The 43539-nt window shown below is 35.7% G+C and carries 45 protein-coding genes, 2 pseudogenes and 1 riboswitch; of the genes and pseudogenes, 4 read left to right on the forward strand and 43 right to left on the reverse strand.

The genetic code is table 11. From position 1 onward, the window contains the following. The 9 genes and pseudogenes from spoIVA to V7183_RS11150 all read right to left on the reverse strand — a co-directional run. Window positions 1–1474: stage IV sporulation protein A (spoIVA, locus tag V7183_RS11110; protein WP_335359546.1), on the reverse strand; the 1474-nt coding region annotated here is incomplete at its 3' end. A gap of 248 nt (window positions 1475–1722) precedes the next feature. Further along, a complete protein-coding gene (locus V7183_RS11115) occupies window positions 1723–2433 on the reverse strand; it encodes a hypothetical protein (RefSeq protein WP_335359547.1) in 711 nt (236 codons plus the stop codon). A 134-nt stretch (window positions 2434–2567) separates the two neighbouring features. Then, complete coding sequence (locus V7183_RS11120) at window positions 2568–2771, reverse strand: DUF2768 domain-containing protein (RefSeq protein ID WP_335359548.1); 204 nt, start codon at window positions 2769–2771, stop codon at window positions 2568–2570. 277 nt (window positions 2772–3048) lie between these two features. Further along, on the reverse strand, window positions 3049–3300 hold the full coding sequence (locus V7183_RS11125; protein ID WP_141523196.1) for a stage VI sporulation protein F: 252 nt from the start codon (window positions 3298–3300) through the stop codon (window positions 3049–3051). A gap of 118 nt (window positions 3301–3418) precedes the next feature. Beyond that, window positions 3419–4441 (reverse strand): NAD(P)H-dependent glycerol-3-phosphate dehydrogenase, encoded by a 1023-nt coding sequence (locus tag V7183_RS11130; RefSeq protein ID WP_335359549.1) that lies wholly within the window; start codon window positions 4439–4441, stop codon window positions 3419–3421. Window positions 4442–4459: 18 nt separating this feature from the next. Continuing rightward, window positions 4460–5770: a ribosome biogenesis GTPase Der gene (gene der, locus V7183_RS11135; protein WP_097897244.1), complete on the reverse strand. Its 1311-nt coding sequence runs from the start codon at window positions 5768–5770 to the stop codon at window positions 4460–4462. Between the two features lie 124 nt (window positions 5771–5894). Further along, a complete protein-coding gene (locus tag V7183_RS11140; protein WP_097897245.1) occupies window positions 5895–6080 on the reverse strand; it encodes a capping complex subunit for YIEGIA in 186 nt (61 codons plus the stop codon). Beyond that, a complete protein-coding gene (locus V7183_RS11145) occupies window positions 6077–6970 on the reverse strand; it encodes a YIEGIA family protein (protein WP_097897246.1) in 894 nt (297 codons plus the stop codon). Before V7183_RS11145 ends, V7183_RS11140 begins: the two co-directional genes overlap by 4 nt. Beyond that, window positions 6963–7573: pseudogene (locus V7183_RS11150) on the reverse strand (YphA family membrane protein). Before V7183_RS11150 ends, V7183_RS11145 begins: the two are co-directional and overlap by 8 nt. Window positions 7574–7691: 118 nt before the next feature. On the opposite strand from V7183_RS11150, the gene V7183_RS11155 reads away from it, so the two are divergent. Further along, a complete protein-coding gene (locus V7183_RS11155; RefSeq protein ID WP_335359550.1) occupies window positions 7692–7826 on the forward strand; it encodes a YpzI family protein in 135 nt (44 codons plus the stop codon). Between the two features lie 37 nt (window positions 7827–7863). Here V7183_RS11155 and V7183_RS11160 read toward each other — a convergent pair whose 3' ends face one another. From V7183_RS11160 to V7183_RS11195, 8 genes are all read right to left on the reverse strand, one after another. Beyond that, the gene (locus tag V7183_RS11160; protein WP_335359551.1) at window positions 7864–10428 is read right to left on the reverse strand and encodes a LuxR C-terminal-related transcriptional regulator; all 2565 of its coding nucleotides are present in this window, start codon (window positions 10426–10428) and stop codon (window positions 7864–7866) included. A gap of 39 nt (window positions 10429–10467) precedes the next feature. After that, window positions 10468–11454, reverse strand: a complete 987-nt coding sequence (locus V7183_RS11165; RefSeq protein ID WP_335359552.1) for an ABC transporter permease — start codon at window positions 11452–11454, stop codon at window positions 10468–10470. Then, complete coding sequence (locus V7183_RS11170) at window positions 11451–12194, reverse strand: ABC transporter permease (RefSeq protein ID WP_097897250.1); 744 nt, start codon at window positions 12192–12194, stop codon at window positions 11451–11453. The genes V7183_RS11165 and V7183_RS11170 overlap by 4 nt, the downstream gene beginning before the upstream one ends. A gap of 11 nt (window positions 12195–12205) precedes the next feature. Then, complete coding sequence (locus tag V7183_RS11175) at window positions 12206–13144, reverse strand: ABC transporter ATP-binding protein (RefSeq protein WP_335359553.1); 939 nt, start codon at window positions 13142–13144, stop codon at window positions 12206–12208. Between the two features lie 136 nt (window positions 13145–13280). Continuing rightward, window positions 13281–14330: a type 2 isopentenyl-diphosphate Delta-isomerase gene (gene fni, locus V7183_RS11180; protein WP_335359554.1), complete on the reverse strand. Its 1050-nt coding sequence runs from the start codon at window positions 14328–14330 to the stop codon at window positions 13281–13283. Between the two features lie 12 nt (window positions 14331–14342). Then, window positions 14343–15491, reverse strand: a complete 1149-nt coding sequence (gene rpsA, locus V7183_RS11185) for a 30S ribosomal protein S1 (protein WP_097897253.1) — start codon at window positions 15489–15491, stop codon at window positions 14343–14345. Window positions 15492–15838: 347 nt separating this feature from the next. Then, the gene (cmk, locus tag V7183_RS11190; RefSeq protein ID WP_335359555.1) at window positions 15839–16516 is read right to left on the reverse strand and encodes a (d)CMP kinase; all 678 of its coding nucleotides are present in this window, start codon (window positions 16514–16516) and stop codon (window positions 15839–15841) included. Window positions 16517–16646: 130 nt separating this feature from the next. After that, a complete protein-coding gene (locus V7183_RS11195) occupies window positions 16647–16820 on the reverse strand; it encodes a DUF5359 family protein (protein WP_097897255.1) in 174 nt (57 codons plus the stop codon). 171 nt (window positions 16821–16991) lie between these two features. Between V7183_RS11195 and V7183_RS11200 the strand changes: the two genes are divergently transcribed. Further along, window positions 16992–17966, forward strand: a complete 975-nt coding sequence (locus tag V7183_RS11200; protein WP_335359556.1) for an asparaginase — start codon at window positions 16992–16994, stop codon at window positions 17964–17966. Between the two features lie 26 nt (window positions 17967–17992). Here V7183_RS11200 and V7183_RS11205 read toward each other — a convergent pair whose 3' ends face one another. From V7183_RS11205 to V7183_RS11255, 11 genes are all read right to left on the reverse strand, one after another. Next, window positions 17993–18976: a YpdA family putative bacillithiol disulfide reductase gene (locus V7183_RS11205; protein ID WP_097897257.1), complete on the reverse strand. Its 984-nt coding sequence runs from the start codon at window positions 18974–18976 to the stop codon at window positions 17993–17995. Between the two features lie 112 nt (window positions 18977–19088). Beyond that, complete coding sequence (locus tag V7183_RS11210) at window positions 19089–19619, reverse strand: peptidoglycan recognition protein family protein (protein ID WP_335359557.1); 531 nt, start codon at window positions 19617–19619, stop codon at window positions 19089–19091. A gap of 78 nt (window positions 19620–19697) precedes the next feature. After that, window positions 19698–19934, reverse strand: a complete 237-nt coding sequence (locus V7183_RS11215) for a DUF3961 domain-containing protein (RefSeq protein ID WP_097897259.1) — start codon at window positions 19932–19934, stop codon at window positions 19698–19700. 192 nt (window positions 19935–20126) lie between these two features. Then, a complete protein-coding gene (gudB, locus tag V7183_RS11220; protein WP_335359558.1) occupies window positions 20127–21410 on the reverse strand; it encodes an NAD-specific glutamate dehydrogenase in 1284 nt (427 codons plus the stop codon). Between the two features lie 254 nt (window positions 21411–21664). Continuing rightward, a complete protein-coding gene (locus V7183_RS11225) occupies window positions 21665–22267 on the reverse strand; it encodes a genetic competence negative regulator (RefSeq protein ID WP_097897261.1) in 603 nt (200 codons plus the stop codon). A gap of 77 nt (window positions 22268–22344) precedes the next feature. Beyond that, window positions 22345–23244 carry a MerR family transcriptional regulator gene (locus V7183_RS11230; RefSeq protein ID WP_335359559.1) on the reverse strand — a complete coding sequence of 300 codons (900 nt, stop codon included), beginning with the start codon at window positions 23242–23244 and terminating at the stop codon, window positions 22345–22347. A gap of 29 nt (window positions 23245–23273) precedes the next feature. Next, window positions 23274–24050: a metallophosphoesterase gene (locus tag V7183_RS11235; protein ID WP_335359560.1), complete on the reverse strand. Its 777-nt coding sequence runs from the start codon at window positions 24048–24050 to the stop codon at window positions 23274–23276. Between the two features lie 114 nt (window positions 24051–24164). After that, window positions 24165–24650, reverse strand: coding sequence for a LysM peptidoglycan-binding domain-containing protein (locus V7183_RS11240; protein ID WP_335359561.1), 486 nt, complete (start codon window positions 24648–24650; stop codon window positions 24165–24167). 22 nt (window positions 24651–24672) lie between these two features. Further along, window positions 24673–25236: a CPBP family intramembrane glutamic endopeptidase gene (locus V7183_RS11245; protein ID WP_097897342.1), complete on the reverse strand. Its 564-nt coding sequence runs from the start codon at window positions 25234–25236 to the stop codon at window positions 24673–24675. Continuing rightward, the gene (locus V7183_RS11250) at window positions 25217–26764 is read right to left on the reverse strand and encodes a RecQ family ATP-dependent DNA helicase (RefSeq protein WP_335359562.1); all 1548 of its coding nucleotides are present in this window, start codon (window positions 26762–26764) and stop codon (window positions 25217–25219) included. Before V7183_RS11250 ends, V7183_RS11245 begins: the two co-directional genes overlap by 20 nt. After that, the gene (locus tag V7183_RS11255) at window positions 26754–27815 is read right to left on the reverse strand and encodes a helix-turn-helix domain-containing protein (RefSeq protein WP_335359563.1); all 1062 of its coding nucleotides are present in this window, start codon (window positions 27813–27815) and stop codon (window positions 26754–26756) included. Before V7183_RS11255 ends, V7183_RS11250 begins: the two co-directional genes overlap by 11 nt. A 307-nt stretch (window positions 27816–28122) precedes the next feature. Here V7183_RS11255 and V7183_RS11260 point away from each other — a divergent pair, with 307 nt between their 5' ends. Further along, window positions 28123–28371: a ferredoxin gene (locus V7183_RS11260; RefSeq protein WP_003206564.1), complete on the forward strand. Its 249-nt coding sequence runs from the start codon at window positions 28123–28125 to the stop codon at window positions 28369–28371. Between the two features lie 118 nt (window positions 28372–28489). Here V7183_RS11260 and V7183_RS11265 read toward each other — a convergent pair whose 3' ends face one another. Continuing rightward, window positions 28490–29068 carry an ECF transporter S component gene (locus tag V7183_RS11265; protein WP_097897267.1) on the reverse strand — a complete coding sequence of 193 codons (579 nt, stop codon included), beginning with the start codon at window positions 29066–29068 and terminating at the stop codon, window positions 28490–28492. A 163-nt stretch (window positions 29069–29231) separates the two neighbouring features. Then, window positions 29232–29369: riboswitch (FMN riboswitch) on the reverse strand. A gap of 254 nt (window positions 29370–29623) precedes the next feature. On the opposite strand from V7183_RS11265, the gene V7183_RS11270 reads away from it, so the two are divergent. Then, a complete protein-coding gene (locus V7183_RS11270) occupies window positions 29624–30307 on the forward strand; it encodes a hypothetical protein (protein ID WP_335359564.1) in 684 nt (227 codons plus the stop codon). Window positions 30308–30336: 29 nt separating this feature from the next. On the opposite strand, the gene V7183_RS11275 is transcribed toward V7183_RS11270, so the two are convergent. The 14 genes and pseudogenes from V7183_RS11275 to V7183_RS11340 form a co-directional block, all read right to left on the reverse strand. Then, a complete protein-coding gene (locus tag V7183_RS11275) occupies window positions 30337–30951 on the reverse strand; it encodes a peptidoglycan DD-metalloendopeptidase family protein (protein ID WP_335359565.1) in 615 nt (204 codons plus the stop codon). A gap of 84 nt (window positions 30952–31035) precedes the next feature. Beyond that, complete coding sequence (locus V7183_RS11280; RefSeq protein WP_335359566.1) at window positions 31036–31617, reverse strand: cob(I)yrinic acid a,c-diamide adenosyltransferase; 582 nt, start codon at window positions 31615–31617, stop codon at window positions 31036–31038. Between the two features lie 235 nt (window positions 31618–31852). Beyond that, a complete protein-coding gene (locus tag V7183_RS11285; protein ID WP_335359567.1) occupies window positions 31853–33628 on the reverse strand; it encodes an ATP-binding protein in 1776 nt (591 codons plus the stop codon). Beyond that, window positions 33628–34344, reverse strand: coding sequence for a DNA-binding response regulator ResD (resD, locus tag V7183_RS11290; protein ID WP_097897272.1), 717 nt, complete (start codon window positions 34342–34344; stop codon window positions 33628–33630). Before resD ends, V7183_RS11285 begins: the two co-directional genes overlap by 1 nt. 368 nt (window positions 34345–34712) lie before the next feature. After that, window positions 34713–35870: a c-type cytochrome biogenesis protein CcsB gene (gene ccsB / locus V7183_RS11295; protein ID WP_335359568.1), complete on the reverse strand. Its 1158-nt coding sequence runs from the start codon at window positions 35868–35870 to the stop codon at window positions 34713–34715. A gap of 14 nt (window positions 35871–35884) precedes the next feature. After that, window positions 35885–37513: a cytochrome c biogenesis protein ResB gene (locus V7183_RS11300; RefSeq protein WP_335359569.1), complete on the reverse strand. Its 1629-nt coding sequence runs from the start codon at window positions 37511–37513 to the stop codon at window positions 35885–35887. 149 nt (window positions 37514–37662) lie between these two features. Continuing rightward, on the reverse strand, window positions 37663–38184 hold the full coding sequence (gene resA / locus V7183_RS11305; protein WP_097897275.1) for a thiol-disulfide oxidoreductase ResA: 522 nt from the start codon (window positions 38182–38184) through the stop codon (window positions 37663–37665). Window positions 38185–38401: 217 nt separating this feature from the next. Then, window positions 38402–39130, reverse strand: a complete 729-nt coding sequence (rluB, locus tag V7183_RS11310; protein WP_097897276.1) for a 23S rRNA pseudouridine(2605) synthase RluB — start codon at window positions 39128–39130, stop codon at window positions 38402–38404. Between the two features lie 288 nt (window positions 39131–39418). Continuing rightward, on the reverse strand, window positions 39419–39949 hold the full coding sequence (spmB, locus tag V7183_RS11315) for a spore maturation protein SpmB (protein ID WP_335359570.1): 531 nt from the start codon (window positions 39947–39949) through the stop codon (window positions 39419–39421). After that, window positions 39946–40542 carry a spore maturation protein SpmA gene (spmA, locus tag V7183_RS11320; protein ID WP_097897278.1) on the reverse strand — a complete coding sequence of 199 codons (597 nt, stop codon included), beginning with the start codon at window positions 40540–40542 and terminating at the stop codon, window positions 39946–39948. Before spmA ends, spmB begins: the two co-directional genes overlap by 4 nt. Beyond that, window positions 40535–41656, reverse strand: coding sequence for a D-alanyl-D-alanine carboxypeptidase family protein (locus tag V7183_RS11325; protein ID WP_097897279.1), 1122 nt, complete (start codon window positions 41654–41656; stop codon window positions 40535–40537). Before V7183_RS11325 ends, spmA begins: the two co-directional genes overlap by 8 nt. Window positions 41657–41766: 110 nt before the next feature. Then, a complete protein-coding gene (locus V7183_RS11330) occupies window positions 41767–42681 on the reverse strand; it encodes a superoxide dismutase (RefSeq protein ID WP_335359571.1) in 915 nt (304 codons plus the stop codon). Between the two features lie 158 nt (window positions 42682–42839). Further along, window positions 42840–43331 (reverse strand): YpuI family protein, encoded by a 492-nt coding sequence (locus V7183_RS11335; RefSeq protein WP_335359572.1) that lies wholly within the window; start codon window positions 43329–43331, stop codon window positions 42840–42842. A 23-nt stretch (window positions 43332–43354) separates the two neighbouring features. Beyond that, a pseudogene (locus V7183_RS11340) lies at window positions 43355–43539 on the reverse strand (hypothetical protein); the annotation flags it as partial.

Here is a 43539-nt window from a genome sequence, read left to right on the forward strand (position 1 = left end):
ATATAATTGCAATTAATCCACCAGATCCTTCGTTAATAATTCTTTCTAATGTTTCTTTTAATTTATAGCGTGCATTTTCTGGCATTAGAGACAATTTCGCTTGAATTCCTTCTCGGACAATTGAACTAAGCGAACGTCCAAAGATATCAGAATTCCATATTGATAGCGGATCATCTTCAAAATCTTGCATTAAGTAACGAACAAGTTCTTCACTTTGTTTTTCGGTACCTATAATCGGTTCAAATGTGGATTCAACATCTACTTTAATCATATGAATAGATGGCGCAACAGCTTTTAATTTCACACCAAATCGTGACCCGTGGCGAATAATTTCTGGTTCATCTAGACTCATATCAGCTAGAGCTGGGGCAGCTACACCATATCCGGTTTGTTTCACCATTCGTAAAGCATCTGAAACTTGATCATATTCTGTTTTCGCATGAGAGAAATCAAGCATAAGCTTTAACAAATGATCTTTCCCTCTAATTTCTACACCTACAACTTCTTTTAAAATTTGATCGTACAACTCATCCGGCGCATATAAATCAATCTCGGCTACCCCTTGCCCCATATCAATCCCAGCCAAACTTGCCCGATCAATAAACTCATACTGGCTAAATTGCCAAACGACACGATCTACATCACGAAGCCGTTTTATATCTTTAACTGTCTCTTGAACAGCTTCTTGATAACTCTGACGTAACCAATGCCCCTCATTCAACACCATTACCCAGCTCGGAAGATTTACATTCACCTCTAAAACAGGGAATTCAAACAAAGCTTCTCGAAGTACATTGTATACATCTGTTTCTCTTAAACTCTCTACACTCATCGCGATTACCGGGATATCATACTCTTCTGATAAACTTTGACGTAACTGCTCCGTATCTGGATGGTACGGCTGTACAGTATTAATGATCATGATAAATGGCTTTCCTACTTCTTTTAACTCATTCACTACGCGCTCTTCTGCTTCTATATAATCCCGTCTTGGAATTTCACCAATCGTTCCATCAGTTGTAATGACAACCCCAATAGTAGAATGCTCTTGAATCACTTTACGTGTTCCGATTTCAGCAGCCTCATGGAATGGAATAGGTTCTTCATACCAAGGCGTGTTAATCATGCGCGGACCATTCTCATCCTCATAACCTTTCGCTCCAGGAACTGTATAACCCACACAATCTACTAATCGAATATTTACCTCAAGACCGTCATCAACATGGATGGAAACCGCTTGGTTTGGAACAAATTTTGGCTCCGTTGTCATAATCGTACGTCCAGCAGCACTTTGGGGTAATTCATCCTGCGCACGCTGCCGATCTGATTCATTTTCAATATTCGGAATAACAACAAGCTCCATAAATTTTTTTATAAACGTTGATTTCCCTGTTCGAACAGCCCCTACAACTCCGAAATAGATATCACCGCCTGTGCGCTCAGCAATGTCTTTAAAAATGTCTACCTTTTCCAAGTGATTCCCTCCCTCAAAATTTTTGGGAATAATTCAAGTTCTATTAACAAATCATACCCTCTCTGATGTTTCCTATAATATCTGATATAACATAAAGATATTCTGGAAGTTCGGACAATATATCATATGATTTTGTCCCAATTTCATATGACTATTTAAAAAGAACTTTTTGTTTGCATCACAAGTTGTATTACATGAAAAAACCTTTCTTCTAGAACTTATTCGCTAGAAGAAAGGTTCATGACTTATCATTTAAAAAAAATTGGCTCCCCGTTTCTTACTGTATAGGGTAAAGAATATGCAGGTACAAATGGTGAGTCCTTTAGAAGCATATTTCGAATATCCTCACCTTCTTTAAGATTCCCTTCATTTTTTTGTAGCATTTCATATAAATCCATTCGATAATCAACAAAAATCTCCCCTTTTTCATTCATTACGAGGGGCAATCCTTTTCCAGAATAAGGGCTAGTTACTTGCGGTATATCTTTATATCCCATCTTTTTAAAATCAAGTTCATACACACCATCCGCAATAACCTTTTTAAAAGGCGGATATTGATGTTCATCCCGATACATTCGCAATTTTAGCGTAACATCTTGAATTTGTTCTGCTATTCTTACATCAATTAACTTTACCGTTGGATTTGTTTCGACATCTACTAATACATATTGGTATACACCACCACTTTCATATGCATTCCCTGGCGCTTCCTGCATATAATGCGGTGCTAATTTTTGAAAATCGATAGGATATTTTTGATAAATTGGTGTACTCATGTCACGTGTCTTTATAGGTAACAAACCATTATTTTGCTCTTTATATGTATGAACAGCCTTTTGAACAGCTTGTAACTGATCTTCATAGGGGACAGCATTTTGTTTCATATTTTCTCTTGGATACATACACCCTGCTAAAATGCTTGTACAACAAAATATTAAAATAATATAGACTTTTTTCAACGACAATCCCCCTTTATCATCTTGCTAGTGTATACCTCGTTACCGCTATGAAAGCAATTAGACCACTATGTTTAGTGAAATTTTATAATTTTTTAGCTGTCACGATTCGTCGCAAAATAAAAAACACCTTTCCTTTATTGCTCCACTGGTCCACTAAACACAACAAGGAAAATAACAATCCCAGATATGATCACAAGTGTATACGCAACACCCGCTGTAATCCCTTTCAAAAATTTATTCTTCATTCTATGTCTACTTATCAAAATAAAGATTACCGCCATGAACATAAATCCCATTGCCCCTAAAGAAAACCACATTTTTATAAGCCCCTCCGACATATGCACACCCCTTTATCCTCACTCCGTTTTTATACTATTTTAACAAATTAAAAAATTTAAACAAATACAATTCATGATTTTATTATGAATTCTTTTCTCACCCAAACTTTTACTACAAATATTTTTCAAATCCATTAATCCATGATGCCACCAAGTGTGAAAACAAAAATAAAACCGAAGCGAATGCTTCGGTTGACCAAATATGCCCAAAAACAGCTCTATTTCCATTTCTTCATAGCTATCATATGCAATCTATAAACTCTGTGTTTCTCATACTTTATTTTTTAAACATCTTACCCAACGAGCTAAAGTCTGTCGGCATATTATTATTAATAATTGCTTTTACAATTTGATCTTCTTGCTCTTTCGGTACCTCTCGCCCTGCCATTATAGCAACTTGATGAATCAATTGACGGAGCACTTTCTCATCACGTAAATTCGCATTTTGTACAGATGATGCTAATTTAAAAATATCATCTTTATTCACTTTCGCTTCTTTCTCAATATTATTGAAAATGTTCTGATCCATTTCCTTCACCCTCTCTTCAAGTTACTTTTTATCGTATGCAAAAAGAAATAAAATGGTGAAAAGACCCAGAAAAACAAAAAAGCCATATAAGTGCGAAAGGCACCTATATAGCTTTTATTTACAATAAATCAGGGATAGCCTCAACTTCATGCTTTCGAACACGCCCCATCAATGAACCTACTGCATCTTTTACATTATTTCCATTGAACAGCACATCGTATAAGACTGATGTAATTGGCATTTCAACTTCCATTTTCTCTGCCAATTCATAAGCTGCCTTCGTTGTTCTTACACCTTCAACGACCATTCCCATACTGTCTAGTACTTCTTCTAAAGAATGTCCTTTTCCAAGCATATTTCCAGCACGCCAATTTCGACTATGAACGCTTGTACAAGTTACAATCAAGTCACCCATTCCTGTTAAACCAGCAAACGTTAGTGGGTTTCCGCCCATCTTTCTTCCTAAACGAGCAATTTCTGTTAAACCACGCGTCATTAGTGCTGCCTTCGCGTTATCTCCTAATCCAAGTCCATCTGTGATTCCAGCGGCTAATGCAATAATATTTTTTAATGCCCCACCAAGCTCTACCCCAATGATATCTGGATTCGTATATACTCGGAAATAACTGTTCATAAACAAATCTTGCACTTCTTCAGCTGCTTCCATACGTTTAGCAGCGGCAGTAACAGTTGTAGCTTGACGAAGCCCTACCTCTTCCGCGTGGCTTGGTCCTGATAGGACAACAACATCTCGAATAAGATGCGCTGGAATTTCTTCTTCAATCACTTCCGAAATACGTTTTGAAGTTCCTGGTTCAATTCCTTTACTCGCATGAATCCAAGTCATTGGTCCTGAAACAAATTCTTTCATATTTTGCAATACTTCCCGGTACGCTTTCGTCGGTACAACTAAAAGTACTGTATCTACATCTACTAATGCTTCTTCTAAAGAAGAGTAGGCTACGATTGTGCTTGGCAATGTAATCCCTGGAAGGTACCGACTGTTCTCATGTTTCATATTCATTTCATCCATGAGTTCAGAACGATTTCCCCAAATACGTACATCATGACCATTGTCAGCTAATACCATCGCTAACGCTGTTCCCCAGCTACCTGCTCCTACTACTGTGATTTTTTTCATAAAATCACATCCTCTCCATTAGTCTCTTGCTCTAGAAATAATTCGAATTGGCGTTCCTACGAAGCCAAACGACTCACGCAAACGATTCTTTAAGAAGCGCTCATATGAAAAGTGCATTAATTCTGGATCATTTACAAATACAACAAATGTCGGTGGTTTCACCGCAACTTGCGTTGCGTAGAAGATTTTCAAACGTTGTCCATTATGTGTTGGTGTTGGATTCATCGCCACCGCATCCATAATTACGTCATTTAATACATTCGTTTGTATGCGAATGCTATGGCTTTCATTCACTTCATTAATAACCGGTAATAATGTCTGTGTACGTTTTTTCGTTTTCGCAGATAAAAATACAATCGGTGCATAATCTAAAAATTGGAAGTGCGCACGAATATTTTCTTCAAATGCCTTCATTGTCTTTTCATCTTTTTTTACTGCATCCCACTTATTCACAACGATAATAACAGCTCGTCCTGAATCATGTGCATAGCCAGCGATTTTTTTATCTTGCTCAATAATTCCTTCTTCACCATCTAAAACAACTAAGACAACGTCAGAGCGTTCAATCGCTCTTAGTGCACGAAGTACACTATACTTTTCGGTACTCTCGTATACTTTCCCTTTTTTACGCATCCCAGCTGTATCAATAATAACGTAATCTTGGCCATCTTTCGTGTATGGTGTATCGACGGCATCACGTGTCGTTCCTGCTACATTACTTACGATTACACGTTCTTGACCAAGCAAAGCATTTACAAGTGATGATTTACCTACGTTCGGACGTCCAATTAATGAAAAGCGGATCGTTTCGTCATCGTATGCCTCTTCTTCAACCTTTGGAAAATGCTGCGCAGCTTCATCTAATAAATCCCCTAATCCCAAGCCATGTGTACCTGAGATTGGAAATGGCTCACCAAATCCTAATGCATAGAAGTCATAAATTTCATTACGCATCTCTGGATTATCTACTTTATTCACTGCAAGTACAACCGGTTTTTTAGAACGGTATAAAATTTTTGCAACTTCTTCGTCTGCTGCAGTTACACCGTCACGGCCGTTTGTCATAAAAATGATAACATCCGCTTCATCAATCGCCACTTCTGCCTGTTGACGAATTTGTGTCAAAAACGGCTCGTCTCCAATATCAATTCCACCTGTATCAATAATGTTAAATTCATGATTTAACCATTCTCCTGCACTATAAATGCGATCTCGCGTTACACCTGGGATATCTTCTACAATGGAAACTCTCTCTCCAACAATTCTATTGAAAATAGTAGATTTCCCTACGTTCGGGCGGCCTACTATTGCCACTACTGGTTTCGGCATATACTTTCATCCTTTCAATCTGCTTCTGTTTATTATGTAAAAAACCCTTCTTTGTGCAAGAAGGGATTTGCATTCCAGAATATTTCTTATCATATCAAAACATCTCATATTATATCACACGTTACTAATGTTTCACAATAATATATACATTCTCTTGCAAACGATGGGCAATGCCATCTAAAATTGCTTCTAAATTATTTGCGACAAACTCCATCTCTTCTTTTGACTCACAAACAAATAGCGGTGCCCCACCAGCAAACTTTTCTGGCATCGTTGTAATAACAGCAAGAATATAACTCTCTAATATCATCTTGTATCGCCCCTTCCTTTCGGAGCTTCTGATGACATGTGAACCGCACTTTCTAATGTTGGTACATTTCCTATTACAGCAATCGCTTTTTCTACATCTCGATCTTGCGGAAGTACAAATACACCTACTCTTCCATCCTCTAAATCACGCTTAGCTAGTGGCGCTAACGCGGGTGTTCCAGAATCTCTAAATATCCCTAATGCTACTGAAACATCATGTAAAATCGCTTGTCGTTGCCCAAGGTTGGCAATCGTTACCATTGCATCTATAGACTTAGGCTTTAAAATAAAGCCCATTCCATACTTCATAATTTCTTCTTGCCGTGCTGGCAATCCAATATTCATAATATAAATGTTATCAATGTAGAGTCCAGCCCCTTCAAAGTGAAGAGGACTATACTCAATATCTACAAGATCACTCAATCTTTTACCAGACATCAATATTTTGGCAATAAAGAGCCCTATTATACCAGCAACTACGCCAGCAATCCATGAATGAAAGCCTATATATGCGAATGTTGTCGCAAATGATGTTAACATCGCTAAATAGTTGCGACTTTCAAACACTATGGCTATTCCTTCAATATATGTGTTTCCACGCGGTACAAGTTCATACCCATCTAATTGTTGCAATGTATTCCTTTCCATATTTCGCACATCACGAAATTGAGTTGCTGCTAATGTCAAGAAAGTAATTGCTGAAAAATCTTTCTTCAAAATCGATGGAATTGCAATCGCCCCTAAAGCTGCTGCAATTAATCCCATAGCAATATGAATAATTTTCCCATGTAAACGTGTAGGATATTGTCTTGTATCTGTACGCAGCATAAAAATTCTTGTTACTGTTCCTGCAATCACGCCACACAAAATGGCTGGTGTATATTCAGTCATGTATTACCCTTGCCTTTCTTTTACATGTTTTTTCCTAAGCTGCCCTGTATAAGCCGATACTTTTGCGATCCAAATCAAAATTGCAACAATCAGCGTAGAAACAGCAACGATATCAAAAAATGCCAAACTACCAAATTCATACGGGAAATGTAGCTTGCGGAAAATAAACGTTACTAATATTTCCCCTTGTAACGCTCCCGCATATAAAGAGCATAGACGCAACAAACGGTCCTCGTGTAACAATATTGATGCATATACAAGAGCGCCACTTAACATAAAGGTTCGATTCATAACAATCCAGATTGGATCATACACTTCTAATAAACGAAAACTTGTATATAACATAGCGATGATAAGTGCTGAAAGTAAGACGTATAATTTTTTCCAAATAGAATATAGCGTAATCCCTAAAAAAGAAATGATGCCAAGTAAAAGAGCATTTACTGATATCGTGAAAGAAGCGATAGATACTGTTATTTGCGAGCAAATAATAAATATTAATATAACGGCACTTACCTTCCAACGAACAGATTCTTTTTTCATAAAAAATGTTGCAACAATCCAGCCCACCCATGCTAAAAAATAAAAATAATTTCCCTCCATATTTTTCCCTCCTATCATTTCCATTATGGGAACTTTTTATAAAAACTAATCCTTTTCTTCTTTCTGTATAGTTTTTCTTATAACAGCAACACTTTGTAATAAGGAGGTGGATACAAAAATGGGAAAAGATCGTCAAGAAAAGAAACTAAAGGAATCGCGCCGCGTTGAATCTGATCGCAATCAATCACTGCAATACCCTGGTGCAACAGGGCTTGATACACCCGAGCAAGCAAGAAAACAAAATCGACATTAAAAAAGAACTGAAAAAGCAGCTCATATCAGCTGTTTTTTCAGTTCTTCTCCTGTGTTATTAATCCAATCTCTAACGCTTTGTTAACTGCTTCTACACGATTAGAAACTTGAAGCTTCGTATATATATTAATAATATGTGTTTTTACTGTTGAAATAGAAATATAAAGTTTTACACCAATTTCCTTATTCGTCACCCCAGTAGCTAAGACAGCTAACACTTCTAATTCTCGCTGACTTAACATTGGGTCTATTTCTTCTTTTTGCTTTTCTCCTAATAATTGAAATAAAAAATCTTGTTCTGCCTTATTTAAATCTTGTAACCTTTCTTTTTTCAAGCATACGAATAATGGTTTCAATTGTTTTTCCATTAATTTATATGGTGACAGGATACTATTTTCATAACTATAATAGATAGCTTCTCTCAATAAATTTAGCTGTTCTCGTTTCCCTTTTTTATTTTTTTCTAATATACAAACCTTCAATAACAATGATTCAATGAGTACAATCCGCATTTTGTTTTTTCTTGTAAATTCTGCAACCTCATCAATTACATGTAGTGACTCCTGTATATTCCCTTTCCAGGATAAAATTTTTGCATATAATAGCTTATCTTCCATTCTCAAACGTTTTTTTATCTTCTTTTGATGGTACATGGAAACAAACAGATTGATTTGCTCTCTATATTCTCCCTCAAGCTCTATTGCATATTTTAATAAAGATGCTAAATATTGTTGATATACAGGAAATGCTTGTAACTGACGAATTATCTCTACTGCACTCGGATAATTCCCTTTCAAAATTTGAAGTTCCATAACATTATATAAATACCCTTTTTCTAAAGCGGACTCTCCTTGCGAAACCTTTTCTAAAGACTGCTCCGCCAAATCTAATTGCAATCGTTTTAAATAAATACCTGTTACTCCAATATAACAGCTTTCTAACATTGTCCTCAAAATTGGATGCTTCTCAATGAACGAAAATATTTCACCATATAACTTTTCACATTCATTTAATTCTCCTAAATCTTCTTTTATTTGACTTAATGAACTTAAAATAACAATCTTTACATATGGATTTTTAATTTTCTGTTCAAGCATTTGGGCCTTGTGGAGCATATATATAGCTTCTTTAACTCGTTCCTGAAACCTTAGAAGAAACGATAATTCCGCATAAATAATTGCTTTCGTCACATCACTCATATTCATCTCATCCATTTCAGTGATAAACGCTACATCTACATATAAATTTTCTTCCACAATTAAGGCTTTACAAAAGTCAAATACCCTCCAATATTCTGATTCACTGTTTTGTTCATAAATAACTGTTAATATGTCTACGCAGCGTTCTAATTCCAAATTGCAGTAATAATAAAATATAAGCTGAAAAGCCAATTCCTTACGTCTCACAACAAAGGATAGTGGAATATGGTGTAGATATCCCCAGCCATTTCGATTCTGTCCATATCTTTCAATTTTATCTAAAGCTGCTTCATAATCTTTCGCCTCTAACAATACCTTTACACACTCATCAAAATCTCCTAGCTGTTCATATATATAAGCTGCACGTAAATACAGTTCCTCCTTCTCTTCTTTTTCTAACTTCTCAAAACAATGTTGTAAAAATTGTTGAAAAATGGCGTGGTAACGGTAGATTCCTCTCTCTTCATCAATCACTGTCATAAATAAATTCTTTTGAAATAATCGTTTTAATATTTCCTTTTCATTTGGTTTTCCTAAAAATTGATTACAGATTCCTTCCGTAAAATAGCTTAAAATCGAAGTTTTGATCAGAAAATCTTTTTCCTCCTCTTTTAAATCATTTAATATCTCATTTGATAAATATGTGATTACATATTTATTAAGAGCCTTTATATTTTCGATATCATTACGCCGATCTAATTTCGCAAGCGCAAGAAGCTGAAGCCCACCAATCCACCCTTCAGCTAATCCGTTCATTTTTTGAACAAGTTCCCGTTTGATATTTAATCCCAATGTTTCTTGAATAAATTGAACCCCTTCATGAAAGGATAATTTTAAATCTTTGTCACCAATTTCTAAAATCGTTCCTGCCATCAATAATTCTCCGGTATATATATTCGGTTCATCCCTTGTTAATATAATCATTCGAATATTAGGAGAAGAATGTTTTAAAAAATATCTTATAGACTCATTTACCTCACGATCCGCAATATAGTGAAAATCGTCAAAAACAATTGTAATATTTTCTTCTTTACTTAATAGATTAATAAGCTCTATGACAATATACTTCATGTCTTCCTTGTGCATAATTGTTTGGAATAAAGTAAAAATCTCCTCTTCCTCTTTCAAAAAAACGCGTAAACTCTCCAACACATAATACCAAAAAGAAAACAATGTATTATTTTCTTCATCTAATGAAATCCAAGCTACTGGTAACCTTGGATATTCCTTAAAAAACGATGCCAAGACAGTGGTTTTCCCACTGCCAGCTGCACCTTTTATTACAATTAACTTATAATTATCTAAATCTTGTAGCTTCCGAAATATGCTCTCCCTTTTTACGTAATTCTGTCGCGGAACTGGAGGCATAAGTTTAGTCGAAAGAATTTGAAACTCTATATTCATCCTATCACCTTGTCATTCATTCTCAATTCCCAGTTTATCCTAATTTTTACCCGTTTTCACCATTTTATTATGCATCCATACACTCATTGCGAAAAATAGCATCATAATTATTACAACATATATAAAATGACCTATATTATCAATTATACGATGACCATTTTCAATTGATTCAATAAATAGAAGATACTGTTTTTGAGGAAGCATTCTTACAAACCAATCAATTATTGTCCCATTGTCTTTTACAGGAAAAAACAACCCCGACAAAATAGATGTAAGAACAATTATTGAAGAAGATAACATAACGACGTTATCTTCTTTCTTTATTATCGTGCTCATAAATAAAGAAAAAGAAATTCCCAGTAAAACAAGAATTGCTAACATATAACTATATTCTAAATAACTAAATCCTATTTTCACATTAAAAATACTCTTTTCAATCATCAAAATGAGAAATATCGGGATATATAGCATACAGAATACGAACAAAATATGCCCCAATAGATAATTGTTTATCCGTATTTTTGAAGATACAATTCGAATCAATATTTTCTTTTCTCGATCCTCTTTATAAAAGTGCATAAACATAACACTACCTAATAAAACAAACATACAAACATACCCTAATATATTTGTACCAATTTTGCGTGTCTCTTTCGTATGAACAGATTGATTTCTCTTTTTCCCAATAGCATTTTCTATTTCTTCCTTAAACGCTTTCCCTTTTATTGTTTTTATATCCAGCTGACCATTTTCCTTCATAGCAATGGCTGCATCGTATTTTTTCATCACAAACTCTGACATACTGGGTGCTTCCTTCACCTTAGTAACCTGAAATCCTTCTGCTTGAATTTCAACATGCTTCCCATTCGTTACATAGGCAATATTGCCCTTCATCTCAAATTTTGATGTAAAAAAAATTGCAAGCGCGATTGAAACACTCGTCAGCATAATCGTTAAAAATACATAGCCCTTTTTACTTAAAACTCGATTTAAATTATGCTTAAAAATAATCCCAATTTCATTCATACATAATCCTCCTCTTTAAAAAAGACGGAACAGAAAAATAGCCCTAAACTAGACAACACAATGAATATACTCCCTGTTACACCAAATAAACTCAAATCGTGATCATACACAATTTTCATCATACATTCTACAACCCACTTCACAGGAGAAATATACGATACAACACGGATCATGTCTCCGTATCCATCAAGCGAAAAGAAAATACCGCCCAAAATTGCAAAAATATTATTTATAATTGTTAATATCGCATTTGTCACTTCTTCACTTTTTAAAATGCAACAACATAGTATTCCTACAACAGAAGAAAGCATATTAAACAATAGCGCTATTATAACTACATAAATAGCATAACGGCCCCCAAACGATACCTTTAGCCATATATGTGTCACCAGCATTACAAATAGTAAGCAAATAGAAGTAAATGTAAATGTCGCTAATACCTTCGTTATATATACATAAGAAGTACGAATCGGACTATACATGACTCTTAAATTACTGCTCTTTAAACTTGATTCCATGAAACTATTTGATGCTGTCATAGAAACATTTAATACACTATAAATTAATATCGTAATCCCATAATAATCATAAGAGGTAATCGCCCCCTCTCCATAGATATCACTACTTAAATAACCAAGAATCACGATAAACAATAAAGGGAAAATTGTATTCGTTAATACGAGAGGGGGATTTGTTATAATGTTCATCATATCTCTTTTATAAAGGGTTAAAAATCCCATATGAACCACCTTCAATCTCTTAATTTTCTCCCCGTAAGTTGTAAAAATACAGTTTCCAAACTAGCTACTTCACTTGTCATATTTTTTATTTTTACACCCTTATTCATAAGAAGAGCAATCACCTTATCTAAATTTTCTACACCCTTTATCACAGTAATTTGCAATAATTCTCCTGTTACTTTTACATCTCTTACTCCTTCTACTATAAATAACTCTTCTCCGATTCCTTTTGTAATCCCATCACATTCAATGGAATAACATATATCATTCATAATATGTTCTTTCAATTCTTCTTTTGACCCTTCCGCAATGACTTCCCCACGATCAATCACGATAATTCTAGTTGAAATTTCCTCTACTTCCTCCATGTAATGTGTCGTATATAAAATCGTAGCCCCCTTCTCTCTTAAATGCTGGATAGATTGCAAAATATGATTACGGGACTGCGGGTCAATCCCTACAGTTGGCTCATCCATAATAATGACTCTTGGCTTATGGGCAATTGCACACGCTATATTCAATCTCCTTTTCATGCCACCAGAAAAAGTTTTTGGTTTTTCCTTTCTCTTATCTAAAAGAGAAACAAATTGTAAAGCTTCTGTTACAGATTCTTGCAGTTCATCTCCCTTCAAGCCATAGAGAGAGGCGAAAAATGCAACATTCTTTTCAGCTGATACCTCTTCATATATGGCTAAATCTTGCGGAACAATTCCTAAAAAACTTTTTATATATCGTTCATTTCCTTTATAATTCTTCCCATCAAATAAAATCTCTCCCTTATCTTGTTTCAATATTGTTGATAATAAGTGAATAAGCGTACTTTTCCCGGCCCCATTCGGCCCAAGAAAGCATAAAATTTCACCTTCCCATACAGAAAACGAAATATTAGATAGCGCTGCAAAGTCCCCATAGCACTTCGTTACTTTATCCACTTCAATAATTTTGTTCATACCATCTTCTCCTTTCCTCTTCATTGTACGAAACAGATACATAAAAAAAATCAACCGAACGGTTGATTCTTTCGGTTGATTTTTTATTCTTATCTTATTTTGATTTATGAATAACCTACAAAAAACTTAAAAAGCATTACCTCTTACTATAGTGTGTAGTATCAATCCCACGTTGCGATAACCAATGATACGTATCGCCTTTCACAATGAGTGGCACTTTCTGAAGTTCAGATATTGTGCTAGCTCCAAGAGCCGTCATAATAAACTGTAAATCCATATGTAAAAGTTCTATTTCATCCATTAATTTCTGGGTACCTTCATTCATCAATATACGTAAAAAACATCCGGCAAAAGCAGTCGCCTGTGCCCCTAGCGCAATTGCTTTTGCTACATCAAGCGCAGTTTGTATGCCGCCAGATGCAATGAGAGAGAGGTTATTATTTGTAGAGGATGCTTCTATTATTGAGGGAGCCGTCTGAATACCCCAATCATTAAAATAAGAAAGCATTCGCTTCCTTCTTTCATTTTCCACAGCAGCAAAATTTGTCCCTCCCTGACCACCAATATCTACAGCTGTCACGCCTACATCGGCTAACTGCCGCACTGTTTCTTTACTCATTCCAAAACCTACTTCTTTCACTATAACAGGTACTGTAGAACTGCGAACAATTTTTTCAATCCGTTCTAATACTCCTGTAAAATCTCGATCACCTTCTGGCATCGTTAATTCTTGAATAACATTCAAATGGATTTGCAAAGCATTGGCTTCAATCATGTCAACCGCACGATTTGCTTGCTCAACTGTCGCTTCACTACCTAAGTTTGCAAAAACAAGTCCGTTTGGATTTACTTTTCTAACAATTCGATAAGAGGATGCTTCTCTTTCATCTTTTAACGCTGCCATTTGAGAACCGACAGCCATCGCAAGTTTATGATGTTTCGCTACATACGCTAACTGTTCATTAATATGTAATGTTTGATCTCCACCACCGCCAGTCATCGCATTGATAAAAATCGGCGAACTTAGTGAAAGTTCGCCGATTTTTGTTTCACATGTAATACTTTCATAACTTGAATTTGGCAAGCTTTGATGGACAAATTCAATATCATGAAAGCCGTGTGTACGAGACTGCCCGGTGGAAAGAGCGTATTCAATATGTTCTAATTTACGTTTTGCCCTTACCACTTGTACCCCTCTTTATTTCTTTAATTTTTTCAATTGTTCACCGATAATATCACTAAATTGGAAAGTTGCAGACTCAGAAGCTGGCTCATATTGGCTATAATCTTCTGTTACATTATTTTCTTCAAGAGCTTCTTTTATGCTTAAAGAAATACGTTTTTCTGCTGCATGTACTTCAAGTACTTTCACTTTCACTTCTTGTCCCATTTCTAATACTTCATTTGGATTTTTCACGTGACGATTTGCGATTTGTGACACATGCACAAGTCCTTCTACACCTGGTAAAATTTCCACGAAAGCACCGAACGTAACAATACGTCTTACTGTTCCCTCTCGAACATCTCCCACTTTTATTTCAGCAGCAACATTTTCCCAAGGACCTGGCTGAGCTGCTTTAATTGATAAAGAAATACGATGTGTATCTGCATCAACGGATAATACTTTTACTTTTACCTTTTGTCCTTGTTCTAATAAGTCAGAAGGCTGTTCAACACGATCATGGGAAATTTGTGAAATATGAACTAAACCATCTACACCGCCAACGTTAACAAAAGCACCAAAGTCCGTTAATCTTTGCACGGTTCCTTCCACAATATCTCCTTCTTTTAAAGAAGAGATAGCCTCTTTTTTCTTAGAATCTAATTCTTGTTCTACTACCGCTTTATGTGAAAGAATAACACGGTTCTTTTCGCGATCTAGTTCAACAATCTTCACCGCTAATGTTTTCCCTTTGTATTCAGTAAAATCCTCTACATAATGTACTTCTACAAGTGAAGCTGGAATAAATCCGCGGACACCAAGATCCACAACTAAACCACCATTCACGATATCTTTTACAGTAACATCAAATACATCACCAGAATTGAATTTCTCTTGTAATTCTGTCCACGCTTTCTCTGCATCAACAGCTCGCTTAGATAAAACAAGATCGTCATCTTCTAATTTAATAACTTTCAACTCAAGAGTTTGGTCTAATTCTACAACATCGCTCGCTTTTTCAATATGAACGTTAGCTAATTCACTAATAGGAATAACGCCATCTGTTTTGTATCCAACATTTACAAGAACTTGTTTTTCTTCAACTTTTGTTACAGAACCCGTAACAACGTCACCCACTTGTAATGCTTTTGAATCCATCACTTCTTCATTCATTTTCTCTACCATTGAAATACCTCCCTACAGAATTGACAAAGCCTTTTTTATGTATATACGAAATGAAAACAAATGCTTTCATTTGCATGTTATAAGAAATGTTCCACACATACCCAATTCCAATACACTTTATAGGAAAATACATAAAACCTATATAATTAGTATACAGCAAATTTGCCTTGAATAAAGTATGTTTTGAAATATAATAGCGAATATATTCTGACAGTTCTATCCCTCTTTAACTAACTTCTTACAAATTGGCTTATTTGTCAAGGGAAGCGTCTTATGATTCACTACTATCTTGATATTTTTAGAAGAAATAAACAAAAAAATAAAGAAAGAGGAATATTCCTCTTTCTTTATTTCGCAAACGCTTCAGAAACAATGTTCATGATTTTTTGGACAACCTCTTCAATTGATAAGGAGGTTGTATCTAATTCTAATGCATCATCTGCTTTTTTAAGTGGAGAAACTTCGCGCTCTGAATCCAATTTATCACGCTGGGCAATTTCTTTTTTTAATTGCTCTAAACTGGAGGCGAAACCCTTCTTCATATTTTCTAGATGTCTTCTTTCCGCTCTTTCTTCAACAGAAGCAAGCATAAAAATCTTCACTTCAGCATTAGGTAATACATGTGTACCAATATCACGACCGTCCATTACGACGCCACCCTTTGCAGCTAATTCTTGTTGACGGCGTACCATTTCTTCACGAACAAGACGATGCTTTGCAACAATAGATACACGATTTGTTACGTCTGGTGTACGAATCACTTCAGATACATCTTGTCCATTTAAAAAGACAAGTTGTGTATTTTCTCCTTGTTGAAATTCGATATGTACATTTTTTAAAACATCCATTAATTTTTCTTCATTTTCAATATCCACATTTTGTTCAAGCGCAGCGTATGTAAGAGTACGATACATTGCACCTGTATCAATATAGACATATGAAAGTTCTTTTGCAACAACCTTCGCAACCGTACTTTTCCCAGCTGCCGCTGGACCATCTATCGCAATTGAAATTCGTTTATCCATTGTAACACCTCATTTTTTCACTTATAAAACAAAATGAAAAGCAGGTACATCCCCCTGCTTCTCTCCGTTTGTTTCACGCCATTAAGTCCTCAATTATTGTAGCATAATCCTCCCTAGAAGAAAATGAAAACTACTTATTCACCTGTAAAATATCCGTTGTATCTTTCGTCATAACCCCTTCATAATAAACAATTTTTGACAAATACTTAATCGGAAATTCCTGCATGAAGAGCAATTGAATAACGCAAAGGCAAATAAACTGAATCACTAATATACGAATTAAAACTCTCTCCATCTTTTTCAAAAAAGGCGCCCCCTTTTCATTCTCATCTTCTTATAGTAACTACCCATAAAAAAATGTAAGATCTAACGTTATTGTCATTTTCCATGCAAGCTTTTATACATTTTCATTGTCGAATTTGCTAAAAGCATGGTATGTTCTAAATGTATTTTTTAACTGAAAGGGGTACAAACATTGAAAAAAATCCTAGTTTTACACACAGGTGGAACAATTGCAATGGAGGAAGATAAAGAAACTGGGGTTGTACAACCAGGAAAACAAAATCCTCTTTTGAAATTTATTCCTAATTTAGAAGATGATATTGATTTAATTGTTGAGGATGTCTTTCATCTTCCATCTCCTCATATGACTCCGAGTGAGATGTTACAATTACAAGTCATCATTGATGAAAGAGTGAAACATGAAAGCATTCATGGTGTAGTCATTACACATGGTACGGATACATTAGAAGAAACGGCCTATTTTCTTGATTTAACAGTGCAAGCGAATATTCCAATCGTTGTAACAGGCGCGATGCGTTCTAGCAACGAATTAGGTGCTGATGGTCTATATAACTTTTTATCTGCTGTAAAAGTTGCAAGCAGCAATGAAGCGGCTGGAAAAGGTGTTCTAGTCGTATTAAACGATGAAATCCACTGTGCTACAAATGTAACCAAAACACATACAAGTAATGTCGCGACATTCCAAAGTCCTCAGTATGGACCCATCGGTATGGTAACAAAACGCGGCGTAGTCTTCCATCATGCTTTAGTTCATCACGAAACATATGCAATCCGACAAATTTCAAAAAACGTTGTTGTATTAAAAGCATACGCCGGTATGGACGATACATTGTTAGCTGCAATTGAAAGCTTGCCAGTAGATGGAATCGTGATTGAAGCCCTTGGACAAGGTAACTTACCTCCAAGAACGCTTCCGAGCTTACAACGATTAATAAACAAAGGCATTCCAATTATTCTCGTTTCCCGCTGCTTTAACGGAATTGTCCAAGATGTATATTCCTACGAGGGCGGAGGAAAACAATTAAAAGATATGGGCGTCGTTTTCACATACGGATTAAATGCACAAAAAGCTCGTATTAAATTACTAGTCGCTCTAGAAAATGCTCATTCTCAAGAAAAAATCCAAAAAATGTTTATGCACGATTAAGAAATAAGCTGTCGAAATTCGACAGCTTATTCTTGTTCCCTTGATACAATTGTTTGTGTAATTGCTTCACCATGAAATCTTCCATTTTCAATGAATATTTCATTCGCATTATTTCCAGCGGCAATAACACCAGCAATAAAGATGTTCTTAACATTCGTTTCCATCGTTTCTTCTACATAAAGAGGACGTCCTGTTTCTTCGTCAATCTTCACGCCCATTTTCGTTAAGAAACTATGATCCGGATGATATCCTGTCATTGCAAACACAAAATCATTTTGAATCGTAAATGATTTCCCATCAACCGTATACGTAAGTGCATGCTCCGTAAATTCTTTTACATGAGCGTGAAAATGCATTTGAATTGTACCATTACGTACTAGCGCCTCAAATTCAGGTAAAATCCACGGTTTAATGCTCGGTGAATATTCCCCTCCGCGGTACAACACTGTTACACGTGCTCCTGCTTTTACAAGTTCTAATGCAGCGTCCACACTAGAATTTTTCCCACCTATTACAGCTACATCTCGGTCAAAGTAAGGATGTGCCTCTTTAAAATAATGAGATACCTTCTCTAAATCCTCTCCTGGAACATTCATATAATTTGGATTATCATAATATCCCGTTGCCACTACAATATACTTCGCTACATATGTTTCTTTATTTCCATCACGTTTTACGGTATTTATCCTAAAGCAATCCTCATCTTTTTGAACTTGTTCTACACGTTCAAATGCATGTACACGCACACCTTTACGCTTCACTACTTCACGATAATACGCAAGCGCTTGATTACGGACAGGCTTACGATTTTCTGTAATAAAAGCTACATCGCCAATCTCTAATTTTTCACTAGAGGAAAAAAATGTTTGATGAGTTGGATAATGATAAATCGCGTTTACAATATTCCCTTTTTCAATTACTAACGGATTGATTCCTGCTTGTTGTAAAGAAATTGCTGCCGCTAATCCGCATGGGCCTCCCCCGATTATAATAGCTGTTTCTTTTTGCATACTCGGTTCACTCCTAGTCTTCTGCCTCAAACTCTATTTATTATAAAACAAGAAAAAACCTACTTTCAGCAGTAGGCACCTATCCTTATTGTATTCATTTTTCATATATTTGTCATCTAAACGAGACGTACATTCGATAGACATCTGCTAAAAATTGCCTGAATTTAATTCCCTGCTTGCTCAATACATTTTCAGGATCAATTTTCCGAACAGGATCCAGCTTTTTGTGTGACACAATATCTGTTTTAGGATTCAAACCAAAATTTTGACATAAATAAGCATGGTACCATGTAAACCGTGTATACGCATCCCAAAAATTAACATCTCCACCGTAGCAAAGTTCAACACCAATAGCTGCTCGGTTTGCATCGTAACCATATAAAGCGTTATCTGTCGTTACATTATACCTTACATGGTAGGCTACTTCATTTATTGGAATAATTTCTAATATTGTTTTATCATCTACAAATGTATGCGCTGAAGCTTTTGGCTGTATTTCATCAAAATAATCCCGATTTCCTATCGCATTGCTACCAGGATTCCCTGTGTCATGACTGACAATAAATCTTACCTTTGAAAGGGCGATTCCTGGTCGTGAGTTTCCGTGTCTGATATAGTTGCGTTCTATAGGGAACATAGCCATTGCAATCAACTCCGCTCTAGAAAATTACCTTTCTTCCTTATATATGTATTCAACCTCTATGTCCATATGGCACATTTCTTATGCGAAGAGAAAATCGAAAATACTAGAAGTAAACACCATAAACAACAGAATACCTACAGCCATTCCATAAAAACCGTAAAACCAAACACGATCTTCTTTCGTATCCAAACCAAAAAATTGATTTACTGATTGTAATAATGATGCACGTTTACTATGTTTATTTCGTAAAACTTCCACTCGTTTCATAACATCCGTTGGCATCATAAATCTTTGGTCCGCTGTCATTTTCATCATAAATCTCCCCTTATTTCGTTTCCGTTTTATTTGTCTAAAGAGATTATAGCACAGATGTTCGTATAGAACAAGCGTTCTTTTTTGTTTTTCTATCCTTACATATTTGTTACTTCTATTTCTATTATGTACTTCAACAAAAAACGTGGTTTCCTCGGAAGGAAACCACGTTCTCTCTAATCTTTTTACTCTATTTTATACCCAACCTCTGAAGCGACTAGCTTCTGCCATTTTACGTACACCAATCATATAAGCTGCTAAACGCATATTCACTTTACGAACTTGTGATGTTTCATAAATAGAATCAAATGATTTTACCATTACTTTTTCTAAACGTTGTTCTACCTCTTCTTCTGTCCAGTAATATCCTTGGTTATTTTGTACCCACTCGAAGTAAGATACTGTAACACCACCAGCACTTGCTAATACATCTGGAACAAGTAGAATGCCACGATCTGTTAAAATTTTTGTTGCTTCTAATGTAGTTGGACCGTTTGCTGCTTCTACTACGATTTTCGCTTTAATATTTGCAGCATTGTCTTCTGTGATTTGATTCTCAATTGCAGCCGGTACTAAAATATCACAATCAAGTTCTAACAATTCTTTGTTTGAAATTGTATTGTTGAATAATTTTGTTACTGTACCAAAGCTATCGCGACGATCAAGTAAGTAGTCAATATCCAATCCATTTGGATCATGCAGTGCACCATAAGCATCTGAAATCGCAATTACTTTTGCACCAGCATCATGCATAAATTTAGCTAAGAAGCTACCAGCATTACCAAATCCTTGGACAACAACACGTGCACCTTTAATATCAATACCGCGTTTTTTCGCAGCTTCGCGAATACAAATTGTTACACCTTTTGCAGTCGCTGTTTCACGTCCATGGGATCCACCTAATACAAGTGGTTTACCTGTAATAAATCCTGGTGAATTGAACTCATCGATACGGCTATATTCATCCATCATCCATGCCATAATTTGTGAGTTTGTAAATACGTCTGGAGCAGGAATATCTTTTGTTGGACCAACAATTTGGCTAATTGCTCGTACATATCCACGGCTTAATCTTTCTAATTCACGGAAAGACATTTCACGTGGATCACAAATGATTCCACCTTTACCTCCACCGTACGGTAAATCAACAATACCACATTTTAAACTCATCCAAATAGAAAGTGCTTTCACTTCATTTTCTGTTACGTTTGGATGGAAGCGAATTCCACCTTTCGTTGGACCAACAGCATCATTGTGCTGTGCACGATATCCTGTAAATATTTTAACAGTCCCGTCATCCATACGAACTGGAATTTTCACTGTCATCATACGAATTGGTTCTTTAAGTAATTCATATACTTCGTTTGGATAACCCAATTTTTCTAATGCTTCATTGATAACAATTTGTGTTGAATTCAACAATTCAAAGTGTTGCTCCCTTTGTTGTGTTTGTGTTTGAGTTCCCTTTTCGGCTACCATAGTAAGTAAACCCCCTGTAATTTCACTTGTTTAGTAAACCTTCATTGCCTAGTATACACCGTTAAATTTGGAATGCAATAGAAAACGCTAACAAATGTATACAAACTTTTTAATTTTGCAAGCGTTTTCACTGTTATTATAGTCCTTTTATTACTTTTAGAAAAGTAAAATACTTAAATATTTAAATGTTTTTTAGTTTCCTCTTTATTTTTTTTAAATAAAATGTAATATTAAAAACCTCAAGCTATTTTGTATTAGCTGAGGTTTTGTTTTAAAATAAAATAATGATGTATTTGCTGAATCGCTTGAGAATCCATTAACTCTTTTCCATACTCCATAATACGATAAATCGTCACTGTGGAAGGATTGCCATATTCTGCTAAAATAGCAATAAAATCAGCTTTTAAGAGCTGTGTTTCTTCCTCCATCCAAAGATAAAAACGCCCATCCCATGTGTAGAGCTTCCCGCCAGTTACACCAAGGTTATATAAACGATTCGACAAATTAATTACATCTTCCAATGTAGCAAATTCATATAATATATGTTCACTCTCATCTAGAGTTACTTGCATTTCAATAAACTCATCACGAAACTCATCTTCTGTATCCGCCTCGTGATTTTCTTTTGTTACAATGACAACCATTCCTTGTGCCTGTAAAGAAAATACTTCAACTGCAATTGGACCATCCGCTTCAAATCCAAGTTCTTTATTTGCTTCTTGCATCATATCACGGAATAACTGCTGTACTTTTGGAGCATTCTTCCATAAATCTTCTTTCGTCAATCCTCGCTCAGATAAATCATCAAACGTTAAGAAAATTTTTATTTTATTATAATTTAAACGTTCCAGCCTCATCTTATAACCCCCCTACGTAACCATTGAATATAATTTTTATTATATGAAATAGAAAATAGATGGTTCTTTTCGAACAACTATTCCGACATTTTTAACCATTCATCCCATTCTTCTTTCGTATTACCCATGAGCACATTCTGAAGTTCAGACTGGTCTCCCTCTGAAACAAATTGACTTGCGAACCCTAAAAGACCAACACGAAGCCCTTGGTTCTTACTTTGCAACTTACGAATCCACCTCATTGTACTTTTCAGATTTCGCTCTTGTAAACAAGATATAACTACATATTTAGGTGTCAATTGTGCCATCGTTACATCAATTTCCTCTTCACTTAAGCCTGTCCCAAGATACATAGCTTGATAACCTTTTAAGCGTAAATATGTCGTTAAAACAAAGAGGTGCAATGTACTAGCTTCACCTAGTCCACATAGAGCTAACACTGTTGGCAATGAGGAATGAGTATGTGTATTATGATAAATCATTCCCATGCGTGAGCATAAGAACGAGTCTATATATCGCACTTGTACCATTGTAATCTCATTATTTCTCCTCAAAATCTCTAACTGATTCATAATTTGAAGAAATATATGTGTGATTACTTTTTCTGTTGAATAAATACTAAAAGCCTCGTTTAATAACGCATAGGCTTGCGCTTCATCAAATTTTAACAAAGAGTGCAGGATATCGTCTACTAAAAGGACTTCTTTATTATATGCTGTTTCTATTACATTGTGATTTTGCAACCGATTCCCCTCTAATATTTGCACTGCTTGACCTATCGTAATTCCTTCATTCACTTTGTCCATTAACCATTTTAAGACTCGAATATGCTCTTCTGTATATAAACGGTGTCCCGCATCATTTCGTCTTGGAGCAATAATATGATATCGTCTCTCCCATGCTCGAAGTGTACTAGGCTGAATTCCAAGCATATTTGAAACTGCTTTTATATTATATTCCCCTTTTAAAGTTGGCATCATTTCCCCACCTTTAAATTAAAAATCTTTTATTCCTTCCCCTGCAAAGTAATTAAGTGCGTTTGAGCAGGCGCTCGAAAACGCAGTGGTATAAATGTCGTACCATATCCATTACTCACAAATAAAACCATATTCGAATGCTTATATACGCCACCCTTTAAATACCGTTTAAAAGGAAAGAACCGAATTTGTCCTCCATGTGTATGACCGCTTAATACGAGTGAGATTTGTTCCTGTCCAGACATTTTATTTACAATTTCCGGATTGTGACTAATCAAAATCCGAAATCCTTGTTCTTGACAATCCGCCAACGCCAGATCTAAACGATCTCGCCCTAATCCAACATCATCCACCCCAAGTAAACATATCTTCTCTCCATATTCTGATTCAAATAATACTCTTGTATTATCTAAAACTTTCACACCATGTTCTAGTAATAATGCATCTAATTCGTGATATTCAATTTCGTAATCATTATTTCCCCACACAAAATAAACGGGGCCCAATTCATTTAAAATTTGAATATTATTAGCAATTTGTGATAATGGTACACCTTTTTCAGCTAAGTCACCACCAATAATAACAAGATCAGCTTTCCCTTTTACCCTTTCAATTAATGAACGGGAAACAATTCTCTTATGAATATCGGAAATAAAAAAGATCCTAACCCTTTGAAAACTCGTTGGAAAATTTACAAATGACAAAGTATGTTCCAATAATGTATCACGCATTGCTTCTCTATACATTATAAAAAGACAAATAAAGACGATACATATGAACATACTCCCTAACCCAATCCATAGCATATATTCTTCTCAACTTCTCTCCTAAATAAAATATAGTCCTAGCAAATCATACCTGTCAAAAAACATGTGATACAGACTATCTCATTTTGCGTTATACTAATCATCTTACTCCTTTTATTCCGTCTTCTCTTTAATAGGGATTTTCAATTCCTGTCCTTCTTCTAACTGATCGTCTTGTAAATTGTTATATTTTTTAATAATCATAGCCCCATCTTCACCTGGAAAATATTGATTCCCAATACTTTCCAACGTCTCACCTTCTTTGACAATGTGAGTTTCAGTTTTCTCTGTTTTCTCTGTTTTCTCTGTTTTCTTCTGTTCTCCCGATTTATTTGAGTCAAAAAAGATGACTTCAAATGCACTCTTTTCAGATTCACTGCTTCCTTTTGAACTTTGCACTTCAATATACTTATCCGTATACCACAGAATACAAATTGGTAACAAAATAAATAGAAATGTTAAAACTCGAACAAAAAAGTGATTAATCTTAAATTTACTTTTCTTCTCTTTATTTCTATGAACCTCGCTACGCGGCGGTAAACCTTCTTCTACTTGTTCTTCTTCCAACTCTTCTTCAAAATCAGGAATTTGTTTTCTCACGCTGTTCACCACCACCTTCCATTTATTTCCTTAATTGAAGTCCCATTATAAAATCAACAAGAAAGTGTGCAAAGATTGTTATAAACAAATTTCCTGTCCATTGAAACACATATCCAAATACAAAACTTATTATACAAACAAAGCAAAACAAAAAGGGTTTCATTATATATCGGATATGTAAAATAGCAAAAATAAGACTCGCAATTACAAGTCCAAAATATGTTTGTAATACCCCGCGAAATAAAAATTCTTCAGCGAAACCAATAACAAAGGTAACGACCAGTAATTGCACGACTGACATTCCTCGAAACATTCGGTCGTTAATACCTCCATCATCAAACCATGATTCCGGTAACACTTTCATTGCGATATAATCTAATAACACAACACCACAAGCTATCCCACTGCCTATTACAAGAATAGAGATTGGCTCCCACTTCCACAGACTATAAAATTCATTCTGATTTGGAAATAATATATAGGCTAGTAAGCAGCCAATACTTATAATTATTAATTGTGTTATATAGAGATTAAGCCGTATCTCTTTCGGACTCATGTCTTCAACGCTACGCCTTTGAATGCTCATCATTCCTCCGTTCTCCCATACCAAAGAGCAATTGTAACTCTGTTTCCCAATTATAGTCGAAAACCGATTGTCTTGCTCGTCTTTTTTTATACTCTTCTTTTGTAATGCCGCAGTAATCACAACAGTTTTTCAGCTCGCCTTCCTTTCTATAGCCAAATTGATGTAATAACTGTTCTCGCTTACACCCTTGACACTGCAGCCACGATTTCATATTTTCTAATTGCCTGTATTTATTGTGAAGACGTCTATCCGCTTCTAATATTAACTTTTGTATACTTTCATCTGACAAGCACTCTAGCATGAGCTTTCTCTGTTGTATGATTTTCATCTTTTCTAAATGATAACGTACGAAACGCCAGTGTTGCTCATTAAATCTTGCTGCATTATAACAAATTTCTTCTACATCTTCTATTGGTAATACTTTCGTTTGAAACATTCTTTCTTGTAATAGAGAAAATAAAAATTGAATTTGTTGTTTATTTGGCAATTCATCTTCAATAATAGAGATTGGCAAATCATGATCCAGTGGACTACATAGTAAAATGGCAATACTTGCTTCTCCATCTCTCCCTGCTCTACCGATTTCTTGTAAATAGGAGGCTATGTTGGTGGGATAATGGAAATGGATAATATACCTCGTATTTGGCTTATTTACCCCCATTCCAAAAGCACTTGTACATATAACAAGTTGCAACTGATCATTCATAAATTGTTGCTGGATTAACATTCGCTCTTCATGCTCCATTCCACCATGATAAAAAGCGACATCTGTTATACCTTTACTCCGTAGATATTCTGTTAAACGCTCCGTCCAAGCTCTACTAGAGCAATAAATAATTCCTGGCCCTTGTAAGTACGTAACGTGTGAGAGAAGCATTTCTTTTTTTTCTTCTATTGTTTGTACAAATTGTACTTCCATTGCAATATTTGGACGATCAATTGAATATACATGTTCAGCTGCATTGGTAAGCTTTAAACTCTCTACAATATCTTGCAATACTTCCTTTGTTGCTGTAGCTGTTAGTGCCAATACAGGTGGATGACCAATACTTACAATAACTTGATCTAACTTTTTATAGTCCGTCCGAAAATCATATCCCCATTGTGAAATACAATGTGCTTCATCTACAACAAACAAGGAAATATGAATCTTTTTTAATTCCTTTACTAGCAATTCAGATTGCAACATTTCAGGTGAAACAAAGACAAATTTATACGATGCTAAATTTTTAATCGCTTTCCTTTTCTCACTTAATGTCCGAAAACTATTAAACGCAATTACACGATTTTTCGCGACATATTTAAGCTGTGTAACCTGATCTTCCATTAAAGATAATAAAGGGGATACAACCAGCACTGTCCCCTCTTGCATTAGACCTGGAAGTTGATAACACATAGATTTCCCTCTCCCAGTCGGAAGCATTGCTACAACATCTTTCCCCTGTAGCAAATCTGTAATAACACCTTTCTGTCCTTGACGAAATTCAGTATATCCAAACCACTTATTCAAATGCTCTTCAAGTCTCATTTGTACCCTCCATCTGCGCTAACACAAGACGGACCTCAAAATAAGAAATTTCTTCTCCTACCGCTTGCTTTAATACACGTAACTTGCGTGTTTGTAATGTTTCAATAACTTTTTTCACTTGCTCTATCTTATTCTTTTCTACAAACATCTCAATAGAAAAATCTCGTTCTCTTAACGCTATTTCAACAAAATGATCTTCTATCGTTGCGGGCTTTAAATTTCTAATTGTTGCAATTTCTTCTAAAGAACGGCCTTGTTTCCAAAGTTGATACGTCTTCCTCGTTGACAAACTGAATAAATCTGCTCTTTCATTCGGATAGGAAATAATTTTTGTCAATAAAGGAAACTCTTTTTCCTTTTTACGAACGGCTTGAATAAAGAAATGAATCGTGCCCCAAAATAATAGATGTACGCGGAACACATCTTGTTTTGTAATTTCTGCAAGTTGTTGCAATGTATATCCAATTCGTTCATACCCAGTTAAGCGATAGGTCAGGATTGTTGCTTCTACTGGATCAACTTCTTTTAATAGTCGATGCATTTCTTCCCACAGTCCTGTTGCAAGTTCACTCCTTACGTATGGTAACCCAATGAGAAATTCCTTAACCCACATCGTTACCTCTGTATCTTGTTGAATCGGAATGAATCTTGTATTTTGCTGTTGTAAGTTCGACACCGTTTGAATGATTAATGAGAGCTTCTTCCAAAAAGCTTCACCAAGAGCACCATAATGTAAACCGTGTAAATGCTGCGGAAAGGGCAATGCTTTTTCCCAACCATTTAATTGCTTCTCTCCAGCACTTGTTAATACATATGTATTTTCATGCACAATTTCAATCCATTCTGCATTTAAAATACACGCAATTTCCTGATTATAATCGTACCTTGTTAATGCTTTATATATTCCAAAAAGAAAAGAAATTTGAAACATATTCCCATCTTGTAATGTTTGTGAAGAACGTTTTCCTTTCAATAGATAGTAAATGGAAGAAACGGTTCTTTCACCATTCAATTGTTTTAAACAATATAACAAAGTATATTGTAACTGCATTACCGCTTCCGCCTTTCAATAAGATTTGTCCATTACTTGACTGCAAACACCGAATTGTTGAAAGCTACCCATTACTTAGGATGCTTCACTGATAAAAGTTCCTCTTTATATTTACTATTGTATCAAACTGCTTGGCATTTAGGCATTTCGAAAATCTTGTGAAATAAATTAAAAATAAGTTGACACTCTAATTGATAAGGATTATCATTATAATTTTATGTTGAAAAGTTTAAAAAACCGTTTTACAATAAGGTTATAATTTGTATAGCGAATATTTTCACATACATATGATCAGGAGGGAAAAAAGATGGCAAAATATACAATCGTTGATAAAGATACTTGTATCGCATGCGGAGCTTGCGGAGCTGCTGCACCAGACATTTATGACTATGATGATGAAGGTATTGCATTTGTAACATTAGATGATAACCAAGGTATCGTTGAAATTCCAGACGTATTAATTGATGACATGATGGATGCATTTGAAGGTTGTCCAACTGACTCAATTAAAGTTGCTGACGAATCATTTGACGGTGACGCTTTAAAATTCGAATAGTCTTTTTATTAACTTCAAAAAACCCCCCTCATCTTTATGAGGGGGATTTTTTGTTATTTATCTAGCTTACCATTTAAAAGGTCATCAGCAGTATCTTTACCTCTGATGGCCAAAATTTCTATGCGTTTTTCATTTTTGCAAATACCCATACTTTTAAGCGTGAAAACAGTGCTACAAATACGACCGTTACAACAATTCCTTTAATTAGATTAAATGGCAATATCGCTGTTACAATTGTTTGTCGCATAGCACCGCTAGACATAGCTGGTGAATTTAAAAACCAAGTGTAAGCCGGTAAAATGATGAAGTAATTTAGTACACTCATAATGACTGCCATAGTAATTGTCCCTAACATCAACCCTGTTGTTAAACTTTTGACTGTGCGATGCTTCCGAAATAGGAAAGCTGCTGGACCAATAAATAGACACCCTGCAATAAAATTTGCTATTTCTCCAACAGGAACTCCCGTTAAGCTACCTTGAATCCCATAGTGAAGAATATTTTTTATCGCTTCTACAACCACCCCTGCAACCGGGCTAAAAATAATCGCTGCAATTAAAGCTGGTACATCACTAAAGTCAATTTTTAAGAACGGTGGAAGCCCTGGAAATGGGAAATCCAACATCATAAGCAGGTACGCAATACTACTTAGCATCGCTACACTCACCATTTGTACTACACTGTTTTTTTGTTTCATCCTTCTCTCTCCTTTTCCATCGATCATCTCATGGAAAGTGGAAAGGTTCTGCTATGCCTATTTTTTCATATCATGAAAAAACCCTTTGTGCTTTACACAAAGGGAGAATTTCTAGGCACATCAAATAGACGTTCAAACACTTATCTTTTTTGAACGCTTGAACCTCCATCTTCTCCCATCCAGACTATACTGTCGGCTTTGGAATCACACCAAATCCTGCCTTAACGGCTCGCGGGCTTAGAACGAAAAATAATTATTCATCACCGCCGGTCGGGATTTTCACCCTGCCCCGAAGATAGACCGATATTCTATTTTCTCTCCTATTATACACCAATATAATACAGTTGTGAACAAAAAAGATTGTAGCTTATTAAAAGTAAGTTAATTACCCCCCCTTATTCTCAACAAAAAATTTCGTCCAACTATTTTACAATACAACCCATATTTTTTATCATTCGGCTTTTTCCTACTCAATTCCCTAGTCATTCATACAGAAAAGTGATAAGATGTTGAATTGTTAAGATAAGAGCATTTTCTTAATATGGAGGAAATGTCATGAAGAAAGAGAAAAGACACTCTATTCGAGAAACGATGAAAAAAAACTTACGAAAAGAATACTTTTATTTAAAAAAAGAATTACTTTTCTACTGTCCAATTGATTTAGGCACATTTTCAAGCGAAACATACTATGCTACTTTTGATAAAGAAGGCATAAGCATTTATCAGTATGATAAGCAAACAGAAAGTAAACTGAAGTTATGTGAGCGTCACACATGGAAAAGTTGGGAAAAAGTGAAGGTCGATCACTATTTAACAACCTCACAATTCGTTTTCCAAGGGAAACGCAACTGGATTCTATCTCTTTTTCATAAAGGAAAAGAAGCTCAAAAAATAATAGAGGAACACACATCTCTACAAACTGAGGTTGTTTCCCGGTCCTTTTTTAAAAAGCTTCCAGGTTTTCGTTCTAATACAACATTAAACAAATACATTGGCAGCATTTGTTATACCGCACTTATCGCATTTTCATTAAAATGGTTCCTTCCATTTCAAGTACAAGTTGCCTTGTATTCTTTTTCTATCGGTTGTATGCTCCTTGGCCTATTATGTTTCACGATCGGCTTAATCGAACCAACCATTGTATTATTTCGAACGAAAGAAAAAACGAGAGCAAAAGTCTTTTACTATTATAGCTATTTAGCTATTTCTGGATTTATATGTGTCTTTATTTTTTGGTAAAACAAGAGCTAGTTCGACTAGCTCTTGTTTTAATTAATATACAATTTTTGATTTGGATAAATTTGGTCTTTCCTCAACTCATTTTTTGCTTTTATCGCATCAACTGTCGTCCCAAACTTACGTGCAATCCGAGCCAACGTATCTCCCTTTTGCACGACATATAGTGATGATGAAACTACTTGGTGTTTTTCCTCATTCAAGACAAGCAAAGGATTCATTGCATTTCTTTTCTCAATTGTCCAACGTCCATGATGGACTTCCAAGTGTAGATGCGCCCCTCGTGATTCACCTGTATTTCCTACTTCACCAATCAATTCTCCTCTTGCAATACGAGTCCCTTGAGTTACATATCTCTTATTTAGGTGAGCATAAACAGCTTCATATTCTCCATGCTTAATAAAAACAACATGTCCATAACTATTTGAAAAATAAGATTTCGTTACCACACCACCTTGAATAGCCGCAACTGGTGTTCCAATTGGGGCTGCTATATCAATTCCATAGTGTTTTCCATGCCTTGTTCCAAAATAATCACTAATTCTTCCATCAACAGGCCATGTCCACTGTTTGTCCTCAGCGTAAACATGTAATTGAGATATAAATAACAATCCCAGCATCATTACGCTAACTTTTAAAGCTTTCATATATATCCTCCGTTTTCTAATAACCGTCATACTTTCTCTATTGTGGTATAATACGAAAAAAAGTATACAAAAAAAGAAAGTGGCTCATTCCACTTTCTTCTCTTCTTTATCACGAAACACGATTGCACTTCGATTATATTCAACATCTTTTATTTGTAGACGTGTATTAATCACCCTAGCAATTGCAAATAAATAATCGGATAATCGATTCATATATCGCAAGACCATTTCATTCATTTCTTCTTGTTTCCCTAATGATACAATGTTCCGCTCAGCTCTTCTTGTTACTGTACGAGCAATATGAATCACTGTAGACGCCCCGCTCCCTCCAGGTAAAATAAAACGTTCTAACGGAGGAGCTTCCTCTATGTAATGATCAATTCGTTCTTCTAAATATATAACCATCTCTTCTTTTACTTTATAAGGTATCTTTTTCTCTACAATCGCTAAATCTCCGCCACAATCAAACAATTCATGCTGAATATTTTCAAGTTCACTATAAATGTCTTTAAATTGCCCGTTCTGCAGCATAGTCATCGCATATCCAATATGAGAATTCACCTCATCAATCGTACCGTATGCTTCAACACGAATATGATCCTTATCAACCCGCCTTCCAATTACACTCGTTTGTCCTTTATCTCCGGTTTTTGTATATAATTTCAACTTATTCTCACACCTCTCTTTTTCGTTTCTATCGATTCACTCATTATTATATCTAAATCGCCTAAATTTCACTTGATTCAATCAAAAACAACTCTCCTCAGAACCGGGAGAAAAAACAAAAAGTCCTACTACTCTTTATTCAATTGAGAAACTATTATAACTCAACAAGAATAAAAAACAGTAGAACTTTTGTATCTGTTAATCATGTACAACGATCTATAATTGACATGAAGGTTTAAAGCACTTGATCTGGTAAATATACAGAGAATGTCGTTCCTTCGCCAACAACACTTGATACAGAAATTTTCCCATCATGACCTTGCACAATATTTTTTGCAATTGCAAGGCCTAGACCAGTACCACCTGTTTTCCCGCGTGTTCTTGCTTTATCAGCTTTATAGAAGCGATCAAACAGAAATGGAATATCTTCCTCAGGAATACCGGCCCCTGAATCTTGCACTTCAAATACAAGTCCATTATTTTTCGTATCAATTGCGAGCGTAACACGCCCACCTGCACTTGTATGGCGGATTGCATTATCAATTAAATTTGTCAGTACTTGTTCCATACGATCCGGATCAAACGGATGTTGTTCGATTGGATGGCGAAAATCCACTGTCAACTGCACTTCTTTATCCTTTGCAATCCCTTGGAATTTACGACCAATTTTCTCGACAAATGGATGAATATCCACTTCTGATATATGCAATTCCACATGACCACTTTCCATGCGAGCTAAATCTAACAGTTCATTTACAAGACGTCCTAGACGAACAGACTCGTCATAAATGATTTGTACAAATTCATTTATTTCTTCTTTTGTTTGAACAATGTCATCTAAAATTGCTTCACTATACCCTTGAAGCATAACCATTGGTGTACGCAGTTCATGTGATACATTGGCAATGAAGTCTTTACGCATTTTCTCAAGACGGCGTTCTTCTGTCATATCTCGAAGAACTGCCACAGCACCACGAATTTTTGTTTGATTATAAAGAGGTGTCATCAGCACAACATAGTTACCCTTTTGAAGATTAATCTCAATAACTTGCTGTTGTTCGCTTTCTACTACAAGATGGAATAATTCAACAAGCTCAGGTGGTAAATTCCTTCTTAACTCTAATTCCTTTTCCTCTTGCCAAACTTGTAAAAAGTGTTCTGCTGGTGGATTAATAACAACAACTTCACACTCTTGATTTAAAGTAACAACACCGTCTGCCATACTACTTAAAATACTAGACAACTGTTCTTTTTCTTGTTGCAGTGCGTTCATGTTAAACTTCAATTGTTTTCCCATCTGATTTAACGCCGTTGCTAGCTCCCCAATCTCATCCTGCGAAACCATAGGTGCTTTCGTATCAAATTTTCCGCGGGCTACTTCAAAGGCAACCTCACGCATTTTACGAAGCGGCGCTGTAATGCGCGTCGATAAGAAGAATGCAAAGAACGTTGTTAAAATAATCGCAATTCCTGCTGATAGAAAAATAAAGTCTGTTGCCTTCTCCATACCTTGTATCGGAACTTGTAACGATTCATATACAAACACTGCACTATTATTTGTTGAGTGGAGTGGTTTACCAACAATCATAATATCATTTTCCGAATTTTGTTTCATTTTCCCATCAGAAAATTTTCTAATCTTATTTTTATTTTCTTTTTTATCTGTAAAAACAGCTGCTAATTCTTTATCCTTTTTTAAATCATCTATTGTAAGAGTTACCAATCCTTCTTGTTTCGGAGAAGAAGAAAATTCCTTACCATCTTTCACAATAATAATGCGTGAGAGTGGGTCAGCGAACTTATATGCAATATTCTCAATTGTCTCTACATTCGCTCCCTCTTCAATAAGTTCTGTAACGCTTGTTGCCACTTTCGTGAGCCTTGCTTCACTCATATCTACATAGTACGTTCTAAAAAACTGGGAAAGTAAAATAGCAACAAAGCCAAGAACAAATGAAACAAGAAGTAATATGGTCATCCATAACTTCCCTACTACACTTCTCCAAAGCATCAGTCGTTCACAACCTCAAACTTGTAACCTACCCCCCATACAGTAACAATCATCTTCGCTGCATTAGGCGATTTTTTACTTAATTTTTCACGTAAACGCTTTACATGTGTATCTACTGTACGTAAATCTCCAAAGAACTCATATTGCCATACTTCTTTTAATAATTGCTCACGATCAAATACTTTATCTGGAGCCTTCGCTAAAAAGAGTAGTAATTCATATTCTTTCGGTGTTAGGTTTACTTCATTCCCATCCGCTGTAACACGGTGCGCATCGTTATCAATTGTTAGATGCGGGAATACAGTTACATCTTTTGTTGTTGTATCTTGTGTAAAGAATGTTGTTGGGACAGAGCGACGTAATACCGCTTTCACACGAAGAACGACTTCACGCGGGCTAAACGGCTTCACAATGTAGTCATCCGAACCAACTTCAAATCCTTGTACTCTATTTACTTCTTCGCCTTTTGCTGTCAGCATGATAATTGGTGTTGCTTTTTTTTCACGAATTCCCTTACAAACTTCAATCCCGTCTTTTCCAGGCATCATGATATCTAATAAAATTAAATCATAGTCATTTTGCAACGCCTTTTCTAAAGCCGTGTCACCATTGTCAGCTTCATCAATGGTGTATTGCTCTCTTTCTAAATACATTTTTAATAAGCGACGAATACGGTCCTCATCATCTACGATTAAAATTCTTGGTTCATTCTCCATTGCTACCCGCTGCGTATCAAATTACCGCAACGGTTCACACCTACCTTTCTACAATATAATACTGTATTTATCCTTATTTCATAATAGATAGTTCCAAAGTGATAAACCCTCCACCTTAGATATTATGCTTCACAAGAATAATAAAGTCTGTTCATTTTTTTTCCAAAACTATGTATTTTTTTTGAACAGGGCATTTAGTCCTCGACATCATTTTACAAAATCAACATATACTTTGCCATGTTTTTCTCAAAAAAGAAGAAAAGTTAACAAAAATAAAATAGGAAAGTGACATTCACTTCCCTATTTAAAGGAACTCTCTCCTACCTAACTCCTTTTCTTTTACCGGGCTTTGAGGCGTGATAAATATCTTACGCATATGAATGTAAACCAGCAATAACTAAATTTACCGCAATAAAGTTAAACATAATTATCGCAAACCCAATTACTGCAAGCCATGCAGACTTTTCTCCATGCCACCCTTTAGATAAACGTAAATGTAAAACTGTCGCATAAAAGAGCCATGTAATAAGTGCCCAAACTTCTTTTGGATCCCAACCCCAAAATCGTGTCCATGCAACTTGCGCCCAAATCATCGCAAAGATTAATGCACCTAACGTAAAGATGGGGAATCCTATCGCAATCGAACGGTAGCCAATTTCATCAAGTAAATCACTACTAACGTTTTTGACTATTGGTTGAAGGGCCGCTGATACTCTTTTTCGTAAAATTAACCTTAATACAATATAAAGCCCCGTTCCAATAAGCAGTGACCAAATCACTGTGTTTAATTTCTTTGCATTTATTATAGCGGGCATTTCTGCAATAGGTTCAAACTTACCAGTTGTCATTAACTTCCCTTCATGAGGTCCAACTAGCGCAGGGAGATTATATTTCATCTCGACTTTTTGTTCATTTTTATCCACCCATTGAAATTTCGCTTCATATTTCGTTGCCGAATAAACTGTTGTTACCGCTATAAATCCGATAGCACAAACGAGTGTAAACACGACTGTCTCTAGCCAAAATGTCCGTTTCGTCCTTTTTGACTGATCTACATTTTTAAGCAAGTACATGACACCTGTAATAAAACTAATTGCTAAAATAGCTTGTCCAGCTGCTGCCGTTGTTACATGAATTTGTAGCCAATTACTTTTCAACGATGGAATAAGCGGTGAAATTTCTCTTGGGAACATACTTGCATATGCAATTAATAAAAGAGCTACTGGTAAAGCAAATAATCCCACTATGCTTACACGATACATAAAGTACATAACAATAAAAGCACCAACAAGCATCATGCCAAAGAATGTACCAAACTCAAAGAAATTACTTACTGGTGCATGCCCTGAAGCAATCCACCTTGTTACAAAGTATACAGTTTGAGCGGCAAATCCTAAAATTGTTATGGTTATACCTATACTCGCCCACTTCCGACCCTTTTCTTTAATTGCTCCCCCGAAGAACAGTGTTGCAATTAAATATAAAATGAAAGCGGCAAACAGGAAATTACTGCTTATCTGCACCATATATTCTCCCCACCTTAGCTAATTTTTTTATCATTTACTTTGTCATACGGTTGTGGAATTGATGTTCCTTCTAATACTCTTTCAACATCTTTTCTTAAACCAAACCAGTTTTTATTTGTATGGCCAGCAATCCACCATTCATCTTTAACCTTTTGTATCCAAATACGGCGATGATTCCAATACATCCCTTGAATTACGCCAACCATGAAGATAAACCCTCCGATTCCAAGAATCCATAGCGTCAAATCTTTTCGTACAATGAGCGCCGTTGCATTTTGCATTTCTACTCCTGCAAATGCCATTTTATATTTATTGTTCCCTTCCGCTTCTATATTTTGTCGAATACCAACAAAACTCACTTCCCCTTCCGGTGTTTGGGGTGTAAACATTTTAAAAACAAAGGCTGGATTATTCGGAAGTTTTGTCTTTGTATTTGGCTTACCACTTTCATCAAAATAAAAATCTGGAAAATAGCTTAATAGTGTAAGAGAATATCCGTCTCCTAAATCATATGTTTCCTGTGGATTTGTTAAATCCACCTTAATCGGTCCCCATTTTTGATTACTTTCTTTATTCTGTAAATAAAAGGACATACTCCGAAACTCACTCTCTTTAAACGAGTATTGATATAAAGCAAAATCATTAAACTTGAGTGGTTCATTTACACGAATCTTAGCCTCTTTTACCTTTTCTAGTTTCGGTTTTTGCCCTACTATATTTTCTCCTACCGCTTTATACAAAACAGCATTCGTTTGATAGTTTTTCGCAATCATTTTATCGCCTATACGATTAATTGCAGTATCAAATACCTTGTCTTCTTTATTTTCTTTATCATAAACTTCTTTTATGAATTTCTCATTTTTTAAATAATATTCCCCGTTAGTTCCTGGAATTTCCTTTGTTTCACCATCTCGTAGCCAAAGTGATTCATCCACATACATACTTGGAAGAAAACGCAGCATTGCTCCGAATAGAAAAATAATAAGACCAATATGGTTTACATATGGCCCCCAACGAGAGAAGCGGCCTTTTTCCGCTAAAATATTTTCACCTTCGATCCTTACATTATAATTCCTCTTCTTTAAATTAGCTTGAATTCGCTCTAGTTCTCCCTCTTTCGGAGAACCTGTCCCATACAATCGTTGTCTCTTTAAAAAACTCGGGTGTCTTTTTACTCCCTGTTTCTTTAAAGCCTTATAAAGCGGAATTACTCGGTCCAAACTGCATATCACAAGTGAAATACCAATTGACGCAATCAAAATCATATACCACCATGAACTATACAAGTTATTAAAACCTAATTGATAATATAGTTGCCCCAAAAAGCCATATTCCTTTTCATAATACTCAGCTGGGGTAACACCTGGAGGTATGTACATTTCTTGCGGAAAAATTGTGCCCACCGCCGATGCCACCAAAGTAATAACAATGAGCCATACACCTACTTTGACAGAAGAGAAAAAACTCCAAATTTTATCGACTATCGTTTTTGTATGAGTGAGAGAACGCCGTGCGCTTCCCTCATAGCGCATATCCAATAATTGTGCATCTTCATTGTTTTCAAACGGTTTCCCGCAAGCTTCGCAAAAAATTGTGCCTATTGGATTTACATGGCCACATTCACACTTTATCTGTTCCAACATTCTCACCGCCTCTTATTTCTATATTATTATTGTATCGCCTTAACTTAAGTTAACGCAATACTCAGAATTTTTAAACAGGGGTGCTATGACAACGCAAAGCACCTTCTTCTATCTAAATATTTCTCTTCATTATGTAAAGGCTTTCTTTATTATGGAGTAATTTTCTTTAAATACTCTTCCATCTGTTCCTTCGTTTGTGTACCAGTAATCATTTCGATTACCTTGCCTTCTTTATCAATCAAAAACGTTGTTGGTAGTGGTCCAACACCATATGTACTTATTATTTCTGAACCTTTATCAATCGCAACTGGAAATTTCAATCCATATTGATCCACAAAATTTTTCACCGCAATATTCGTTTCATCTGCATCTAATGCAATGATTTCAACGCCTTTATCTTTATATTTTGGATATAACTCATTCATATACGGCATCTCTTTTTCACACGGCTTGCACCATGTTCCCCAAAAATTTAAAAATACTCCTTTTCCTTTCAAATCTTTGAGTTCAATTTTTTTTCCTTCTAAATCTGTAACAACAAAGTTAGGTGCTGTTTTCCCAATTTGCACCTTTTCTTTATCAGCAAAAAATCCTTGATACAGTGTAAATCCTACGGCGACACTTAAAATAAGCAAGATGAGAACGCGAAATAATAAACGATTCTTCTTCATATTTCCTCTCCTCTCTTTGATGAATATTTATAAACATTTTGCTGCAATCACTGTTTTATCTGTCGCTGTATAATCGCTTACAAAAGCGTTTTATTTACCTTTCACCAGCGGAACACCCCACTGGTGAAAGGTTCATTTTATCCCGCATAAAAGCCCCATTGGTGAAGAATAACCATTCATAGGCATAAAAGCACGAATAACAGTTTCACTTGACCGCTTATCTTGGTTTTGTAGAGGCAAGTGCACGCAATTGCTTCACTTCATGAGGTGACAGCTCTCTCGCATCACCAGGACGTAAGCTACCCGCTTCTAAGAAGGCATAACGTTCACGTTTTAACTTCATTACTTTACAGCCAAGTGCTTCAAACATACGACGAACTTGACGATTGCGTCCTTCATGAATTGTTAATTGTACAATTGCCATCTCTTTACGTTTATCCCAAGAAAGAATTTTCACATGTGCTGGTGCTGTTTTTCCATCTTCTAATACAACACCCTTTTCCAGCATGCGAATCTTCTCACCTGTTAATGGCCCTTTTACTTTCGCAACATATGTTTTCTCAACCTTATACTTCGGATGCATCAATATGTTTGCAAAGTCACCATCGTTTGTCATAAGTAATACACCAGACGTATCATAGTCTAAACGCCCAATTGGGAATAGACGCTGCTGGATATCAAGGAAAAAGTCTGTAACAACTTTTCTTCCTTTATCATCTGACACACTCGAAATTACGCCTGTTGGTTTATATAGTAAGAAATAAACAGGTTCTTCTTTTTCAAGAGGGATATTATTTACTTCTACTTTATCTTGTGGAGTTACTTTCGTTCCTAACTCAGTCACTATTTGACCGTTAACTTTCACTTTCCCTTGCTGAATTAGTTCTTCAGCCTTCCTTCTTGATGCAATACCTGCTTGTGCAATCACTTTTTGTAGTCGTTCCATTTCCTTTTTTCACCTCAAATTTATCTTACCTTCATTAGAAAGACTTGGCAACCGCCTAAGGTATACGACGATTTGCCTCGCCTATCATAAACAACATAGCTATAGTTACAAACTTATAAAGGACAAACGCTACTTTATCCTTTATTATTGTGTACCTTCTTACCTGCTGTTCACAACAAAAGTTCATTATTTTGTCAAAAATACTCCATAAAAAAACCACTATTAAGTTGCACCTTAATAGTGGTCGTATACGTATTATAAGCGAATTGACACAAAAAATGAATAGGTTTAATGAAACAATAACGAAACAAACACGATAGAACAAATAATACCGATTAGATCAGCAAACAATCCGACCTTTAATGCATCACCCATTTTACGAATTCCAACAGCTCCAAAATACACTGTTAAAATATAAAATGTTGTATCTGTACTCCCTTGCATCGTAGACGCTAACCTTCCAATAAATGAATCTGGCCCATATGTAGCAATTAGATCTGTTGTAATACTTAAACCAGCTGATCCTGAAATTGGACGTATAAGTGCGAGTGGGACAATTTCTGCCGGTACATGAATCATATCTAACATCGGTTTCATTACCGATATCATCGCATCTAGCGCTCCAGATGCTCTAAAAATAGAAATGGATACAAGCATCCCTACCATGAATGGTAAAATAGAGACGGCGATTTGAATCCCTTCTTTTCCACCTTCTACAAATGATTCATATGTCGGAACTTTTTTTATCGTTCCGTACAATAATATAAATCCAATGACACATGGAATTACCCATAATGAAATCGTATTAACAATACTCACTTTTTCCGCCCCTTTCTACTCCTTCTTCGGTAAAAATAGCGGTCAATCCAAATCGCTCCGATCATCGATAGTACTTGCGCGATAAACGTAACGCCAACAATTTCAGTAGGATTCGCTGATTCATATGTCATCCGAATTGAAATTACAGTGGTCGGAATCAATGTAATTGCAGAAGTATTTAAAGCTAAAAATGTCACCATAGAACGGCTTGCAGAATCCTTTCCTCCGTTTAACTCTTTAAGCTGCTCCATAGCCTTAATCCCCAGTGGTGTCGCCGCATTTCCTAGTCCAAAAAAGTTTGCCATCATATTAGATAAAATAAATCCCATTGAAGGGTGATCCTTTGGTATTTCTGGAAATAATCTCTTTACCACCGGCATGAAAAATGAGACTAACTTCTTTAATAAACCTGCCTCCTCGGCAATCTTCATTAAACCTAACCAAAAAACTAAAACACTAATAAGCCCAATACAAATTGTTACTGCATCTTTTGATCCTTCAAAAACCGCTTTGTTTACTTCTTCCATCGTTCCGTTCATCATCGCATATACAATCCCAACAATCGCCATCGCCACCCATACAAGGTTAACCATCTGTTCCAACACCTAACATATAAGAAAAAATTTCTCTCACATTATTCCAATAAGGTCCGGTTGTAGCAATCAATTTTCGCTTACTATAAAATAAATTGCGTTCTCCTACTTTTTCGTTACCGACATAAACTACTGTTTTCCCTACTTTTTCCCCATCTATCAAATTTACGCTTTTATCAAGTTCCACTTTTAACAAAACTTGTTTTCTCTCGTCTCTTGTTAACGGTACAAAGAAATCATTTTTTGTATAAACATGATTTGCATATTTCTTTTCTTTTAGTTCAGAGAGTGCCCCTTGTCCTAAAACCTTCGTCAGCTTGTATTGTTTAAATCCCTGATCAAATAAATACATATGGTCGTCCCAATCATTAGACGCATTGAGCGTCACCACAATTAAATCTAGTCCATCTTTCGAAGCTGTTGTAACAAGTGTTCGCCCTGCTTTTTTTGTAAATCCTGTCTTTCCGCCTGTTGCAAATTCATAATAAGATGTCACAAGTTTATGTTTATTTTTCCATGGATAGTCCCACGATTTCGATTGGTATGTTTTTGTCCCGGAAATTTTCCGAAACGTTTCATTTCCCATTGCATACCTCGTTAAAAGTGCCATATCATATGCGGACGAATAATGCGTGCCATCACCATCTAAACCATGGGGATTTGAAAAGTGTGTATCTTTCATGCCAATTGCTTTCGCTTTTTCATTCATTAAATACACAAATCCCTCTATACTTCCTCCAACATTTTCAGCAATTGCTTGTGCCGCATCATTACCAGATCGAAGCATCAGACCATAAACTAAATCCTCTAGCTTTACTTTTTGTCCAGGTTTTAAATAAATAGCTGATCCTTCTACACGAACTGCCTCGTTACTAATGGAAACCGTTTCTTTCATTTTGCCAGATTCAGCAGCTAGTAAAGCGGTCATAATTTTCGTAATACTAGCGATTTTTTGTGATTCATGTTCTAGTTTTCCATATAAAACACGTCCAGATTGTTCTTCCATTAATATGGCATTATGGGCGCTCACATCATTCATTTGTGCATATGTAGGAATCGGTATAACACCTGCACACATTATAAGAAGTGCAATCACAATCCAAGTTCGTCTCATATTTCCCCCACGTCCTTTTGGCACTTTTTGTACAAGTGTATGCCTGGCCCCTTAAAATATGAATGAAATATTCTTTTCTATCTCAGCAAAAAAGACGCACAAATATGCGTCTAATACGGGGTCCACTCAACTTGTTTCGCACTCTCAAATCGCTTTTCCACATCCGGCCAATTCACAACATTCCACCAATTTTTAATGTATTCATCTTTTCTATTTTGATACTGTAAGTAATAAGCATGTTCCCACACATCAAGTACAAGTAATGGTATCGTATCCCACTGTGTAAATAGCTGATGCAGTGTACTTTGTAGAATTTCTAATCTTCCTGAACGAGGAACCCATACAAGAATTGCCCAGCCAGATCCCTCTACTTTCAATGCGGCCTCTGTAAAATGCTTTTGAAAACGTAAAAGGCTCCCAAAATCTTTCTCAATTTCTTGCGATAATGCCCCCCTTGGACTCCCGCCCCCATCTTTTTTCATGTTATTCCAAAATATCGTGTGCAAATAATGTCCTGACCCATGAAATGCAGCTTCTCTTTCCCAATGCTTAATTAAATCAAACTGATTTGTTTTTCTTGCTTCTTCCATCATTTTCTCAGCTTTATTCAAACCTTCTACATAGCTACGATGATGTTTATCATGATGTAACATCATAATGTCTCGAGAGATGTAAGGTTCCAGCGCATTATATGGATAAGGTAACGGAGGAAGCGTGTGTCCCCCAATTGGAACGGACCTTTCTGTATACGACCTTTCATACAACTCATATTGTTCATCTTCTTGCATAAAAAGTTCTTGCAAATGATGCTGGATATGTTCTACATCATCACTTATTTCATATATAAATGCAGCATCTGTCTCATATTCATTTTCTTTCATACGTTCTAGTAGCATTTGAATCTTATAAGCAAGCATATGAACATCATACACTTCCATTGCACGGCTATCTAATACATGAAGAACACTTTCACACCAACTCTCTACTTCATGAAAGTAATCTGTAAATACACCTTGTTGACTCATGTCACACCTCCTCGATACTATCCACTTTAACTATATTCAAATCAGGAACCTTATATACCGCGCAGAAAAGTAAAAGAAGCTGAGTTTCCCCAGCTTCTTTACGTTATTTCACACCTTTTTGGTATATCTCAAAATCATGTATAACCTTCAGCTTCACATTAATATTTGTGCAGCATCTTTGTTTGATAATCTGTTTCATAATATTCCAATTCCTCACGCATCGTCTGGAATTTACCTTCTAATTCCTTCATTATTTTTTCCATGGAGTAAGGCGGTGTCTGTTGAAAAACAATGGAGTTTTTTCCCGTATATGCAGAACGGCTATTTTCATACCACTGATCACTTTTTGGCGAGAAAAATTCAGCAATCACTTGATGATAAATTTTATATAATGTTTTCTCGGCGGCCGTCTTTCGAAATGGTTGACTATTTAGTAAAACTAGACATGCATCCAGTCCTTCTTCACAGAATACAAGAAGCCTCCTTATTGATGCCAACAATTCCTCATAATAATGTTTATCACCTGCTGGTGTCTCTTCCAGTAACGAAGGTAGTGAATGGTAATTCACATAATTCGTTATTAAAGTAATCACTTCTTCTAAAAATACTGAAATCTGTTCTGTTTGATTTTCAACCATCGAATTAGACATATCCTTTTCTCCCCTTTGCTATTTTACACAATTTCTACTTGTTTATTTTTATGTAATTCGGTCAGTATCTCTTGTACTTTCATCACTGTTTTATCATCAAAATATTGCTGAAAATCCTCTACCATATTCATGTACACACGCTTCTGTCCGACAAGCTCCTTATTTTTGACCAAACAAGTAAGAGCAACAATATCACGTAAATATATGT

This window comes from Bacillus sp. JJ1127 (assembly GCF_036965845.1).
Taxonomy (GTDB): domain Bacteria; phylum Bacillota; class Bacilli; order Bacillales; family Bacillaceae_G; genus Bacillus_A.

Coding starts and splice junctions, on each gene's coding strand:
- V7183_RS11120 (WP_335359548.1), bottom strand. CDS start 2,771: ATGTCGGAGGGGCTTATAAAAATGTGGTTTTCTTTAGGGGCAATGGGA.
- V7183_RS11125 (WP_141523196.1), bottom strand. CDS start 3,300: ATGGATCAGAACATTTTCAATAATATTGAGAAAGAAGCGAAAGTGAAT.
- V7183_RS11130 (WP_335359549.1), bottom strand. CDS start 4,441: ATGAAAAAAATCACAGTAGTAGGAGCAGGTAGCTGGGGAACAGCGTTA.
- der (WP_097897244.1), bottom strand. CDS start 5,770: ATGCCGAAACCAGTAGTGGCAATAGTAGGCCGCCCGAACGTAGGGAAA.
- V7183_RS11140 (WP_097897245.1), bottom strand. CDS start 6,080: ATGATATTAGAGAGTTATATTCTTGCTGTTATTACAACGATGCCAGAA.
- V7183_RS11145 (WP_097897246.1), bottom strand. CDS start 6,970: ATGACTGAATATACACCAGCCATTTTGTGTGGCGTGATTGCAGGAACA.
- V7183_RS11155 (WP_335359550.1), top strand. CDS start 7,692: ATGGGAAAAGATCGTCAAGAAAAGAAACTAAAGGAATCGCGCCGCGTT.
- V7183_RS11160 (WP_335359551.1), bottom strand. CDS start 10,428: ATGAATATAGAGTTTCAAATTCTTTCGACTAAACTTATGCCTCCAGTT.
- V7183_RS11165 (WP_335359552.1), bottom strand. CDS start 11,454: ATGAATGAAATTGGGATTATTTTTAAGCATAATTTAAATCGAGTTTTA.
- V7183_RS11170 (WP_097897250.1), bottom strand. CDS start 12,194: ATGGGATTTTTAACCCTTTATAAAAGAGATATGATGAACATTATAACA.
- V7183_RS11175 (WP_335359553.1), bottom strand. CDS start 13,144: ATGAACAAAATTATTGAAGTGGATAAAGTAACGAAGTGCTATGGGGAC.
- rpsA (WP_097897253.1), bottom strand. CDS start 15,491: ATGGTAGAGAAAATGAATGAAGAAGTGATGGATTCAAAAGCATTACAA.
- cmk (WP_335359555.1), bottom strand. CDS start 16,516: ATGGATAAACGAATTTCAATTGCGATAGATGGTCCAGCGGCAGCTGGG.
- V7183_RS11205 (WP_097897257.1), bottom strand. CDS start 18,976: ATGCAAAAAGAAACAGCTATTATAATCGGGGGAGGCCCATGCGGATTA.
- V7183_RS11210 (WP_335359557.1), bottom strand. CDS start 19,619: ATGGCTATGTTCCCTATAGAACGCAACTATATCAGACACGGAAACTCA.
- V7183_RS11215 (WP_097897259.1), bottom strand. CDS start 19,934: ATGATGAAAATGACAGCGGACCAAAGATTTATGATGCCAACGGATGTT.
- gudB (WP_335359558.1), bottom strand. CDS start 21,410: ATGGTAGCCGAAAAGGGAACTCAAACACAAACACAACAAAGGGAGCAA.
- V7183_RS11225 (WP_097897261.1), bottom strand. CDS start 22,267: ATGAGGCTGGAACGTTTAAATTATAATAAAATAAAAATTTTCTTAACG.
- V7183_RS11230 (WP_335359559.1), bottom strand. CDS start 23,244: ATGCCAACTTTAAAAGGGGAATATAATATAAAAGCAGTTTCAAATATG.
- V7183_RS11235 (WP_335359560.1), bottom strand. CDS start 24,050: ATGCTATGGATTGGGTTAGGGAGTATGTTCATATGTATCGTCTTTATT.
- V7183_RS11245 (WP_097897342.1), bottom strand. CDS start 25,236: ATGAGCATTCAAAGGCGTAGCGTTGAAGACATGAGTCCGAAAGAGATA.
- V7183_RS11250 (WP_335359562.1), bottom strand. CDS start 26,764: ATGAGACTTGAAGAGCATTTGAATAAGTGGTTTGGATATACTGAATTT.
- V7183_RS11255 (WP_335359563.1), bottom strand. CDS start 27,815: ATGCAGTTACAATATACTTTGTTATATTGTTTAAAACAATTGAATGGT.
- V7183_RS11260 (WP_003206564.1), top strand. CDS start 28,123: ATGGCAAAATATACAATCGTTGATAAAGATACTTGTATCGCATGCGGA.
- V7183_RS11265 (WP_097897267.1), bottom strand. CDS start 29,068: ATGAAACAAAAAAACAGTGTAGTACAAATGGTGAGTGTAGCGATGCTA.
- V7183_RS11270 (WP_335359564.1), top strand. CDS start 29,624: ATGAAGAAAGAGAAAAGACACTCTATTCGAGAAACGATGAAAAAAAAC.
- V7183_RS11275 (WP_335359565.1), bottom strand. CDS start 30,951: ATGAAAGCTTTAAAAGTTAGCGTAATGATGCTGGGATTGTTATTTATA.
- V7183_RS11285 (WP_335359567.1), bottom strand. CDS start 33,628: ATGCTTTGGAGAAGTGTAGTAGGGAAGTTATGGATGACCATATTACTT.
- resD (WP_097897272.1), bottom strand. CDS start 34,344: ATGGAGAATGAACCAAGAATTTTAATCGTAGATGATGAGGACCGTATT.
- ccsB (WP_335359568.1), bottom strand. CDS start 35,870: ATGGTGCAGATAAGCAGTAATTTCCTGTTTGCCGCTTTCATTTTATAT.
- V7183_RS11300 (WP_335359569.1), bottom strand. CDS start 37,513: ATGTTGGAACAGATAAAGTGTGAATGTGGCCATGTAAATCCAATAGGC.
- resA (WP_097897275.1), bottom strand. CDS start 38,184: ATGAAGAAGAATCGTTTATTATTTCGCGTTCTCATCTTGCTTATTTTA.
- rluB (WP_097897276.1), bottom strand. CDS start 39,130: ATGGAACGACTACAAAAAGTGATTGCACAAGCAGGTATTGCATCAAGA.
- spmA (WP_097897278.1), bottom strand. CDS start 40,542: ATGGTTAACCTTGTATGGGTGGCGATGGCGATTGTTGGGATTGTATAT.
- V7183_RS11325 (WP_097897279.1), bottom strand. CDS start 41,656: ATGAGACGAACTTGGATTGTGATTGCACTTCTTATAATGTGTGCAGGT.
- V7183_RS11330 (WP_335359571.1), bottom strand. CDS start 42,681: ATGAGTCAACAAGGTGTATTTACAGATTACTTTCATGAAGTAGAGAGT.
- V7183_RS11335 (WP_335359572.1), bottom strand. CDS start 43,331: ATGTCTAATTCGATGGTTGAAAATCAAACAGAACAGATTTCAGTATTT.